49 protein-coding genes and 2 pseudogenes (1 of these 51 only partly in view) are annotated in these 57,671 nt (G+C 55.1%); 21 read left to right on the top strand and 30 right to left on the bottom strand.

The genetic code is table 11. From position 1 onward, the window contains the following. The 11 genes and pseudogenes from tssH to CSC3H3_RS24800 form a co-directional block, all read right to left on the bottom strand. Nucleotides 1–1,414: the 5' portion of a type VI secretion system ATPase TssH gene (tssH, locus tag CSC3H3_RS21590; RefSeq protein ID WP_101286488.1), read on the bottom strand. The gene continues 1,442 nt to the left of window position 1, outside the view; the window shows 1,414 of its 2,856 coding nt (coding positions 1–1,414); the start codon lies at nt 1,412–1,414; its stop codon lies off the left edge, out of view. Then, nucleotides 1,414–2,277, bottom strand: coding sequence for a type IVB secretion system protein IcmH/DotU (gene icmH / locus CSC3H3_RS21585; RefSeq protein ID WP_157831983.1), 864 nt, complete (start codon nt 2,275–2,277; stop codon nt 1,414–1,416). The genes tssH and icmH overlap by 1 nt, the downstream gene beginning before the upstream one ends. Nucleotides 2,278–2,282: 5 nt before the next feature. Continuing rightward, nucleotides 2,283–3,626, bottom strand: a complete 1,344-nt coding sequence (gene tssK / locus CSC3H3_RS21580; protein ID WP_101286487.1) for a type VI secretion system baseplate subunit TssK — start codon at nt 3,624–3,626, stop codon at nt 2,283–2,285. A gap of 8 nt (nt 3,627–3,634) precedes the next feature. Further along, nucleotides 3,635–4,162: a type VI secretion system lipoprotein TssJ gene (tssJ, locus tag CSC3H3_RS21575; RefSeq protein ID WP_101269265.1), complete on the bottom strand. Its 528-nt coding sequence runs from the start codon at nt 4,160–4,162 to the stop codon at nt 3,635–3,637. Further along, nucleotides 4,159–5,610, bottom strand: coding sequence for a type VI secretion system-associated FHA domain protein TagH (gene tagH, locus CSC3H3_RS21570; RefSeq protein WP_101286486.1), 1,452 nt, complete (start codon nt 5,608–5,610; stop codon nt 4,159–4,161). The genes tssJ and tagH overlap by 4 nt, the downstream gene beginning before the upstream one ends. Before the next feature lie 14 nt (nt 5,611–5,624). Then, nucleotides 5,625–6,641 carry a type VI secretion system baseplate subunit TssG gene (gene tssG / locus CSC3H3_RS21565; RefSeq protein ID WP_101269262.1) on the bottom strand — a complete coding sequence of 339 codons (1,017 nt, stop codon included), beginning with the start codon at nt 6,639–6,641 and terminating at the stop codon, nt 5,625–5,627. Next, nucleotides 6,605–8,377: a type VI secretion system baseplate subunit TssF gene (gene tssF, locus CSC3H3_RS21560; protein ID WP_101286485.1), complete on the bottom strand. Its 1,773-nt coding sequence runs from the start codon at nt 8,375–8,377 to the stop codon at nt 6,605–6,607. The genes tssG and tssF overlap by 37 nt, the downstream gene beginning before the upstream one ends. A gap of 2 nt (nt 8,378–8,379) precedes the next feature. Further along, nucleotides 8,380–8,835 carry a type VI secretion system baseplate subunit TssE gene (gene tssE, locus CSC3H3_RS21555; RefSeq protein ID WP_101286484.1) on the bottom strand — a complete coding sequence of 152 codons (456 nt, stop codon included), beginning with the start codon at nt 8,833–8,835 and terminating at the stop codon, nt 8,380–8,382. Continuing rightward, complete coding sequence (gene tssC / locus CSC3H3_RS21550; protein WP_101269256.1) at nt 8,835–10,316, bottom strand: type VI secretion system contractile sheath large subunit; 1,482 nt, start codon at nt 10,314–10,316, stop codon at nt 8,835–8,837. The genes tssE and tssC overlap by 1 nt, the downstream gene beginning before the upstream one ends. A gap of 65 nt (nt 10,317–10,381) precedes the next feature. Further along, nucleotides 10,382–10,909, bottom strand: coding sequence for a type VI secretion system contractile sheath small subunit (tssB, locus tag CSC3H3_RS21545; RefSeq protein ID WP_101286483.1), 528 nt, complete (start codon nt 10,907–10,909; stop codon nt 10,382–10,384). 1,478 nt (nt 10,910–12,387) lie between these two features. After that, nucleotides 12,388–12,528: pseudogene (locus CSC3H3_RS24800) on the bottom strand (IS630 family transposase); the annotation flags it as partial. 479 nt (nt 12,529–13,007) lie between these two features. Between CSC3H3_RS24800 and CSC3H3_RS21530 the strand changes: the two are divergent. From CSC3H3_RS21530 to CSC3H3_RS21520, 3 genes are read left to right on the top strand one after another with little or no spacing between them, the layout of a single operon-like run. After that, nucleotides 13,008–13,778 carry an SDR family oxidoreductase gene (locus CSC3H3_RS21530; protein WP_101286481.1) on the top strand — a complete coding sequence of 257 codons (771 nt, stop codon included), beginning with the start codon at nt 13,008–13,010 and terminating at the stop codon, nt 13,776–13,778. Then, on the top strand, nt 13,771–14,223 hold the full coding sequence (locus CSC3H3_RS21525; RefSeq protein WP_101286480.1) for a MarR family winged helix-turn-helix transcriptional regulator: 453 nt from the start codon (nt 13,771–13,773) through the stop codon (nt 14,221–14,223). Before CSC3H3_RS21530 ends, CSC3H3_RS21525 begins: the two co-directional genes overlap by 8 nt. Nucleotides 14,224–14,239: 16 nt before the next feature. Next, nucleotides 14,240–15,502 (top strand): epoxide hydrolase family protein, encoded by a 1,263-nt coding sequence (locus CSC3H3_RS21520; RefSeq protein WP_101286867.1) that lies wholly within the window; start codon nt 14,240–14,242, stop codon nt 15,500–15,502. A 131-nt stretch (nt 15,503–15,633) separates the two neighbouring features. On the opposite strand, the pseudogene CSC3H3_RS21515 reads toward CSC3H3_RS21520, so the two are convergent. After that, a pseudogene (locus CSC3H3_RS21515) lies at nt 15,634–16,188 on the bottom strand (IS630 family transposase); the annotation flags it as partial. 150 nt (nt 16,189–16,338) lie between these two features. Here CSC3H3_RS21515 and CSC3H3_RS21510 point away from each other — a divergent pair. Further along, nucleotides 16,339–17,499 carry a CaiB/BaiF CoA transferase family protein gene (locus CSC3H3_RS21510; protein ID WP_101286479.1) on the top strand — a complete coding sequence of 387 codons (1,161 nt, stop codon included), beginning with the start codon at nt 16,339–16,341 and terminating at the stop codon, nt 17,497–17,499. Further along, nucleotides 17,496–18,638 (top strand): extracellular solute-binding protein, encoded by a 1,143-nt coding sequence (locus tag CSC3H3_RS21505; RefSeq protein ID WP_245881432.1) that lies wholly within the window; start codon nt 17,496–17,498, stop codon nt 18,636–18,638. The genes CSC3H3_RS21510 and CSC3H3_RS21505 overlap by 4 nt, the downstream gene beginning before the upstream one ends. Before the next feature lie 61 nt (nt 18,639–18,699). Here CSC3H3_RS21505 and CSC3H3_RS21500 read toward each other — a convergent pair whose 3' ends face one another. Continuing rightward, the gene (locus CSC3H3_RS21500; protein WP_101286478.1) at nt 18,700–19,548 is read right to left on the bottom strand and encodes an amidohydrolase family protein; all 849 of its coding nucleotides are present in this window, start codon (nt 19,546–19,548) and stop codon (nt 18,700–18,702) included. Nucleotides 19,549–19,621: 73 nt separating this feature from the next. After that, nucleotides 19,622–20,404, bottom strand: coding sequence for an IclR family transcriptional regulator (locus CSC3H3_RS21495; protein ID WP_101286477.1), 783 nt, complete (start codon nt 20,402–20,404; stop codon nt 19,622–19,624). A 143-nt stretch (nt 20,405–20,547) separates the two neighbouring features. On the opposite strand from CSC3H3_RS21495, the gene CSC3H3_RS21490 reads away from it, so the two are divergent. The 11 genes from CSC3H3_RS21490 to CSC3H3_RS21440 all read left to right on the top strand — a co-directional run bounded on the left by CSC3H3_RS21490 (nt 20,548) and on the right by CSC3H3_RS21440 (nt 32,615). Then, entirely contained in the window at nt 20,548–21,873 is a 1,326-nt protein-coding gene (locus CSC3H3_RS21490) for an ABC transporter substrate-binding protein (RefSeq protein WP_101286476.1), read from the top strand. 87 nt (nt 21,874–21,960) lie between these two features. Continuing rightward, on the top strand, nt 21,961–22,302 hold the full coding sequence (locus CSC3H3_RS21485) for an L-rhamnose mutarotase (protein ID WP_101286865.1): 342 nt from the start codon (nt 21,961–21,963) through the stop codon (nt 22,300–22,302). 16 nt (nt 22,303–22,318) lie between these two features. Then, nucleotides 22,319–23,395: a Gfo/Idh/MocA family protein gene (locus tag CSC3H3_RS21480; protein ID WP_101286864.1), complete on the top strand. Its 1,077-nt coding sequence runs from the start codon at nt 22,319–22,321 to the stop codon at nt 23,393–23,395. A gap of 2 nt (nt 23,396–23,397) precedes the next feature. Beyond that, nucleotides 23,398–23,856: a MaoC family dehydratase gene (locus CSC3H3_RS21475; protein ID WP_101286475.1), complete on the top strand. Its 459-nt coding sequence runs from the start codon at nt 23,398–23,400 to the stop codon at nt 23,854–23,856. A gap of 357 nt (nt 23,857–24,213) precedes the next feature. After that, complete coding sequence (locus CSC3H3_RS21470) at nt 24,214–25,293, top strand: LacI family DNA-binding transcriptional regulator (RefSeq protein ID WP_101286474.1); 1,080 nt, start codon at nt 24,214–24,216, stop codon at nt 25,291–25,293. Continuing rightward, nucleotides 25,293–26,639 (top strand): ABC transporter substrate-binding protein, encoded by a 1,347-nt coding sequence (locus CSC3H3_RS21465; RefSeq protein ID WP_101286473.1) that lies wholly within the window; start codon nt 25,293–25,295, stop codon nt 26,637–26,639. The genes CSC3H3_RS21470 and CSC3H3_RS21465 overlap by 1 nt, the downstream gene beginning before the upstream one ends. Before the next feature lie 71 nt (nt 26,640–26,710). Beyond that, nucleotides 26,711–28,027 carry a carbohydrate ABC transporter permease gene (locus CSC3H3_RS21460; protein WP_425444988.1) on the top strand — a complete coding sequence of 439 codons (1,317 nt, stop codon included), beginning with the start codon at nt 26,711–26,713 and terminating at the stop codon, nt 28,025–28,027. Nucleotide 28,028: 1 nt separating this feature from the next. Beyond that, a complete protein-coding gene (locus CSC3H3_RS21455; RefSeq protein ID WP_101286472.1) occupies nt 28,029–29,258 on the top strand; it encodes a carbohydrate ABC transporter permease in 1,230 nt (409 codons plus the stop codon). A gap of 4 nt (nt 29,259–29,262) precedes the next feature. Beyond that, nucleotides 29,263–30,564, top strand: coding sequence for an MGH1-like glycoside hydrolase domain-containing protein (locus tag CSC3H3_RS21450; protein ID WP_245881431.1), 1,302 nt, complete (start codon nt 29,263–29,265; stop codon nt 30,562–30,564). A gap of 1 nt (nt 30,565) precedes the next feature. Next, nucleotides 30,566–31,618 carry an ABC transporter ATP-binding protein gene (locus CSC3H3_RS21445; protein ID WP_101286471.1) on the top strand — a complete coding sequence of 351 codons (1,053 nt, stop codon included), beginning with the start codon at nt 30,566–30,568 and terminating at the stop codon, nt 31,616–31,618. Between the two features lie 175 nt (nt 31,619–31,793). After that, nucleotides 31,794–32,615 carry a M55 family metallopeptidase gene (locus CSC3H3_RS21440; protein ID WP_101286470.1) on the top strand — a complete coding sequence of 274 codons (822 nt, stop codon included), beginning with the start codon at nt 31,794–31,796 and terminating at the stop codon, nt 32,613–32,615. A gap of 93 nt (nt 32,616–32,708) precedes the next feature. On the opposite strand, the gene CSC3H3_RS21435 is transcribed toward CSC3H3_RS21440, so the two are convergent. From CSC3H3_RS21435 to CSC3H3_RS21415, 5 genes are all read right to left on the bottom strand, one after another. After that, on the bottom strand, nt 32,709–33,764 hold the full coding sequence (locus tag CSC3H3_RS21435; RefSeq protein WP_101286469.1) for a DmpA family aminopeptidase: 1,056 nt from the start codon (nt 33,762–33,764) through the stop codon (nt 32,709–32,711). A 24-nt stretch (nt 33,765–33,788) separates the two neighbouring features. Then, entirely contained in the window at nt 33,789–34,691 is a 903-nt protein-coding gene (locus tag CSC3H3_RS21430; protein ID WP_101269217.1) for an ABC transporter permease subunit, read from the bottom strand. A gap of 9 nt (nt 34,692–34,700) precedes the next feature. Continuing rightward, on the bottom strand, nt 34,701–35,621 hold the full coding sequence (locus CSC3H3_RS21425; protein ID WP_101286468.1) for an ABC transporter permease subunit: 921 nt from the start codon (nt 35,619–35,621) through the stop codon (nt 34,701–34,703). Between the two features lie 69 nt (nt 35,622–35,690). Next, entirely contained in the window at nt 35,691–37,235 is a 1,545-nt protein-coding gene (locus tag CSC3H3_RS21420) for a glutathione ABC transporter substrate-binding protein (protein ID WP_245881430.1), read from the bottom strand. Nucleotides 37,236–37,302: 67 nt separating this feature from the next. After that, nucleotides 37,303–39,147 carry an ABC transporter ATP-binding protein gene (locus CSC3H3_RS21415; protein ID WP_101286467.1) on the bottom strand — a complete coding sequence of 615 codons (1,845 nt, stop codon included), beginning with the start codon at nt 39,145–39,147 and terminating at the stop codon, nt 37,303–37,305. A 353-nt stretch (nt 39,148–39,500) separates the two neighbouring features. Between CSC3H3_RS21415 and CSC3H3_RS21410 the strand changes: the two genes are divergently transcribed. Next, complete coding sequence (locus tag CSC3H3_RS21410; RefSeq protein WP_101286466.1) at nt 39,501–40,436, top strand: isoaspartyl peptidase/L-asparaginase family protein; 936 nt, start codon at nt 39,501–39,503, stop codon at nt 40,434–40,436. A 3-nt stretch (nt 40,437–40,439) separates the two neighbouring features. On the opposite strand, the gene CSC3H3_RS21405 is transcribed toward CSC3H3_RS21410, so the two are convergent. Then, a complete protein-coding gene (locus tag CSC3H3_RS21405; RefSeq protein ID WP_101269211.1) occupies nt 40,440–41,345 on the bottom strand; it encodes a LysR family transcriptional regulator in 906 nt (301 codons plus the stop codon). Between the two features lie 977 nt (nt 41,346–42,322). Between CSC3H3_RS21405 and CSC3H3_RS21400 the strand changes: the two genes are divergently transcribed. Both CSC3H3_RS21400 and CSC3H3_RS21395 read left to right on the top strand, forming a co-directional pair. Beyond that, nucleotides 42,323–43,249, top strand: a complete 927-nt coding sequence (locus tag CSC3H3_RS21400; protein WP_101286465.1) for a LysR family transcriptional regulator — start codon at nt 42,323–42,325, stop codon at nt 43,247–43,249. A gap of 191 nt (nt 43,250–43,440) precedes the next feature. Beyond that, entirely contained in the window at nt 43,441–44,280 is an 840-nt protein-coding gene (locus tag CSC3H3_RS21395; RefSeq protein ID WP_101286464.1) for an SDR family oxidoreductase, read from the top strand. A gap of 71 nt (nt 44,281–44,351) precedes the next feature. Here the strand turns inward: CSC3H3_RS21395 and CSC3H3_RS21390 are convergent, their stop codons facing one another. Genes CSC3H3_RS21390 through CSC3H3_RS21345 form a run of 10 tightly spaced genes read right to left on the bottom strand, consistent with a single transcriptional unit; the run spans nt 44,352 to nt 54,457 of the window. Continuing rightward, nucleotides 44,352–44,750 (bottom strand): RidA family protein, encoded by a 399-nt coding sequence (locus tag CSC3H3_RS21390; RefSeq protein ID WP_101269205.1) that lies wholly within the window; start codon nt 44,748–44,750, stop codon nt 44,352–44,354. Next, nucleotides 44,740–45,240 (bottom strand): acyl-CoA thioesterase, encoded by a 501-nt coding sequence (locus tag CSC3H3_RS21385; protein WP_101286463.1) that lies wholly within the window; start codon nt 45,238–45,240, stop codon nt 44,740–44,742. The genes CSC3H3_RS21390 and CSC3H3_RS21385 overlap by 11 nt, the downstream gene beginning before the upstream one ends. Beyond that, on the bottom strand, nt 45,240–46,085 hold the full coding sequence (kynA, locus tag CSC3H3_RS21380; RefSeq protein ID WP_101286462.1) for a tryptophan 2,3-dioxygenase: 846 nt from the start codon (nt 46,083–46,085) through the stop codon (nt 45,240–45,242). The genes CSC3H3_RS21385 and kynA overlap by 1 nt, the downstream gene beginning before the upstream one ends. Next, complete coding sequence (kynU, locus tag CSC3H3_RS21375; RefSeq protein WP_101286461.1) at nt 46,082–47,275, bottom strand: kynureninase; 1,194 nt, start codon at nt 47,273–47,275, stop codon at nt 46,082–46,084. The genes kynA and kynU overlap by 4 nt, the downstream gene beginning before the upstream one ends. Further along, nucleotides 47,272–48,897, bottom strand: coding sequence for an AMP-binding protein (locus tag CSC3H3_RS21370; protein ID WP_101286460.1), 1,626 nt, complete (start codon nt 48,895–48,897; stop codon nt 47,272–47,274). The genes kynU and CSC3H3_RS21370 overlap by 4 nt, the downstream gene beginning before the upstream one ends. 15 nt (nt 48,898–48,912) lie before the next feature. After that, nucleotides 48,913–50,070 (bottom strand): acyl-CoA dehydrogenase family protein, encoded by a 1,158-nt coding sequence (locus tag CSC3H3_RS21365; protein ID WP_101286459.1) that lies wholly within the window; start codon nt 50,068–50,070, stop codon nt 48,913–48,915. Between the two features lie 2 nt (nt 50,071–50,072). Continuing rightward, nucleotides 50,073–50,885, bottom strand: coding sequence for an enoyl-CoA hydratase family protein (locus tag CSC3H3_RS21360; RefSeq protein WP_425444987.1), 813 nt, complete (start codon nt 50,883–50,885; stop codon nt 50,073–50,075). Further along, nucleotides 50,878–51,399: a MarR family winged helix-turn-helix transcriptional regulator gene (locus CSC3H3_RS21355; RefSeq protein WP_245881429.1), complete on the bottom strand. Its 522-nt coding sequence runs from the start codon at nt 51,397–51,399 to the stop codon at nt 50,878–50,880. Before CSC3H3_RS21355 ends, CSC3H3_RS21360 begins: the two co-directional genes overlap by 8 nt. Next, entirely contained in the window at nt 51,396–52,163 is a 768-nt protein-coding gene (locus tag CSC3H3_RS21350; RefSeq protein ID WP_425444986.1) for an SDR family NAD(P)-dependent oxidoreductase, read from the bottom strand. Before CSC3H3_RS21350 ends, CSC3H3_RS21355 begins: the two co-directional genes overlap by 4 nt. Beyond that, nucleotides 52,160–54,457 carry a bifunctional salicylyl-CoA 5-hydroxylase/oxidoreductase gene (locus CSC3H3_RS21345; RefSeq protein WP_101286458.1) on the bottom strand — a complete coding sequence of 766 codons (2,298 nt, stop codon included), beginning with the start codon at nt 54,455–54,457 and terminating at the stop codon, nt 52,160–52,162. The genes CSC3H3_RS21350 and CSC3H3_RS21345 overlap by 4 nt, the downstream gene beginning before the upstream one ends. Nucleotides 54,458–54,679: 222 nt before the next feature. Between CSC3H3_RS21345 and CSC3H3_RS21340 the strand changes: the two genes are divergently transcribed. Together CSC3H3_RS21340 and CSC3H3_RS21335 are read left to right on the top strand one after the other, a co-directional pair. Further along, nucleotides 54,680–55,528: an alpha/beta hydrolase gene (locus CSC3H3_RS21340; RefSeq protein WP_101286857.1), complete on the top strand. Its 849-nt coding sequence runs from the start codon at nt 54,680–54,682 to the stop codon at nt 55,526–55,528. A 1-nt stretch (nt 55,529) separates the two neighbouring features. Beyond that, on the top strand, nt 55,530–57,518 hold the full coding sequence (locus CSC3H3_RS21335; RefSeq protein WP_101286457.1) for a 3-hydroxyacyl-CoA dehydrogenase NAD-binding domain-containing protein: 1,989 nt from the start codon (nt 55,530–55,532) through the stop codon (nt 57,516–57,518). The last annotated feature ends 153 nt before the right edge of the window (nt 57,519–57,671 follow it).

The following is a 57,671-nucleotide window of genomic DNA, read 5'->3' as shown; positions in this document are numbered from 1 at the left end:
TATGGTCGCCCGTGCTGCCTGCCCCGATGGCGGCCATGCGGCTGTCGCGGTCGCGGTCTTTGCGTTCGCGTTCAAGCATGGCAATGCGTTTGTTCAGCCAGTCCAGTTCGCGCGGCTGGGCCGACTGGCCCGCAGCAACACGGACAGCTGCGGTATCGAGCACGTCAAACGCCTTGTCGGGTAGCTGACGGCCCGTCAGATAGCGCACTGAAAGGGCGGCTGCAGCATGCAGGGCAGCATCGGAAATATATACGTTATGCTGGCTTTCATATTGCGGGCGCAGGCCCCGCAGGATGGTAACGCACTGGTCAATCGTCGGTTCAGCCAGTTTGATCAACTGGAAACGACGGGTCAGGGCGGCATCTTTTTCGAAGTATTTTTTGTATTCCGACCAGGTAGTGGCCGCAATTGCGCGGATCTGTCCGCGTGCCAGTGCCGGTTTCAACAAATTGGCCGCATCCGACCCGCCAGCCGCGGCACCACCGCCAATCAGGGTGTGGGCTTCGTCAATAAACAGCACGATCTTTTCCGGCGCGCTGATCACTTCATCCAGCACGGCCTTAAGACGGCGTTCAAATTCACCCTTTACTGATGCACCAGCCTGCAGCGCACCCAAATCCAGTTCCCAAAGGGCCGCACCCTGCAGGGCGGCGGGTACATCGCCTTCAACAATTTTAAGGGCCAGCCCCTCGGCCAGGGCGGTTTTACCCACGCCCGGATCACCCACCAGAATGGGGTTGTTTTTGCGACGGCGTGACAGGATATCGGTCATTTGCGCGATTTCGGTATCACGGCAAAATACCGGGTCAATCTCGCCGTTTTTGGCCTGTTCGGTCATGTTACGGCCAAATTTGTGCAGGGCACTTTCGCTTTGGATCGGGGCATCACCCGCACCATTGGCGCCACCATCGCGGGCCGGATTATTGGGGTCGCCATTGCCTTCCATGCTGCCTTTAACCAGGTCGTAAAAACCGGTCAGGATGGCGCGGCTATCAAGGGCTTCAAATTCGGAAAAAACATAAAAATGGCAATAACGATCCGGGTTTTGCGCAACCGCGGCAAAAATCGTTCCGGTGCGGATATTGTCTTCTTCCAGCTCGCCACTGCCCAGCATCAGGGCATCCTGCAACAGCTCCAACAGCAGGGTAGCAAATTCCGGCAGGTCCTGTGCGCCGCGGCGCGCATGATCCAGCGATTTGCGCAGTTTGGCTTCCAGGCGTTCGGGCTGAATACGCAGTACGGATAACAGCTTGCCGGTATCCCCGCCGGGCTGTTCCATCATCGCCAGTAACAGGTGGCTGACGGTCACTTCAAACTGGCTTTGTTCAATCGCCATTTCGCTGGCCCGTTTCAGGGCTTCTCGGCTATAGGTATTGAGTTTCGATAAAATACGTTCTTTGGAAACCTTTAACATCAGGGCCTCCCTGCCATGTTGTTTCCACCAAGAGAGGCCTCGATCTGTGCCTCGATCCCGTCGATCTGACTGCTCAGGTTTTCGTTAAAGGCAATATTGATGCCCGCCAGAATAACCAGACACACAAGCACCACCCCCCATACCGGGAAGCGCCATCCCATGCGTTCCTTGGCGTCATAGATATTCGGTTCCGGGTTCACGAGCTTGTCAGGTGCTTCGCCCCGGTGTTTTTCAAGAATGCCGTGCACATTGACCAGAAGCTGTTCCAGCTTGGCCTGGCCGTTATGCATGACGTGGTATTTGCCCTCGAAGCCAAGGGCGATGCAGTAATAAAGAAGTTCCAGAAGGTCGAGGAAGCGGTGCGCTTCATCCATCACCCGATCCAGAATGGCGAAAACCTTTTCACCGCCCCAGGTTTCGTTATGGAAAATCGAGAGCATCGGCCGTTCGGGCCACAGGCTTTCAGCACCCCAAACCTGCGACAGCACCGCCTCATCCAGGGTCGCACACAGAATGTAACGGGCAGCCAGAACAGTGGCCTCGTCATATTCCATTTTTTCCAGATCCTGCTGGAAAACCGGGATTTCATTGACCAGGCGGCTATGCAGGGCTTCGATATCGTTGAAATCGTGCAGATTGCGAATACGCACGCTTAAACCCAGCAATGGCACGGCGGCTTCCAGCAGGCGGTTTTTGCCCTTTGCCGAAAGCTGAAAATCCATGGTTTCACGCGATGACATCAGCGATTCAATCATGTCATCGGGTTTGCTGCCGATCTGGCGGGTTGCCTGCCCGCCATGGCCATTGGCCGCAAGCGCGGCCGACCGCCTGGAATCATATGGTGATACGGCAATATCGGTCATTTGCATTATCCCATGATTGCCCAGAATTGCAGTTCAAGTTCCGGGAACTCCCCGGCGATGTGAAATGCAAATCCGTCGGAATTTTCCAGATGTCCCCAGCGCGGCGAAGAACGTTCCAGCGCGAAATAGGAATATCCGGCGTGATAGGGCAGCTGACGCGGGGCAACCGGCATCAGACGCAGCGGAATGCCCGGAAGCTGCTTGTGAACAAGTTCGCGAATTTTCTCGATCGAGCTGATTTTCGACTGCGCGACAAATTCGCGGTGCAGGCGTTCCTGCGGCACATTGGCCTTGACCGCCAAAACAAATTCCGCCGTGCGGATCAGTTCGCGTTCATGGACCGGGGCCACCACATAACCATGCAATTTATGTTCATGCGGGATCGGAATGGCATTTGCCACCAGGGTCGCCGTGACAAGCTGGCGCAGATGCTGGGTGACTGTGGGCCAGCATTGATGCGGCAGGGCATGGTCATAAACCGGCAGATCAGGGCAGATTTTGCTTTCATTCAAAAAGGTCGAAAGCTCGCCAATGATTTGCAGCAGCAATTCATAAACCGGGCGCGGATGCACCATTGACATGCGCACATAGTGGCGCAGCAGCGGTGACATTGAATTCAACCCGCGCAAAAGCAGGAAGTCGGCGACTTCGGCAACACCGTTCTGGTCGGGTTTGCCAATACGCCCGGCGATGGTTGCGGCACGCTGTTCAACACCATCGGCCAGTTCACCAAGGAACCGGCGCAGCGACGGGGCGGCCGAGATCGACAACATGGTCGGATAAAAACCCTTGTCGATCACAATTGCCCCTTCGCCGGTTTTATCAACGATGCGTGCAACCGCCAGCTTCGAATAGGCAGACAGGTCCTGGGAACCGGGCAGCAGCACCGGGCAGGCACGGGCAACATCGATGGCAGCCAGTTCACCTGCCTGCACGGTGTTGTCGCGAACGGCGATTTCGTCGGTGACGTAACGCGCCGCTACCCCGGTTGCCGCATTGCGGTTCCGGTCAATCTCGATGCCACCATCAATCATCAGCGGCACACACAGATAGATAATTTCGTTGGCGGTCAGGCCTTCGGAAATGTCCAGAACCGGCGGTGACACGTCCGTTCCGGGAATGTCAAACACCGTGCCATCGGGCATGATGCCACTGGCACTGACAACAGCAACCTTGCCCAGCGACAGCAGTTCCTCGTTCAGGATCAACTGGTGAAAGCCAAAATTGTGTGCCTCACTTCCTGACGCATAACGCTGTGCCAGATTTTCCAGATAGCGGGTCTGCTGCTGGAAGTGATGGGGTTTGACAAACAGGCCGTCCGACCATGCCACTTTGTTATTCGAAGCCATAAGCGGGTTTATCCTTCCTGCTTGACCAGACGTACTTCTTCATCGAGCAACAACAGCAAGAACTGGTCGTTATCGCCGATATCACGAACATTGACAGAGGTGCGCCAGACCGACTTTTCGAGATCCAGATATTCGGCAATCACCGCAATTTTCTTGGTGCCTTCGGGCATTTCATAGGGGCCAAGCACCTGGTAGCTGTCCGGCTTGATCATGGTTTCGCCAAGGTCGCCCTTAAGGGTCGAGCCAAGGGTTTTTTCCATTGAATCGGTCAGCGAGAAATAGTCATAGCTGAACACGCGGTGATCGCTGCTTAGGGCCAGAACCCGCACAACGATGGGCGAGGGTTCACCCTGGAAATTCTTGTTCACATCGGCTGCAGCATAGGCCTGCAGCGAAACCGTGGTCGGTTGCACTTCATCAGCGCCAACCTGAATGTCGGGATCGGAAATAACGTCGTAAATCTTTTCTGACGTTTCACACGCCGCCAAAGACAAACCCATAACGGCCACCAGAAAAAAGCCCGCCAAACGCTTCATTGTTCAATATCCCTTTCGTTTTCTTCACCCAGATCGCGCTGCATCTGTTCGTGGCGGCGCGTCGCGCGGTATTCGTTTCCAAAAACTTCCCAAAACAACATCTGCAGGCCCTGCTGGCGCTGGGACCGCAATTCGGAGAAATAGGCCCGGTACATTCGCCAGCACCAGGCGTCGTAGGCTTCCTGGCTTTCGGGGACACCTGCCGCGTCATAGGCCTTGAAGCGGCGTTCAAGGGCACGGGGCAACAGGGCAGCCAGCACGGCATCAAGGGCACGGTCGATGGATTTTTCCGTTGCCGCCTGATGCGAATTCAAATGATCGAGGGATTCCTGCATTGCCGCAGGTGCCGAAAGATGCACCGGCCCACGCTTGGAGAAAAAGGCGTGCAGGGCTTCGTCGGTATCGCTGCTAAAGCGGATCGGGTTATCTTCCAGCGCATGAAGATGCATGGTTGCGAGCGGAAAATTGGCCGAACGTTCCGACGTGCTTTTGTAAATCTGGTTTAGCCCCTCAAGTGCGGCCCGAAGTGACGCGCCAATGTCGCTTAGAACGCGTGCGGCCTGTTCGGTGCTCATTTCACCGAGATGGATGCCCAGGCTCTTGGCCAGCGGGCGCAGCGCGACATGGTCCACCGCGTGGGGTAAATCCACCGAAACCGCGTCAATCGCGCTATCGGTATTGCGCGAGGATGCGTGGGCCGATGCCTTTGATGCCGATGCTGCCCCGTTTTCTGACTGAACCGGTTCTTCAAAACCGTAACGGTCCCGGCGGATGCGGGTATTGGGCATCGAGGCAAAGTGCATGTTGGCATCATCCTGCTGGCTGTTGGTGACACGGGGTTCGGCACCGCGGCGCAGATTGACATCATCCTGCAGCAGGATTTCATCGTCGCTCTGGCGGGCGCGCTGTGCTTCGGAAAAGGCGGAAAGGGGGTCGGTCTGCTGGCGGGCGACCCGGCGTTCATCAAGAACCTCCATCGGGTCATCGCGGGTTTCACGCGTGGGGGCCGATGCCTCCACCGGGCGGGCTTCGACATAAACACTGTCGCGCACCAGGCCTTCACGGTTGCCATATTCTGCCCCGACCATCGAATGCACACTGACCGGGCGCGCATCGAGATATTCGCTTTGTCCGGTGCTGACGGTGCATTTCAGGTTTTCGATCTGGACTTCGTCCTTGTCCGACAAAATCACCGGGCGGCCGGTGGGAATGGGGGCCTTGGCACGGTTGACACGGATATTGGCGTTTGACACCCGTTCAATGGTGAAATGCCCGTCTGCCACCATGATGCGTGCAGCGGTTTCGGGGATGGCACCATCGCTATCCTGGATCTGCCAGGTTGAATCCGGTGCCGAGCCAATCAGCCCGCCCCGCTGCGAAAACACAAAACTGACGGGAAATGCGGGTACCGCGTCATGCACATTTTCGATTTGAAACTTTGCTTTCATCGTTTGTCCCGTTCTTACCCTCGTGCCTGCAGCACCACGGGCTTCAGCCCCTCGCGCTGCGTATTTCCGATAAATGTTGTCCAGCCCAGGCTTGCTGTGTCCGGGCAGCCCAGCTTGAATGCCGGGACTTCATTGCGCTGAAGATTAAGTTCGATGTCGTAGGCCAGCTGGTCTTTCAGCAGGAATTCCACCAGTTCTTTCAGGCGGGCATAATCCTTGCCGCTGGGCAGAAAATCGCGGAACCGCTGGAAGGTCAGATTGCGAAGAACCACGGTAAATTTACCGGCGCGGTCTTCGACGAAACGGCCAATGACAAAATCCTGGCCCAGCGACATATTCACACTTCCCATGCGCGCTCGCTGATCCTGCGGGATTTCGACCTTGCGCAGTTCAAGCTGGCGGATCGATACATCAGGCAGGGAAAAGGCATGCGCGATCACACCGCTGACCATTTCCGCCGAACGCACCCGCCCGGCAACCACGCCCAGATAGGTCAAAAGCTTTGCCCAGGGCACATCGGCCTTGCCACGGCTTTCATCGCCGCCAATCCCGATCAGCGAGAACATCCAGTCTGAAAACTGGTCGGTCGCGCCAGCGTTATAGCGCACGTAATAGCGGTATTTCCGCCAGATCAGGTAAAACAGCCACACCAGGCGGTTGGAGAAAAAGTCATTGAATGCCTGCTGCACGCCTTCTTCACCCGCGCTCCAGGCGGCGGTTTCAAGCATGTGCGATGGCAGCGGCGAGGACGGCCCATGCAGCCCCAGAAACGACACCGTCATTTCCAGTTCATCACCGGCTTCTTCATCGACCGGGCGCAGCGACACCACATCGGATGCCGGAAAACCCAGCCCCGGGGCGACACGAAAAATCAGGTCTTCGACCTTCTGGGTCTGAAGCGCACGTTCTTCCACCTGCTGGCCTGACGCCTTAAGCAGAATATCCACCGCGCGGAAAAACGAATAACGCTGCGGGTTTGCCTTCAGATCATCAATCATATGAGGGGCTGATTGCCGATACGGGCCGTCCATCGGTACTCCTCCCCTGCTTCCAGTCCGCGAACGACAAGTTCGTGGAACGAATTGATGGTGGCATACAGCGCGAAGAATTCGGCCAGAACGGTCGAGAACAGATACATCTCGCCCTCGCTGGCAAATTTGCTTTCGCGCATATCAATCGTCGAACGCATGCCGCGTACCGGCAGGCCTTTGAAAAGGCGATCAATCGTATGCGATGAAATACTGGCGATACCTTCCAGGCGCATCACGGCTTCGCGTTCACGCTGGCGGTCCACCTTGGCGTTGAAATCAAACACGTTCAAAATGGTGCGCAGCGCCTCAACACTTTGCAAAGACAGGTAATTCAGCGACAAAGCCGAAATCAGCTGCCATTGCAGGGCACCATCAACAACCGGGTAACGCGGCGGTGTGGGCCGGGTTACGTTGGTCGGGTTGACATAGGACGGGATCATGTGTGTGGGAATGCAGATATCGCCCACCGCCAGATCGCGCGGTGTCGCCCCGTTTGAACAGGTCAGGCGTACCGAAACGGTTTCGCCGTCATTGACCTGGTAAAGTTCGTCTTCGCGGACAAAGGAAATCAGACGGTCCAGCTTTTCACCCGAAAGCGACTGACGCACCTTTTCGCGGAAATAAACCGCCGCCCGGCCATCCACACGTTCAATTTCGTGCATGAAGGATTCAAACCGGCTGAATTCGCGCGAAATGCCACCGGAATGCCCTTCTTCCGACGGGCGCCAGCCGGTCACGGCATCTATCGAAAAGACTTCGATCTCGCCCGCATCACGGCGGGTGGGGCGGATGTGATATTCGGTGCGGCGACCATCAAGCAAGATCGGTTCGGCGTCATGTTCAAACAGATTGATCGCCGGAACACAATGCAGCAAAAAGCTTTGCTTGCCGATGCGCACATCAGGCGGAAGCGGACGTTCAAATTCAAACACCACTTCAAAGCGGGTGGCATCTTCGCCCAGATGGGCCGTCGGAATATTTAAAAGATCAACAAAGTAATATTTCTGCGGAAATGCATAAAATTCCTGCAACAGGCGATAGCCGACAAAGCTGTTATCAGGATAGGGCAGGACTTCTTCGGATTTCTGAAGACCAACCTGTTTGACGCAATCCTTGCCCAGGGCAATTTCATTGCCAGTGGCAATATCGCGAATTTTCACCATTTTCAGGTAACGGTGCAGCCACAGACCCAGGGTAAGCGCCGAATAATCGCTGCCCCCCAGATGAAACCGCAGACGTTTAAGGTTAATACCGCGAATTTCTTCTTCGGCCAGACTTTCGATCTGCATGGTGATGACGGATTTTTCCTTCGACACACCATGATGGACGTCTTCAACGCTGATCGGCAGAACTTCGGTATCATAGGCCGTGCGGAATTTGCACACCGTACCGCCCAGCGGAATGCTTTCGACTTCCAGCCCGGCCGGAAGCATCTGGCATTCATTGATCGCCCCCTCACGCGGGTTCATTTGCATGACCACCATGGATGGCACCGGGCGCAAAAAATTGGGCCATAGCAGCATCAGAAGGGACTGGGTAACTTCGGGTAACTGGTCGTCGATTTTTTCACGCAGCCGGCCGGTCAGCAGGGCAAAGCCCTCCAGAAGCCGCTCGACATCGGGGTCGGTGCTGCGCTCGGACAGGTAATTTGTCAGCTTGGGGAAATGCCGGGCAAAGTCTTGCCCGGAATTCCGCAAATAATCCAGCTCATCCTGAAAATAACGTGCTGTAGACAAAACTACCTACCCATTCTCAAGGAAAACGAACGCCCTTCGGACAGGACCAGATCAATGGTGACCTGTTCGCGGGCCGAACCGATCTGGGTGCGTGCCGATATCTGGAAAAACAGTTCAAGCCCGCTTTCCTGTTCGCGATCGAAACGCACGGCCACGTTACTGACACGCGGCTCGTAGGTTTCGATAACATTGCGGATATCGTTCGCAACGATGCGCAGCATGTCGGCCGAACCGACCGAGGCATCGTTGAAATCGGCCAGCCCGAAACCGGGCGCACTTTGCGACCCGCCGCTGCGGCCATTCAGAACGTTCAAAAGATTGTTCTTGATAGACGCAACGCGGGCGGCAAGCCTGTCTCTAACATGCGAGGTCTGCCCCAGATCGTCGGCGCGGATGCGTTCCATCAAGGAACGCGACCGGACCGCTTCAACATGTTGACGTGCCAGGGGATGATTCATCAGTCTTTATCCAGACGACCAACCAGGGACAGTTCGAAATTCGCGCCCATATATTTGAAGTGCGGACGCACAGCCATGCTGACCCGATACCAGCCCGGATCACCGGCAACATCCGAAACCTCGATTTTGGCGGCACGAAGCGGACGGCGCGAACGGACATCTGCCGGCGGATTTTCCTGGTCGGCAACGTACTGGACAATCCAGGCATTCAGTTCGCGTTCAAGGTCGGAACGTTCTTTCCACGAACCGATCTGTTCACGCTGCAACACCTTGATGTAGTGCGCCAGACGGTTGATGATGAACATGTAGGGAAGCTGGGTACCAAGCTTGTAGTTGGTTTCGGCTTCCTTGCCTTCCTTGGTATTCGGGAAGCGTTTGGGCTTCTGAATCGAATTGGCCGAGAAGAACGCCGCATTATCCGAACCCTTGCGCATGGTCAGCGCAATGAAACCTTCTTCGGCCAGTTCAAATTCGCGACGGTCCGTGATCAGGGTTTCGGTCGGAATTTTCTGTTCAAGCTGACCAAATGATTCATAAACATGAACCGGCAGGTCATTAACAGCACCACCGGATTGCGGACCGATGATATTCGGGCTCCAGCGGAATTTGGCAAAGCTGTCATTGATGCGTTCACCCAGCAGAACGGCCGTGTTACCCCACAGGTAATTTTCGTGGCTGTCTTCAACAGCTTCACGGTACTGGAAGGTCTTGGTCGGATTTTCCAGCGGGTCATAGGGGGTACGCAGCAGGAAGCGCGGTGCGGTCAGGCCGACATAGCGGGAATCTTCGGACTCACGCAGGCCACGCCATTTGGCATATTGCGGCCCTTCAAACAGCGACGACAGTTCCTTGATCTCGCCCAGTTCGGTGAAGGATTCCACACCAAAGAATTTCGGGTTGACCGAGGAAATAAACGGCGCATGCGCCATTGCGCCAACCGATGCGCAATATTGCAGAAGTTTCATATCCGGCGAGGATGCATTGAAGGAATACATGCCGATCATGGCACCAACCGGTTCACCACCGAACTGGCCGTAACCGGCAGAATAGACATGCTTGTAAAGGCCGGACTGCGGAACTTCGGGCGAAAGTTCAAAATCTTCGAGCAATTCATCCTTGCGGATGGAAAGCAGCTCGATCTTGATGTTTTCGCGGAAATCAGTGCGATCGACCAGAAGCTTCAGGCTGCGCCAGGTTGATTCCAGTTCCTGGAATTCCGGGTGATGCAGGATTTCGTCCATCTGGCGCGAAATCTTGCGGTCCAGCTCGGCGATCATGCGATCAACCCGGGCCTTGTTTACCGGCTCTGCCGATGTGTCACCGGCCAGAAGTTCGGCGATAAAGGCTTCAACACCTTTGCGCGCAACATCATAGCCGTCATCTTCGGGGACCAGATTGCTTTTTGCCATGATCTGGTCAAGCAGGGAATCCTGGGCTAGACCTTGACTTTGGGCAACAGGATCAAGTGTTTCGGTATTCATCGTTCTCGTCTTTCCAACACTATGTTCGGCGTTTCAACGCCTGGCATTTTTCAGTTTTGGGATGATCAGCTTTTGTCGCCGGCATCATTGCCAGCGCCCGATGCATCGGCCTGGTCCGAACCATCAAGCTCGGCCAGCAGGGCATCGCGTTTTTCAGGATCATCGACGATTTCGCTCAGCGCGCGGCGGAAAGCCGGCAGGTTCCCCAGCGGTCCCTTAAGGGCCGTCAGTGCTTCGCGCAGATCGGCGAGCTTCTTGAGCTCGGGCACCTGCTCGACGATGGAATCAGGGGAAAAGTCCTGAAGGCTTTCAAATTTCAGCTTCAGGCTGAGCGTGGCATCGGGATCACCGCGAAGGACATCATCCACCTGAAGGGTACGTTCCAGGTTCATTTCGCGAAGAACATTGCCAAAGGAATTTTTGTCGATTTCGACCGCTTTGCGGTTTTCAAGAGGTGTATCGTCGGCCTTGCCGGCGAAGTCCCCCATGACCACCATCTTAAGCGGCAGTTCGACTTCTTCCTTCTGGTCCCCCGTTGCCGGTACGAATTTAACGTTAATGCGCTCTTTAGGCGCTACAGAAGAATCTCTCATGCCGTCTCCAATCTCGAACACAAAACCTCGTGACTGGCGCCTTCATGTTTGCCGGTTGTGGCAACAAATCAAAAACGTCAATCACAATTCCAGCCCTTCCGGGCCAAGGGGTATGGCAACAGCACCAACACCCCCCGCAATCGCGATTGGTAGGTCAGACGGAAAACCGGACACGGCCCTGTGGGCCACCTGCGGTTTACGCACAATTCGGCCTGCATGTTTTTCGGCTTTACGCCCAAAACCATCAAACCCCGCAAACAGGTCACAGGACGCCAACGACCGGCCACGACAGGGCCACAGGCCCCAATCACAGGATCAAATCAGCCGTCGTCCTTTGTCGCAAAGGGTTTGCTCAACCTTTGCGATACCGGAATACGGTTATATGTTTGGCAAACTAGCGGATGAGACACCTTCAGCGTACAAACTTTACGAAAATCGAAACTAACCTTGTAGAGTATTAAAACCCACCCAAATGGCTAGTAAGCAATACTAGTGTAAAGTCTGAAAGTGTAGGTCGTCTTACGTTAAGTATAAATTACGTATTACCATCCAACTTTGTTAGCCCGTCTTTTCCCAACCAAATATTCTACGGAATTTTTTCCGCTATTTTTTAGATGATCCTACCACAAGAACTCGCGATGAATCATTCTGTACATGAACCTACAAGCATTTAACTCGTCTGGACAATACTTTAATGTTTAAACATTATGTCCAAAATGTGATGAAATTTGAATTACTGCGGAAATTAGGGAAAACCCGTAGGTTAATCGCGAAAATTGTAGATGATGAAAGACGAATACTGCCCTATTCTGGAACATCAGTTCTACGTCAAAAAACCGCAGAATTCGCGAGGTTTCGGCTCTACAACCGGCAATTTTGGCGCTAAACCGCCGTGCGCATTGTATAAAATCTGCATAAATGGGCTGGTGAACTGAAAACACACGATAAACGGGAAATTTACGAATTCCTGCACACCAATCCGACCGAATCGGATCGCTATGTTACAGTTTTGCTACCTGAGATAGCATTTCGCGCCGCGACGATTCCCCCTGCATCGCCGAATAAGGCAGATGCGAATACATGGGTAACATCAAACCAGCCCGCGTGATCCGCACCTACCCTGTCCGAAAAATTCGTCAATTCAGGTAAAAAAGTCCCGTTTCCTGCCATTCATCAAACGGCAAAGCAAAATGGGCACATTCTGGCGATTACTATGCCGCCATACCCTTTAGACCAGGCACACAAATACTCGTGCCCGCAAAACAAGACCAAAACCGCGATAGCAAAGCCGCGGTATAACGGGTCCTGCCCCATCCTATTACTTGGTCGCCCGACCCTTCACTTGGATATCCACTGATTAATGATGCCAGTTCACTGACTTCATCAATAAAGGCGCACCCACAACGGGTATTTGCACCCCGGCATCATCTGTTTTTTGTGAATGCCTCTGACCAGACCGTCCATAGAACGGATTTCAATCAGTCTGGATTATATCCGCAAGAGCTGAAGTAATTGGCACATTCGGCGGGTTGGAAGATGCCGACGAGCTTACCGATGAGGCTCCACAGACCCCCAACCGTTCGTTCGCCGATTTTCAGGAGCAAAGCCTTGAGGCGGGAGATGAAGTGATCGGCGTCCGTGTCACGATCGTTGAGCCTGGAGGTTTCCGCGCGGATTTCGCGGGCACGTCGACGACGATCAGGAACGGGCCGCAGAGGTCATTTTTCTTATCCCTCAAATGGACAACCCTCCCCTGCGTTTAGCCCTGGGAACCGACGCAGTTTGCGCCATCGAAGCCGCAAACAATACGCGACGAGACAAGCTGTTGAGATGGAAGAATCTGAGCAGCACGACCGATTTTCCGTCAGGCTAAACCACCCCCGCATTTTGGTAGGCGGCCTGCTTTTGGCATTTTTTCCTCTGGTCAACGCGTGTGACGTCCGTTCGGCATAGACAGATAGTTCGCGTAACCTGAGCCCGTATCTGCCGCGAAAGCCTGACGGGCGGGGCCAAGACGTGTTTCGCTCATCCTTCACCTCAACAGTTGACGCATCAACCCAACAGATCTTATGTTGATACATCAACCAAGAGGACAGTCATGCCCATAGCACCATCCAACTCCACAGCACTCATCACTGGCGGAAGCACCGGCATTGGCCTTGCTTTGGCGTCTCGGTTCTTGAGTGCAGGCAGCACCGTAATCGTCACGGGCCGATCGCAACAACGTCTTGACGAAGCAGCGGCGGCGCACCCCGGACTGCTGACGATCGCGAACGACATGAGCAGGGCTGAAGACCGTTTGACCTTGGCGGCGCGACTGCACCACGAACATCCCTCTCTGAACATAATCATCAACAATGCAGGTATTCAGCGGCGGGTCGCGCTTGCAGAAGACGATGCCCCTTGGACCGAAAGACAGGCGGAAATTGACGTGCTCCTGTCTGGTCCGGTGCACCTCAACCATCTATTGGTGCCGCACCTACTAGCAACCGGGCGCCCTTCGCTAGTCGCCAATGTCACCTCCGGCGGCGCCTATGTTCCGCAGCCCTTTGCTCCCATTTATGCCGCCTGCAAGGCCGCGCTTCACAGCTATACCGTCACCCTGCGCCACGCGCTTCAGGGGACATCGTGTCGCGTGATGGAAATCGCCCCGCCTGCCGTGCGAACCGCGCTCGCCGGTCCCGGGGCCAGCCATGGTGCGCCGCTCAATGATTTCACTGACGCTGTCTTCGCACGTCTCACCGAAACCGAGGATGATTTCATCGGCTATGGGATGACCGACACCGAGGCATTTCACACCGCTGCCGAACCCTATGCCGAGATGTTCAAAGGTTTCGCCGACCGCTTCCCGGTGAAAACCTATGACTGAGCCCTCCGCCAATAGCCTCACGGACGAGGAACGGGCCCTTTGGCACGCAATCAAGATGCTGGGAGATGAGGCCTGCCAGGCGGTCGGGCGGGACATCACCGCACGCACTGCACTTTCCGGTGCGGATTTCGCCATCCTCTCGCGGCTGGACGAGTTGGGTGACGGCCGTCTGGCGCAGCGTGACCTGCTGGCCTCGCTCGGCTGGGATAAGAGCCGCGTCTCGCATCAGTTGCGCCGCATGGATGAGCGCGGGCTGATCACGCGCGGCCAGATCGAGGGCGCGGCATGTGCAGCTCTGACCGAGGCGGGCACCCAAGCGCTCGCATTGACACGGCCCGTGCATGCCGCCGCCATTCGCGAACGGGCCCTGCAGCATGTGCGCCCCGAAGAGCGCGATGCGCTGATCGCCGTGGCCCGGCGCATCGCCGCTGCCGTCAAGAACTAATTTGAAAGACAAGCATATGACCCCGACCTTATACTCGATCCACGTTGCACAAGACGTACTGGATGACATGGTCGCCCGCATTCGCGCCACACGATGGCCGGATGACCCCGGCAATAGCGATTGGTCCTATGGCGTCGAAGAAGGATATCTGAGATCCCTCGCCCGAGACTGGGTCGAAAGCTTCGATTGGCGCGCGGTCGAGGCACGGATCAATGCCTATGACAATTGGCGGGTCGAGATCGACGGTATTCCGATCCACTATCTGCGTATCCCCGGCAAGGGCCCTGCCCCAAAACCGCTGATCCTGACCCACGGTTGGCCTTGGTCGTTTTGGGACATGGAACGCGTAATCGGCCCGCTCACCGACCCTGCGGCCCATGGCGGCGATCCTACCGAGGCGTTTGAGCTGATTATCCCCTCCCTGCCCGGCTACGGCTTTTCCGGCACAGTCCCGCATGCGGGACTGACCTTCTGGCAGATCGCGGACCTATGGCACAGGCTGATGACCGATGTGCTGGGCTTCGAGCGCTATACGGCCAGCGGAGGTGACTGGGGCGCGCTGATCGCCTCGCAACTGGGACACAAATACGCAGAAAGCCTTTACGGCATTCACATCATGCACCCAATGCTGCTGGACCAGTTCGGCACGCAGATGCCGTGGAACGTGGCGGCGCGGGCTTGGGATACGGGGGCCAAAGTCTCGCCCGCAGTCACCAAGTTCGCGGCGCATTTCGCGGTACACGTGCTTGACCCGCAGACCATGGCCTACGGGCTAAATGATTCCCCGGTTGGCCTGCTGGCCTGGCTGCTGGAACGCTGGCGGGCCTGGGGCGACACGCGCGATGGCGATGGCAAGGTGACAGGTGACCCCGAACGGGTCTTTTCCCGCGAACACATGCTGGCCAATGCGACGATCTACTGGGTCACGGGAACGGCAGGGTCTTCGATGCGTGCCTATGCGGACGCGGCACGCTACCCATGGGCGCCCTCGCACGACCGCCAACCCGTTGTGGAGGCACCGGTTGGCATCACCTTCCTGGGTGGAGAAAACCCTCCAGGCGTGAAGACCGAAGACCGCGCCGCGCTTTTTGCTTCTGGTCCCCGTGCTTCGTTCTTCAACACGGTCTACATGAATGCACATCCTCGCGGCGGCCATTTCGGATATTACGAAAATCCGGAAGCAGTTGTACAGGATCTACAGGAAGTGCTTCGGCAATGCGCTGACAACCAGCCATTAGAACGGCTGCAGTTGCGGTCGAATCCACCGTTCTTTCCGTAGGATCCGATTTTCCTCCAAACACTAAATACGGCGAAGGCAGAAAGACATGCCGAGTACAGAAGGCTGGCTATCAAACTTACATTGAGAATGAACCCGAATGGGTGGCTAGTGGCCTCTAGAGCGGATTTCGATCAGTCTGGATCATATCCGCAAGAGCTGAGGTAATCGGCGCATTCGGCGGATTGGAAGATGTCGACGAGCTTGCCGATCAGGCCCTACAGACCGCTAACCGTTCACTCGCCGATTTTCCTGAGCAAGACCTTGAGGCGGGAGATGGCCTTTTCGAACGGATTGAAGTCCGGGCTGTAGGACGGAAGAAAGCGCAGTGTCGCACCTGCTGCCTCAATCCGATCCCGGACAGCCAGACGCTTATGGCTCGATAGATTGTCCATTATGACGACGTCACCGAGCCGCAGTTCAGGCACGAGAACCTGGACCACGTAGGCCTCGAACCATTCGCCGTTGATGGGACCGTCCAGTACCGTCGGTGCTACCATGCCCGTCATGCGCAGAGCTGCGACCAGCGTAGTGGTCTTGCGGTGCCCGTGAGGGAGGCCCATCCGCAGTCGCTTGCCTTTAGCACAGCGGCCATGGCTGCGGGTCATGTTGGTGGCGGTCCAAGTTTTATCGATGAAGACCAGGCGTCCTGGTTCGAGATCGACCTGCCCCTCAAACCATTCATGCCGCTGCCTCACTGCCATCAGCATTTGCATCCCTGGCGCGCATGGGCAACCCCGATTGTCACTTCCTTCTTGCGTCAATCATCCTTATATGAAAAATATATTCACATAAGAATAAATACGGCGCATTTGATTGCGCCAGCACAGGAGGAACCCATGCCACCATCCCCGGATATGCCGCTCAGCGGATTAACCGTTCTTGATATGAGCCAGTTTTTGTCCGGCCCTTATTGTTCGCTGCGCCTGCTTGATCTGGGGGCCCGCGTGATCAAGCTGGAGAAGCCCGAAACCGGCGATCTGGCCCGCCACCTGTATCTGAGCGATACGGAAATGGGTGGCGATTCAACGATTTTTCACGCCATTAACCGTGGCAAGGAAAGCCTGGCGGTTGATCTGAAAAACAGTGAGGACCGCGCATTTGTCCGCCATCTGATCTGCCAGAGTGACGTTGTGATTCAGAATTTCCGTCCCGGCGTTATCGAACGGTTGGGATTTGATTATGAAACCCTGAAACAGGACCATCCGGGCCTGGTTTACTGTTCCATTAGCGGATATGGCGAAGAAGGCCCGTGGGTGGCGCGACCGGGGCAGGATTTGCTGGCACAGGCGCGGTCCGGCCTGATGTGGCTGAATGGTGATGAAGGGCACGGCCCGGTGCCGTTTGGCCTGGCAGTGGCCGATATGCTGGCAGGGGCCAATGCCTGCCAGGGTATTTTGGCGGCCCTTGTTCGCCGTGGCATCAAGGGGGGTGGCATGCATGTGCAAACCAGCCTGCTGGAAGGATTGATCGATTTTCAGTTCGAGGTCATGACGACCTATCTGAACGATGGCAAACGCCTGCCGAAACGGTCGGAATTTCGCAGTGCGCATGCCTATTTGTCGGCCCCTTACGGGGTTTACCCGGCTACGGATGGTTTTTTGGCCATCGCCATGACGCCACTTGGCAAATTGCAGGACCTACTGGAACTGCCCGCCTTAACCCCCTATCGCGATGATCCTTCAAGCTGGTTTTCAGCGCGCGATGACATCAAACGTCTGATTGCCGCACGCATTGAAACCAAATGCATTGCCGAATGGCTTGCCATTCTGGAACCCGCTGATATCTGGTGTTCCAAGGTGATGGACTGGCAGGAATTGCTTGATAGTGAAGGTTTTCAGGTCCTGGACCTGTTGCAGGATGTGCATCGCGGCGATGAATTGAGCCTGCAAACCACCCGCTGCCCCATCCGCCTGAATGGCATACGCCCCGGCAACAACCTGGCAGCCCCGCGCGTTGGCGAACATTCACGCCAGATTCGCGAGGAGTTTGCCCAATGAAACAAGCCAATATCCACCTTAAAGGCATGACATGGTCGCATCCACGCGGATATGACCCGATGGTGGCATGCAGCAAGATCTGGCAGGAAACCGCTGGTGTCAGCATCAGCTGGGATAAAAGATCGCTTCAGGATTTTGAAACCTACCCAGTAGAGGAACTGGCAAAATCCTATGATCTGATTGTGATTGACCACCCGCATGTCGGCCAGATCACCGATGAAGGCTGCCTTGCCCCGCTTGACGAGGCCGAACGCGCCGCCGAGCTGCGCATGCTGATATCGGCCAGCATTGGCGGATCGGTCAAAAGTTATTACTGGCGCGGGCACCAGTGGGCCTTGCCCATTGATGCTGCCGCACAGGTCCAGGCCTACCGCCCGGACCGGCAGGCAGGCCCGCTGCAAAGCTGGCAGGATGTTTTAAAGCTGGCCGAAAAAGGCGAAGTCATTTTACCGCTGCTGCCGCCCCATTCCCTGATGTCGTTTTACACCCTGTGCGCCAATAGCGGCACGCCGTGCAACGTGACGGAAAACACCATTCTGGTGGACCGCGGAACCGGCAAAAAGGCCTATCTTGCCCTGGCGGAACTGGCCGCGCGCATGATCCCCGATGTTTTTGCCATGGACCCGATTGCGGTGCTGGAAGACATGACCCAACCTGATAGCAGGCACAGTGTCAGCCCGCTGATTTACGGCTATGTCAATTACGCCATAACGGGTTTTCGCCCCAACCCCGTGATATTTGACAATATCGCCGGTTTTGGTGGTCAAAGCGTTGCGGGATCGGCCCTTGGCGGCACCGGCATTGCCGTTTCGGCCTTTTGCCAGCATCGCAATGCCGCCATTGATTTTGCCTATTGGGTGGCCGGGAAAACTGCGCAATCGGGCCCTTACTGGCAGGCGGGTGGCCAACCCGCCCATGCACAGGCATGGGAAAACACGCTGCTTAACCGCGAGACTGGCAATTTTTATCGCAATACGGCGGCGACCCTTAAATCAGCCTGGGTCCGCCCGCGCCACAATGGCTATATGGCCTTCCAGACAGCGGCTGCGACCCTGCTGACCAATGCCCTGCGCGATCAGGCCGATGCCGACAAAACGTTAGACCAGCTTGATGTGCTATTTGCCGAAAGCTTTGCCTGACAGACATAAAAACGGGCGGCGTTAAGGCCGCCCGCAACATCCATTTCCCGGCAGTTCCGGCCTATTCCAATACGGGCAAATTCCACAGGCGCACGGCATTTTTCCATAACAGGGCGTTGCGTTCATCGTCGCTGCATCCTGCCAGCAGGGTTCGGGTTTTTGCCACCCACCCTGCAAGATCACCGCCCAGATTACAAACCGGCCAGTCACTGCCCCAAATTGCGCGGTCCCAGCCAAAGGCGGCAATGCTGTGTTCAAACCAGGGGCGTAAAATTTCGGCATCGGGGCCCGTAACCCCGGCATAGGCCTGAATCCCCGAAATTTTCACGACCACATTTGCACGTTTTGCAAGATCGCTGATATGGGCGGCCCAGGGGGTAAAATCATTACCGGCGATATCGGGCACCCCGCAATGATCAAGCACAAATGTGACATCGGGCAATGCATCGACCAGGGCAATTGCCAATGGTAACTGGCGCGCCAGCACGCATAAATCAAAACTAAGCCCCGCCTTGCCCAGAAGGGCCAGATTGGCGCGAAATTTTGCATCCTGCGACACGGCATCAGGCACCACATGCAGGGGCCTGCGCAACCCGTGGATCATGGAATTTTCGCCAATATTTTCCAGCCACGCAGCAAACCTGTCATCCTCTGGCCGGCAGGCGGCGATCATCCCTGTCAGCCTGCCATTCGCCCCGCGCGCCACAGCCTCGACATTGCGTATTTCCGCATCGATCAGGTCGGGTGCGACATCGGCTTCCATATGCAGGGTGGCGGTTATGCCTGCTGCGTCGGCCTGCGAGGCATAATCGGCATATAGATGGTTGTGGTTTAAAGGCGCAACATCGGCCAGCCACGGGTATTTCAGGGTATCAAGATCAAGAATATGCAAATGAGTGTCGATAATCATGGGGCGCTTCCTGATGTCGTTTTTTCGTTAACATCATTCTTCCATATGCAAATTCTTCATTCAAATAAGAATTTCATTCTTCCACCCGCGCCCCTGCCAGTTCGGACAGAGTGGCAACGGTTTCAAGCAGAAGCTGGATGGTTTTTGTCATATCGGGCGCGCCGGGTGTATTGATCAGCGTGATATAGGGAATGGTCAGTGCTGCCAGTGCCCGCCCATCGGCCGACAGGACCGGTGCGGAAAGGTTGATGACCCCGGCTGTTTGCGCACTGGGCATCATTTCATAACCACGATTGCGGATCTGATCGAGCCTTTCAAACAGTTCCGGCGTTACGCTTTCATGGCTGGCACTGCCCAGATTTTCGGCCAGCATCATGGTCCGGTCGCTTTGGTTGCAAAAAGCCAGCAAAACATGCCCGGCCCCGGTATCCAGCAGGCTGACGCGTGACCCCACACGAATGGAAATGCCCCAGTAACCCGGTGCCTCCTGCTGGGCGACAACCACGGGATAGCCGCGATCAAACACCGTCATCTGGTTGGCCTGGAGGGTTTTTTCCGCCAGTTCGCGCATCGGCGGGACCGAAAAGGATGCCAGCCTGCGAATGGGCGCATGCAGCTGCCCCAGACCAAACAGTTTCAATGTCAGGGTGAAACGGTCACCATCGATTCGCGTGACATAGCCACGCTTCACCAGCCGGTCCAGCATCCGGTAAAACTGGTTGGGGCTGCGATCCAGGCGTTTCGAGATCTCGGCCTGGGTTAAACCGCCATCCACGCCAGCCAAAAGTTCCAATATATCCAGCCCCTTATCCAGGGCGGGGGCCCGGTAACGGTCACTGTCCTGATCTGTGCTCACGGCTTCCTCCTGTGAATAGCTGACTTCATATATGCATATGATGGCGGTTTTATCAATTTCAGCTTGACCATGCGGCTTTGAAAGTTTGTATATGAATAGATAAATTATTAGTGAGTCTTTTAAAAAGACCGACGGGAGGAAACATGAAACGTCTGAAGACCGGACTTGCCCTTGGCATGTTTGCGGCAAGCGCACTGGCACCTTTTATGGCACAGGCCGCAACCGACCTTCCGGGATCATTCCCCGGTATCACCATCGATGCAAAACTGATTGGCGGCCAGCAATACGAGGCCCTTTATGCCCGTATCGCCGATTGGGAAAAAGCAACCGGCGCCAAGGTCAATATCGTTTCAAAGAAGAACCACTTTGAACTCGACAAGGAAATCAAATCCGATATCGCAACAGGCACGCTGACATGGTGTGTGGCGTCGAATCATTCGTCCTTTGCCCCGCAATATCCCGGTATTTATACCGATCTGGCGCAATTGCTGCCCAAAGAAGAGATTGATGCCTTTGTCCCGGCCAATATCAAGGCCGCGACCCTGGATGACAAGCTGGTCATGCTGCCGCGCGCGCAGTTTGATGTTTCCGCCCTTTATTACCAGAAACATCTTTATGCCGATGCTGCCAACCAGAAGGCGTTCAAGGAGAAATTCGGTTACGACCTGACACCACCCACCACCTGGGCGCAGGTTTCCGACCAGGCGAAATTCTTTTCCAATCCGCCCGATTTTTACGGCACCCAGTTTGCGGGCAAGGAAGAAGCCATCAATGGCCGTTTCTATGAAATGGTCGTTGCCAATGGCGGGCAGTATCTTGATGGCGAAGGCCGCCCGGCCTTTAATTCGCAGGCTGGCATTGATGCGCTGAACTGGTTTGTTGACCTTTACAAGGCAAAGGCCGTTCCTGTCGGCACCACCAGCTATTTGTGGGATGATCTGGGGCAGGGTTTTGCATCGGGCAGCATTGCCCTTGATCTGGACTGGCCAGGCTGGGCCAGCTTCTTTAACGATCCCAAATCATCAAAGGTTGCTGGCGATGTTGGCGTTGTCCCCGCGCCAACGGGCACGGCGGGTATTCCAACCGGCTGGTCGGGCTTTCACGGTTTTTCCGTGACCGAGGATTGTGCAAACAAGGATGCCGCGGCATCGCTGGTCTGGTTTTTAACCAATGAAGAGTCCCAGAAGCTGGAATCAAAGGCAGGCCCGCTTCCTACCCGCACCGCCGTTTGGGACTGGCTGGTGGAACAGGCAAAATCCGACCCTTACCGCATGGATGTGTTAAAGGCGTTCCAGGCATCGGCCAAACATGCCGTTCCCGTGCCGCGCACGCCGGAATGGATCGAAATTTCAAATGCGGTTTACCCTGAACTGCAGGCTGCCATCCTGGGCGATAAAACCGCCAAAGAAGCCCTTGATGACGCCGCCGCAAAGGCAACCGAAATTCTGGAATATGCTGGCGCGCTGTAACACCAGCAAAGCCTGATCACACCCTGCCCTGCCATATCCTTTCATGTGGCAGGGCAGCATCTTTTGCCTGTAATGCGGAAAACAACCATGAATAGTCCGGCCCAGCGCATGGGAATGGTCATTGGCCTTAAACCCGATCAGATCGAAACCTATAAAAGGCTGCATGCCGATGTCTGGCCGGAAATACTGGCACTGATTAACCAGTGCAATATTCGCAACTATTCGATCTTCCTGAAAGAACCGGAAAATCTTCTGTTTGGATATTGGGAATATACCGGCCATGATTTTACCGCCGACATGGAAAAAATGGCCAGTCACCCCAAAAACCGCGAATGGTGGCAGGTTTGCATGCCCTGCCAGCAGCCCCTTGCCACACGCAAGGACGGCGAATGGTGGGCAATGATGGAGGAAGTCTTTCACCATGACTGAACCCCAACACCCAAAAATGCCTTTTGACCCGGCATCCCTGCAACAGTTTTGGCCAATGCCGGCCAATCCCCGCCCGATCATGACCATTGGTGCCGGATCAATCGTTACCGATGCGCATTTCCCGGCCTATCAAAAGGCGGGCTTTCCCCTTGCCGGTATTTATGACCCGAACCAGGAAAAGTGCCAACAGGTTGCAAAGGACTGGAACATTCCAGCCTTCGCGACCCTGCAGGACGCGGTAAATGCCGCCCAAAAGACCAATGCCGTGTTTGATCTGGCAACGCCGCCTGCCGCGCATTGCGAGGTTCTTTCGGCCCTGCCCGACACTGCTGCTGCCCTGATCCAGAAACCCATGGGCCGTGACCGGGATGATGCCAGTGCCATTCTTGATATTTGCCAGCGCAAAAACCTGACGGCTGCGGTTAATTTCCAACTGCGCTTTGCCCCGATGATGCTGGCATTGAAAGATTCCATTGCCAAAGGCTGGCTGGGCGATGTCATTGATTTTGATGGCTGGCTAGCACTTGATACACCCTGGCAATTATGGGCGTTTTTAAAGGGGCTGCCGCGCATCGAAATCAGCATGCATTCCATTCATTATCTGGATCTGATCCGCCATATATTGGGTGAACCCAGCGGCATTCACGCCAAAACACTGGGCCATCCCGCCCATGATGTTGCCCAGACCCGCACCAGTGCCATGCTTGATTACGGCACCAATACGCGCTGCAATCTTTCCATCAATCATGACCATCGTTTTGGTCGCCGCCATCAGGCCTGCGAATTTCGTATTTGCGGCACCAGGGGCGCTGCCTATGTGCAGCTTGGCGTTAATCTGAACTATCCCGATGGCGAACCGGATATTCTAGAAATTTACCCCGCTGGCGGTGATGCCTGGGTCAATGTCCCGCTGCGGGGCAGCTGGTTTCCCGATGCCTTTGCCAGCCGCATTGCAAACCTGCAACGCTTTGGCACTGGCGAGGATGAAACCCTGATCAGTTCTGTCAGCGATGCCTGGCACACCATGGCCCTGGTCGAGGCCGCCTATGAAAGTTCCGCCCTGCCTGCCACCCAACCACAAAGGAAGCCGTGACCGTGGAAAAAGCCCGTTATTTTGAAGATTACCAACAGGGTGAACAACGCCTGACCTTTGGCCGCACGATCACGGAAACGGATTTTGTTGTCCATGCCGGCCATACCGGCGATTTTTTCCCCCATCACATGGATGCGGAATTTGCCAAAACCACGCCATTTGAAAAACGCATTGCCCATGGCACCATGATTTTCGCCATTGGCATTGGCCTGACGGCAACCGAAATCAACCCCTGCGCCTTTTCCTATGGCTATGACCGTTTACGGTTTGTGCGCCCGGTTTTTATCGGCGATACCATCAAAACCCGCGTCACCATCAGCGCCAAAAATGACGACCCAAAGCGCCCGCATCTGGGCCGGATCGTTGAAACCACCGAAGTCATCAACCAGAAAAACGAAACCGTCCTGGTTGCCGACCATATCCTGCTGGTGGAACGCAAAGACGCGGCCCAAACCGCCTGAAACCGCCCCGAAAATTCCGGTTTGAACAAATGGCGACAAGCCCGCCCTGATATAAACACGACAAAAAATGTGGTGCCCTGTGCGCCGCATTTTTTTTGTGTACGCCACAAATTTGTAAAAATTCCCGTAAATTCCAGATGCCGCAAACGCAGGTTTAGCGGGCATCAAGGCCTGATTTTCGCCTTTTGGAAAATATTTTCAAACCCCCACGCGCCATGCGGGAACAAACCCGATGGGGGACCGTTATTTGACTTCCGAAAGCGCTTTCGGTAGCGTAGCGCACGTAAAAGGAAAATAGTCCCGGAATGATGCGCGCGCAGATATAGAGCAGCTTGTCAGAAACCGGCAGGAGGTTACTTGTCCAAACCGTCGTCGCGAAACGAACCGATGACCATTGCCCGACTGGCCCAGCATCTGGGACTGGCAGAAGGGACAATTTCGCGTGCCCTGAACAATTACCCCGACATTGCCGAAAAAACCCGCCAGCGGGTGCAAAAGGCCGCGCGCGAACTGGGTTATCGCCCATCATCAAGTGCGCGCAGGCTGGCACGCGGGGTTATTGAAACCATCGGCTTTGTCCTGCCCACCTGCCGCACCCAGCATTCCGACCCGTTCCTGGCGGAAATTTTAAATGGCCTTGCAACTGAATTGTCGCTGCATGACTGGGACCTGCTGGTAACATCCGTACCCGATGGCCATGACGAGGTTGATGTCATTGACCGCCTTGTCGGGTCCAACAAGGTTGATGGATTTGTCATTGCACGAACCCGGCGTGAAGATGCGCGCGTCAATTATTTGCGCCAAAGCGGCGTGCCCTTTGTCGTACAGGGCCGCACCGATCACCCCGATGATTATTCCTGGCTTGATATCGATAACGAACAGGCCTTTGTCGAGGCAGTGACCTATTTGCGCGGGCTGGGGCATGTCAAAATTGGCTGCCTGGGCGGTGATCCGACAATGAATTTCGCCTGGCAACGGCGCAGCGGCTATTTGCGCGCCATGGCCGAACAGAACGGTCATATCGGTGTGGGCTATCTGATTGATGGTATCACCGATGAATTAACGGCTTTTCGCGCCGCCCAGCGCCTGCTTGCCATTACCGAAAATGACCGCCCCACGGCCCTTTTATGCGTAACCGATGCTGTTGCCATTGGCGCGATGCACGCCCTTACCCGGGCCGGGCTGCGCGTGGGCGAAGATATTTCAATTATGGGGTTTGATGGCCTGCCAATTGGCCGGGCTGTTCAACCCGCCCTGACCACCCTGCATCAGGACAGCTATGAAATTGGCCGCGAGGCCGGTCGCATGGTGCTTGATCTGTGTACCAACCCGCCATCTGCCCCGAAGCAGACCCTATGGCAGGCAAAACTGACGCCACGCGCGTCGGTCAATCCGCCGGCACAAAGTCCGGCACAACAAAATAAGGGAGGCTTTTAATGACATTGAAATTTCCCCGCATTCTGGCGGTTGCCGCAATTGGCCTGATGGCCAGCACCAGCATCGCCAGTGCCCAGTTGCGGTTCTGGACCACGGAAGAACAGCCCGACCGCCTGGCAAAACAGCAGGAAATGGCCAAGGAATTTGAAAAGGAAACCGGCACCGCTGTCGAGGTGATCCCCGTTACCGAAACCGACCTTGGCAAACGTGCCACAGCGGCCTTTGCCGCCGGTGACCTGCCCGATGTCATTTATCTGACGCTGCAATATGTGCTGCCCTGGTCGGAAGCTGGCATCCTTGATACCGTCGCCAATGACGAAATTGTCAAGGAACTGGGCAAAGAAACCTTTACCCCCAAAGCCCTTGAAATGGCCGATTTTGACGGCGAAGTTGCCGCTGTTCCGTCCGATGGCTGGACACAGATGGTGTTGTATCGCAAGGACCTGTTTGAAGAAAAAGGCCTGGCCCCGCCTGATAGCTATGCCCATATCGAAGCCGCCATCAAGGCCCTGAACAACCCGCCTGACATGTATGGTTTTGTCGCCGCAACCAAGGTTGACGAAAACTTCATGAGCCAGGTTCTGGAGCATGTGTTTCTTGCCAATGGCGCCACCCCGATCAAGGAAGATGGCACCATCGGTTTTGACAAAAAGAAACTGGTTGAATCCCTGAATTTCTATAAGACGCTGGCAAAGGCATCGCCCCCGGGTGATCTGTACTGGCAGCAATCCCGCCAGGTTTATTTTGCCGGCAAGGCCGCAATGATCATCTGGTCGCCCTTCATCCTCGATGAACTGGCAGGTCTGCGCGACAGCAACCCGCCCACCATCAATGATGATCCGACATCCACCGAACTTGCCGAAAAAACCGGTGTTATCACCCGCCTGGCAGGCCCGTCCAACAAGGAAGGTGCGGCCTGGGGTGATGTGCGCTATTTCGGTGTTACCGCCGATGCCGACACCGACCCGGCAATGGAATTTGTGAAATTCTCGCTTGATAAGGGATATACCCAAACCCTGTCGATTGCGCCTGAAGGCAAATTCCCGGTTCGGCCCGGCACCAAGGATGACCCCGAAAAATTCCGCAAGGCATGGATGACCCTGCCCGCCGGTGTTGACCGTAAAAAGCCGCTTTCCGACATCTATTCCAAAGAAGTCATCGATAACATCATGGAAGGTCTGGACAATGCAGACCGCTGGGGTGTGAAGGAAGGCGAACTGGCCCAGGCATCGCGCATCATCAATTCACAGGTGATCAACCGCCTGACCCGCGAATTTATCGACGGTGAACGCAGCGCCGATGAAACCGCCGACCTGATCAACGAAGAAATCGCAAAAATTCAGTAAGCGATCCTTTTTTCGCGCCAACCGACCGGCCAGGAAGCATTTTCCTGGCCGGGATGACGAGGCAGGCCAATATGACCACGGCAACAACAAACACCCCACCCCAAAGCCCCGCACCAACCCAAAAAAAACGGCGCATCGGCCCAATGGAACGGCGCGAGGCACGGCTGGCTTACAGCCTGCTTTTGCCCACTTTTGTTATTGTGCTGGGCATTGTGCTGTTTCCGCTGATTGCCAATTTCTGGATATCGGCAAAGCCGGTAACGCTGGGTGATCTGCGTCCACCGCGCATCATCGCATCCGAACGCCTGCGCGGGCATTTGGAAAAGGCCGGTGACGAAGCCAAAATTGAATACCGAGTGCGCAATTCATCGCAAACCGAAGAAATCAAAAACGTCACCCTGCGTGATACCCTGCCCGCAGGCCTGAGCCTGAGCAAAACAGATTCCCACTGCCGCGTTGATGATCGTAACATTCTGTGCGAACTGGGCGACTGGGAAGGTGGCACACGCGAACGTTTTGCCATCAGTGTGACGGCGGATCAGGCCTATATCGATAACCCTGTTCGCCCGCGTGATAGCGAACCCGCCATCACGGGTGATGCCGACAATATCCTGACCAATGCCGAATTCACCTTTGACAATTTTATCAATGTGTTCAATTCGCGCGAATTCTGGTCGGTTCTGTGGGTGACGATTGCCTATACGGTTTTTGGCACCGGCGGCGCGCTGATTTTGGGCCTGTTTGCCGCACAATTGCTTAACAAAAAATTCGCCGGGCGTTCCATTCTGCGCGGGCTGTTTTTGTTTCCCTATGTTGCGCCGGTCATTGCCGTTGCCTTTACGTGGCTGATCCTGCTGGACCCGTTTTCAGGCACGTTTAATGCTGTTTTGCAAAAAATGAACATTGCGGGCGAAGGCATCAATTTCTTTGGTGCGCGATCCGTCCCCGTTACATTTTTTGGCGTTACATTTGAATTCCCGCTGGCTCTTGCCACCGTTATCGCGTTCGAGGCATGGCGTTATTTCCCGTTATCTTTCCTGTTCATTCTGGCGCGCATGCAGTCCATTTCGTCAGACATGTATGAAGCCGCCGAGGTTGACGGGGCCACACCGCTTCAACAGTTCTGGCATATCTCGCTGCCGCAGCTGATCGGCATTTTATCCACCCTGTTTTTGCTGCGCTTCATTTGGACGTTTAACAAGTTCGACGACATTTTCCTGTTAACCGGCGGGGCCGCAGGCACCCGGACTTTGACCGTGGATGTCTACGAACAGGGTTTTGCCCTGTCCAATCTTGGTGCCGGGGCCGCGGTGGCAGTTGTCATCTTTTTCATGCTGCTGGTCTTTGCCGTTGTTTATTTCCGTTTCGTCCATCGCGAGGATTCCTGACATGCGTATCGGAACCGGTTTTCTTCTTGCCATTCTGTCCGGGCTGCTCTGGGGAATACTCGCCATTGCCATTGCCGGCATTTCCCTGACGCTGATTTCGGGTTTGCCATCGGCACCCGTTATTTCGGCCGGGGCCGTGGCGGGTGCTGTCAGTGCCGCCATCATTATGTTGCGCAGCCCGAACTTGCGGACAAACGGGCTTTATCTGGCGGCCTTTATTGGCGCAATCATTGCCATGCTGGGCTTTTCCTTTGCCGCCCCCTTTACCGAACCCTTCACCAGTGCGCCAGTTGCCCAGGCGATTGCGATTGCCATTATTGCCGGTGCCATCACGCTGGCAAACCGGGCCTGCCTGGATGGCATCGAAGGCGGCATTCTGACGCGTTATAAAATCGATGTTGTCATCGTGCGGGTCTTGCGCGGTTTTGGTTTTGTCTTTTTCACCGTCATCGTGGTTTTGCCATTTTATGTGATGCTGATGACCAGCCTGAAAAGCCAGCAAAGCCTGTTTCAAAACCCGCTGGATCTGTCGGTTGATTTCTCGCAAGGCAGCGAAAGCCTGTTTAACAGCTATATCGAACTGTTCACCAAGTTCAATTTTGGCCGTTTCCTGCTGATATCCACGATTGTTTCTGTCTGTACCGTTCTGATCACGCTGGCATTTTCCATTCCGGGTGCCTATGCGGTGGCACGGTTGCGTTTTCCGGGGCAAAACATTCTGTCGAAATCGGTATTGCTGATTTATCTGGTCCCCATGATCGTGCTGGTTATTCCGCTTTATTCGGTGTTTAGCCAGGTGGGCCTGCGCAATTCGATTTTGGGCCTGTTGATTGTCTATCCCGCCACAACGGTTCCCGTCGCACTTTACATGTTGCAGGGTTATTTCCGGGGGCTTCCGGTGGAACTGGAAGAAGCCGGGCTGATGGATGGCCTTGGTCGCCTTGGCGTGATCTGGAAAATTACCCTGCCGCTGGCTTTGCCAGCCCTGGCATCGGTATCGCTTTATGTTTTCATGATCGCCTGGAACGAATTCCTGTTTGCTTTCATGTTCCTTGATGACCCCAACATCTTCACCCTGTCACGCGGGGTGGTATCGCTTAATTCATCCGAGGTGCCCCGCCAGCATCTGATGGCGGGTGCTGTTGTTGCCACAATCCCCATTCTGGTGGTGTTTCTGTGGTTTGAACGGTTCCTTGTGCAGGGCCTGACATCTGGCAGCGTGAAAGGATAATAGTGTGATCAATCCCGAAACGACCGCCCGCCTGGACGGCGAAGCACGCCGCATCCTGCGCGAAAATGACAAAGGCGGTTATACCGTTCCCACCAAAGGGCTTTATCCTTTTCAATGGAACTGGGATTCCGCCCTTACCGCCCTTGGCATTGCCACCTATGATAGCGACCGCGCCTGGCAGGAAATTGAAAAGCTGCTATCTGCCCAGTGGGATAACGGCATGGTGCCGCATATCGTGTTCTGGCAGCATGAAGAAGGCTATTTTCCTGGCCCCGGCGAATGGCAAAGCGGCCATACCCCGCCCACATCGGGCATTACCCAGCCCCCTGTTGCGGCGACGGTCGTTCGCCAGCTTGCATCATCGATGCCGGGTGACCATGGCGCGCGGGTCACCCCGATGCTGCACGCACTTGACCGCTGGCACCAATGGTTTGCCGATGCGCGTGACCCCGAAGGCCGGGGCGTGGTTGCCATCATGCACCCATGGGAAAGCGGGCGCGACAACCTGCCAGACTGGGATGAACCATTGTCCCATGTCGATACATCGAATGTTGGCACATTCCTTCGCCGCGACACCCAAATGGTGAACGAGGCCGAACGCCCCAAAAACCACGACTATGATCACTATATGGCGTTGGTGCAGTTTGGGCGTAACTGCCAGTGGGATGTTAAAACCATTGCCGATCATTGCCCGTTCTGGGTGGCGGAACCGGGCATGAATGCCATTTTACGCCGGGCCGAACGCGACCTTGTCGCCCTTGCCCTACAATTTAACCTGCCCGACATTGCCAGCCGCGCCACCGCCCGGCTGGCCCGGCTTGATAAAGGTTTTAACCAGCTTTGGTCCGACATCGCGCAAGGATATGTGACGCTGGATTTGCGCCACAACAAACTTGACAATCGTTTGACATCAGGTAGTTGGCTATCACTGTACGGAGGACCGGAAAACGATATCCGGGCCAGGGCACATTATTCGACCCTGTTGGAATGGCGCCAGAAAATCAATTTCGCCGTGCCCAGCTTTGACCCCAACAATATCGCGTTTGACGATATCCGCTATTGGCGCGGCCCGGTATGGGCGATGATCAACTGGATGATCGCAACCGGCCTTGCGGAACATGGCCGCCCGGACCTGGCCGAACTGGTGGCCAATGATACCGCCGCCCTGATCGAAAAATCGGATTTCCGTGAATATTTCAGCCCGGTCACCGGCAATGGTGGCGGTGGCAAGGATTTTTCATGGACAGCCGCCATGTGGCTTTACTGGGCGTCGCCCACTGCCCGCCCAAAAACGGAGACACAATAACATGGGTCAGATCGAACTTCGCAATGTGCGCAAATCCTTTCGTGATGTCGAGGTGATCAAGGGCATTGACCTGACCATCGATGAAGGTGATTTGATGATTTTTGTCGGCCCGTCAGGGTGTGGTAAATCCACCCTGCTGCGCCTGATTGCCGGGCTGGTCGAGGCCAGCGACGGGCAAATCCTGATTGATGGTGACGATGTTACCGGCAAACCACCGGCTGAACGCGAACTTTCGATGGTATTTCAGTCCTATGCGCTTTATCCGCACAAAACCGTGCGCGAAAATGTCGGCTTTGCCCTGGAAGTGGCACATATGGACAAGGCATCGATCAAGGCCAAGGTTGATGAAGCCGCCACCACCCTGCAGCTTGACCAGTTGCTGGATCGCAAACCAAAGGAACTTTCGGGTGGGCAGCGCCAACGTGTTGCCATTGGCCGCGCCATTGTGCGTGAACCCAAGGCATTTTTGTTTGACGAACCGCTTTCCAACCTTGATGCAGGCCTGCGCGTTGAAATGCGCCTGGAAATTGCCCGCCTGCATAAAAAGCTGGCGGCAACCATGATCTATGTAACCCATGATCAGGTCGAGGCCATGACCCTTGCCACCAAAATTGTGGTGTTGCAGGCAGGCCAGATCGAACAGGTCGGCACCCCGCTGGAGCTTTATCGCAACCCGGCCAATCTGTTTGTTGCGCAGTTTATTGGTTCGCCCAAAATGAATGTCGCACCATGCACGGGCAATGGCGAAAACATTTCATTTGCCGGTGGCGGCACCTTTGCCACCGGGCGCAATGCACAATCGGCAACGCATTTTGGCATTCGGCCCGAACATATCAGCCTGACCAACGCGAATGATGGCATTCTGACCGGCCAGATCGAGGTCATGGAGCATCTGGGGTCAGACAGCTTTGCCTATATCCAGGTAGAAAATGTCGGCCTGTTTACGGTTCGGATCGTCGGTTATTCCGACCTTGAAACCGGCGCAACCGTTGGCCTGACATTTGATGCCGAAAACCTGCATCTGTTTGATGCCAATGGGCAGGCGATCCGGTAAAGGCACCAATATTTCGCAATATCGTCCCGGCCGAACGAATGGCACCTGATAACGGGTACATACCCCTGTATAAGCGCCCGATTTGGTATGATCCATGTCGGATCGGCATTGGTGAAGGATGATTTGAAGGCAGTAAGATTGCCGATAATCACATACCAATCAGGAGGCCGGGACGTTGCGAATTTTTATTTCTGTTGATATCGAAGGTGTAGCAGGCGTTTGTGAAACCCTGCAGGGTCGGCGCGGTAACCCGGAATACGAGGTTGCCCGCCGCCTGATGACCCAGGAAGCCAATGCCGCCATTGCAGGCGCATTTGATGGTGGTGCCACCGAAGTCACCGTGGCAGATTCCCACGGCCCGATGCGCAATATCATCGCCGAAGACCTGGATGAACGTGCCCGGCTGGTTTCGGGCAAACCGCGCCCGTTATCCATGATCCAGGGCATTGATGATAAACATGATGGCGTCATTCTGATCGGCTATCACGGTGCGGCGTCAAACTTTGGCGTCATGGCCCACACTGTAAGCGGCCTTGCCTTTCATTCCATCGTGATCAATGGCGTACAGGCCGGTGAACCAACCCTGTTTGGCGGTTATGCTGCCGAAATTGGCGTGCCCCTTCTTGCCGTAAGCGGTGATGACCGCCTGGCACAGGAAATTTCCGCGCAGTTCCCGTCTGCCCGTAACATCACGGTCAAACAGGCATTGGGTGCCGGTGCAATGAACAGCCTGTCGCCGAAAAAATCGCGCGAAATGATTACACAACAGGTCAGCGAAGTTGTTGCCGCAGCAAAAGGTGCGCCGGTTGAAAGCCCGTGCAAGGTGCCGCTGACCATTTCGGTGCGTTTCCACAAACAGCTTTATGCCGATGGCGCGGCCCTTTTGCCGCAGATGGAACGGTGTGATGCCCAAACCGTCAAGTTTGTTGCCAATTCACACGCCGATGCCATCAGCACCATTTCCGCACTGGCGCTGATTGTAAACGGGCTGCAATAACAGCAAGGCCCCAAAAACAAAAACCGGCTTTCTGGAATTTGCACCAGAAAGCCGGTTTTTTTGTGCGTCATATTTCGCGGATATCGGCGATAATCAGGCTGTACATGCCCGATAAAACGCCCGAAATTCCGGCAGGGTTTTACCATTATAGGACGGTGTTGCCTGCCCATTCCACATGGCATTTAAAACGGCTTCTTCCACTGCCTCGACACTGCAGTGGAAAAACGCATTCATGCAGCTTTCCGAAACAAACTGCCCTGCATAAACCGCGTCGCCATCACGCGCCTTGACGTTTTGGGTGGAAAAGGCCACCGCGATATCGCCGCTTTGATGGCCAAGGTAACTGCCCAGCCGCCCCAATGCCGCCGATGACCGGCGGCTCAGCCGCGAAAGTTGACGGGAATCAAGCGGGGCATCGGTTGCCAGAACAATAATGATCGATCCTTTGTCAAAATCCTCGCCCGCCGGGGAAGCAGGTGCGACAGGAGCTGATGGCTTTTGCCCCAGCACCCGCAATTCGGATTTCTGGCCGAAATTGGATAAAACCAGCGCACCGACATGGTAATGCACGCCGCCAGCAAGCTTTACCCGCCGCGAGGCCGAACCAATGCCACCCGCAAAGCCAAAAGTTTTCATGCCGGTCCCGGCACCAACCGTTCCCTGGTCAAACTGCGTACCGGCATTATCAATGGCCTTGTCAACCATGGCTTCGGTCACATGAAAGGCCTGAATGTCGTTTACCACGCCATCATTGCATTCCATCACCAACGGGTTAACCGTTGCCATTTTACGGCCCACATCGGGGTTTTGCGCAATGGTGCGTTTGATCAGGGCCTTGGTGCAGTCCGCAACGCCAAAGGTATTGGTCAGGATAATCGGTGTTTCAATCTCGCCCAGTTCTTCGACCTGGACCAGACCGGCACTTTTGCCAAAGCCGTTTAAAATGGCGGTTCCGGCATGAACTGGCCGGTCAAACAGGTTGCCATCATGGGGCAAAATGGCCGTTACACCGGTGCGTGCCGTATCGCCGCTTTTATGGGTAAAATGGCCGACTTTCACACCGGGCACATCGGTAATCTGATTGGTTGGTCCCGTAGGATGAACCCACCAATCGGCACACGCTATCGCGTTTCGCAAGTTTTCTGTCATGTTTTTAATCGCCTGGGATCAGGCTTATTCTTTGTCCAGTTTGGGGTCCAGCGCATCATGCAGGCCATCGCCCAGAATGTTGAAAGACAGGACCGTAATAAAGATGGCAATACCGGGAAACAGCGTTAGATGCCATTCACCGGCCATCATGTAATCGCGCCCGGTTGAGAGCATCGCACCCCATTCCGCGGTCGAAGGTTCAACCCCCAAACCCAGAAATGACAGGCTGGTTGCCGTAATGATGGATGTACCAATTCGCATGGTGAAATAAACAATCACCGCACCCAGCACACCAGGCAAAATATGGCGGAACATAATGACAAAGTCCGATGCCCCCGCCGCGCGTGCAGCCTCGACATAGGTGCTTTCCTTATGCGCCAGCGTGCCCGAACGCACGATACGCGCAAATGCCGGCACACTGAAAATGGCCACAGCGACAATAACGTTGGTCAGGCCCGGGCCAAGAATGGCGACAATACCAATCGCCAGCAACATGCCGGGGAAGGCAAACAGCACGTCCGATATCCGCATCGTGCAGGCATCCAGCCAGCCACCATAATAACCGGCAAAAAGACCTGCCAGAACACCGACCACGGCCCCAACCGAAACCGAGGTAAAACCAATAAACATCGACAATTTTGCGCCATTCATCAAACGGGCAAAAATATCGCGGCCAAATTCGTCGGTCCCGGCCCAATGCAGGGCCGTTGGGGTTTGCAGGGTGTTCATGTAGTCAAAGCTATCGGGGCCGAATGGCAAAATAACCGGGGCCAGAAACGCCGTAACATACATGGCCAGCAGGAAAATGCCCGCCGCGACCGCGACTTTGCGTTTGGCAAACCGTTTCCAGAATTCCCGGATCGGACTGGTCGCCGGTTCGTTCAGGGCCGGTGGCGCATCAATAACGATTTCAGGTTGTTGCGTCATCACGGTATCCTAGCTATAGCGAATTTTCGGATTGATCAGCCCGTAAAGGACATCAACCAAAAGATTGATCAGCAGAAATTCAAGCGAGAAAATCATGATCTCGGCCTGAACCACGGTGTAATCGCGAAAACGGATGGCATCGAGCAAAAGCGCGCCCATGCCCGGCCAGCGAAACACCTGTTCGATCACAATCGACCCACCCAGCAAAAAGCCGAACTGAAGGCCCGCCATGGTGACAACCGGGATCAGGGCATTGCGCAGGGCATGTTTCCAGATGACAATTTTTTCCTTAAGCCCCTTGGCCCGGGCGGTTCGGATGTAATCCTCGCGGACAACCTCGATCACAGCGGAACGTGTGAAACGCGCCATAATGGCGGCAACACCCGCACCCAATGTCAATGACGGCAAAACAAGGTCCGAAAGGCTGTCAAACCCGCTGGTGCCAAACCAGCCCAACTGGACCGAGAAAAACTGCATCAACAGCAGGCCCAGCCAGAAAGGCGGCATCGAAATGCCGGAAACAGCAGCAAACATACCGGCGTGGTCGCCAACACTGCCGCGTTTAACGGCCGAAACCACACCTGAAATCAGGCCAAACAGCACCGACCAGCCCAGCGCACACAATGCCAGCCAGACGGTCGGCATAAAGGCCCGGCCAATCATGGTGGTGACCGGTTCGTGCGTTCGCAGCGAAATCCCCAGATTACCGCTCAGGATATTGCCGATAAATTTGAAATATTGCTGATAAAGCGGCGCATTGAGGTTAAGGGTCCGGCGAACGATTTCGACTTCTTCCAGCGTGGCATGTTCCCCGGCCAGCACACGGGCCGGGTCGCCCGGCAGCGCATGGACGAACATAAAAACAAATATCGAAATCAGAAACAGAACCGGAATTAACGCAAAAAGCCGTCGCAGGAAATATTGAACCATCTGGTGCTCTTGGTGTCAGCGGCCCGGTAACATGTTGCCACATTACCGGGCCGGAGGTTTCAGGCGGGCTTATTTTTCGAAGGCAGCATGGGCATATTGCATAGTGCCATCGGGCATCGGGAAGGCGCCGGTCAGGCCTTTTTTACGGCCTGCCAGGGCGTTATCCACTGCCAGCCACACAACCGGTTTGTCTTTCCAGATCTGCTTTTGGGCAACTTCATATGCCGCAGCGCGTTTTGCCGGATCAGCCGTTTCAAGGGCATCATTGATGGCTTTGTCCACATCCGGGTTGGAATAGAACGCCTCGTTATACATGTTCGGGATCCAGCCTTCGGTCGAATAAACCGGGCGCAGGTGCCAGTCTGCATCACCGGTGGAGGGCGACCAGCCGCCAATAACCGAATCAAATTCGGCGGTTTCCGGCGTTACGCTGGAACCAAACAGCTTTTCGGCACGGGTTGCCCCTTCAAGCGGAACGATATCAACCTTAACATTGATCTGCGAAAGCTGCTGTTTGATGAATTGCAGCATGCGCACTTCGGTCGAGTTGTTACGCGCCCAAAGATTGATCGAGAAGCCATCGGCATAACCGGCATCCGCCATCAGTTCCTTGGCCTTGGCAACATCGGTGGTCAGGGCCGGGGTCTGGGTGGCATGGAACTGCGTTGCCGGTGCCAGCGGTGAGTCCGGCACGATGGCGTGGCCGCCATAAACAACCTGGGTAAAGGCGTTTTTGTCGATCGCAAGGTTAAAGGCTTCGCGTACGCGAATGTCTTTGAATTCCTTGCGCATCATGTTCATGGCCATGACCCACACCGAAATGCCCGGCTTTTCCAGCACTTCGTATTTGTCGGATTCACTGACACGTTTCATCAGTTCTGCCGGCAGGATCGGCACGAACTGCACTTCATCGGACATCAGCATGGAAACGCGCGTGCCGTTTTCCGCAACCGGATAGAAGGTAACTTTATCAAGCTTCGGCCATTCGGAATCCCAGTAATTGTCGTTCTTCACAACCACCAGCTTTTCGCCCGGTACCCATTCCTGGAATTTGAACGGACCCGTACCAACCGGATGCTTGGCAAAATCCTTGCCGTATTTTTCAATCGCAGCCGGGCTTTCCATCACGACCGACGGGTGGGCCAGCGTGTTGATCATGGCGCCGAACGGTTTGCTCAGCTTGATCACAACGGTGTAATCGTCCGGGGTTTCAACCGATTCAACCAGTTTGAACAGGCTGTGTTTTTTCAGGTTCAGGCTGGGGTCTGCCAGACGGTCCAGGTTGAATTTGACGGCAGCAGCATTGAAATCGGTGCCATCCTGGAATTTCACACCTTCGCGCAGCTTAAGGGTAAAGACGGTGGCGTCTTCGCTGCCTTCCCAACTGGTGGCAAGCTGCGGTACCAGTTTCATGTCGGCGTCAAATGCGATCAGGCGTTCAAAAATGCCATTCGCGACCGAATAATCGACATTGTAGTTGGAATCCTGCGGGTTCAGCCCCTGCACAATCTGGTTGAGCGCGATGGAAAGTTCGGCTGCCTGGGCGGCCTGGACCGTGCCCAGGGCACCGGCCAGCATGGTTGCGCCAAGGATCGCGTTTTTCAGATGTTTCATGTTTAGTTGCCTCTTTTCTGATCTAGGTGTTTGTTTATTGTTGTTAAGCGTTGGAAAGACTGGACGTTTATTCCGCTGCGACGAAATGCCCCTGGGAAATTTCCTGCAGGGCAAGCCGCGAAGGAGGATTGTGAATAGACCGGACCGGACTGGGCACTTCGCCCGTAATCAGGGGCCGGTTTTCAATGCGAAAGGCCGGGTCTGGCACCGGTGCGGCATCCATTAACCGCCGGGTATAGGCGTGGCCGGGATGTTCAAACACGTTGCGCCGTGTTCCCGTTTCCACGATCTGGCCCAGATACATCACCGCGATACGGTGGCTAACCCGTTCGACCACGGCCATGTCATGGGAAATAAACAGCCAGGCCAGACCGAATTTCTGCTGCAAATCCATCATCAGATTGATGACCTGCGCCTGAACCGACACATCAAGGGCCGATACGGCCTCGTCCGCGATGATCATTTTGGGGTTGGTGCCCAATGCGCGTGCAATGGCAATGCGCTGGCGCTGCCCGCCCGAAAAGGCATGCGGGTAACGTTTGGCATGCTCGGCCGACAAACCAACCTGTTCAAGCAGCCAAACGGCGCGATCCATGGCATTTTTTGGTGTTTCAAGACGATGGATCAGCATCGGCTCGCAAATTGAATAGCCAACCGTCAGACGCGGATTAAGCGATGCATAGGGGTCCTGAAACACAAACTGGATTTGACGGCGCAGCTTTTGCAGATCGTTATGCGACATGGCCGACATATCCTGCCCGTCAAAATGCAGGCGCGATGATTGTGACTGCACCAGTTTCAGGATCGATCGGCCGGTGGTTGATTTGCCACAGCCAGATTCCCCCACCAGCCCCAGCGTCTCGCCCGGCCAGATATCCAGATCAATCCCCTCGACCGCATGGACCCGCTTGGTGGTGCGGCCCAGAATGCCTTCCTTGATGTCAAAGCGGGTGGTCAGTTCACGAACCGAAAGCAGGGGTGGCTTGCTGTAATCAATTTGCGAGGTGCCAACTTCCGGGTCACGCACCAGGGCGGCTGCCACTTTTTCACCGGGAATCACAAAACGCGCAGGGTGATCAATTCCCTTCATCGAACCCAGGCGTGGTACGGCTTGGAGCAGGGATTTGGTATAGGGATGCTGCGGGTTTTCAAACAGCGATTTGACATCGCCTTCTTCAACCTTTTCACCGCGATACATCACAATAACGCGGTCGGCAATTTCGGACACCACCCCCATATCGTGGGTGATAAACAGAACCGACATGTTGTTTTCAACCTGAAGATCGCGGATCAGGCGCAAAATCTGGGCCTGGATGGTCACATCAAGGGCGGTTGTCGGCTCATCCGCCAACAGCAATTGCGGGCGGCAGGACAGGGCCATTGCGATCATCACGCGCTGGCGCATTCCGCCTGAAAGATGATGCGGATAACGTTTCAGCAAATTGCGCGCATCGGGAATGCGCACTTTTTCGAGCATTTCCAGCGCAATTTCGGTTGCCTCGGCCCGGCGTTTTTTCTGATGCGTGATGATCGGTTCGATCAATTGTTCACCAATGGTGAAAACCGGGTTTAACGATGTCATCGGTTCCTGAAAGATCATGGCAATTTCATCGCCACGCAGATTACGAACCTTGTCATCATCAAGCTTGCAAATGTCTTCAAGCTGGCCATTGCGGCGACGCAGGTTGATTTCACCTTTGGAAATCGCCCCTTTGCCAAATTCGATCAGGCGCATCATCGAAAGCGCGGTAACAGATTTTCCCGAACCCGATTCACCAACAATCGCAACCGTTTCGCCCTTATAGACATCCAGGTTAAGGCTTTTGACCGCCGTAACCGGGGCTGCATCATTGCCAAATTCAACCGTCAGGTCGCGCACGGATAGAAGGGGGGATTTCGCCTGTACTGCCATTCAAATTTCCCTGAATTTCTGCCGGCATTCCCGGTGCCGGCTTTGTGTTGACAGAAACGTTACTGTTTTAAGACCCGTCCTTCTAAAGCTGTTTTGGCAAGATATATGCCGATTTTGCATAGTTTTGACGGCACCCGCACAAAGCATTGCTGCACGTGCACAATGATCGCGGCATTCCGGTTTGGCGGATTTTAAAAAGGCTGGCGGCTTTGAAGGCCGCCATACCGAACTATGCCGAGGCCGTATAAGGCACCGCCAATCACCAAACGCCGCCCTTGTCTTGTCGAAAGGCGGGGTCAATAGTGGGCAAAATTTCAGCCCCGATTTTCCGGGACCTCACAGGGATTAATCAGATGACCAACCGTTTTTCGCTCGCACTGCATGGTGGGGCCGGCACGATCCTGCGTTCACAAATGACACCGGAAAAGGAAACCGGCTATCGCGATGGTATTCACACCGCCCTTAGGGCCGGTCAGGCCGTTCTGGAAAAACAGGGTTCAGCAATTGATGCCGTTGTCGCAACCGTTTGCGCGCTTGAAGACAACCCGCTTTTCAATGCCGGGCGCGGTGCAGTTTTTACATCGGCAGGCAAACAGGAAATGGATGCCGCCATCATGGATGGTGCCACCCGCCAGGTTGGCGCGATTGCCGGTATTTTCGGCCCGAAAAACCCCATTCGTGTTGCGCGCGCGGTGATGGAAAATTCCGATCATGTGTTTTTCTCGGCCGAGGCCGCATTGGAAATTGCGCGTGCCGCCGGTATCCCGTTTGAAGAAGCCGCCTATTTCCATACCGACAGCCGCTGGCAGGCCTTGCAGGAAACCCTGAAGCTGCGCGCACAGGGCAAAGAAAGCGACGATCCCGCCCGCCGCCATGGCACGGTTGGTGCGGTTGCCCGCGATATGAACGGCAACCTTGCCGCTGCCACATCCACCGGCGGTATGACGGGCAAGGCACCGGGCCGTATTGGCGATACCCCGGTTATTGGTGCGGGCACCTTTGCCGATAATGAAAGCTGTGCTGTTTCCGCAACCGGACATGGCGAAGTCTTTATCCGCTATTGCGCGGCCCACGAAATTTCCGCACGGATGCGGTTTGCCGGGCAATCCCTGCAGGATGCGGCCAACCATGTGGTGATGGAAGACCTTGGCAAAAATGACGGGTCCGGTGGCCTGATCGCGATTGACCGCGATGGCAATATTGCCATGCCGATGAATAGTGAAGGCATGTATCGCGGCTTTGTTACCGAAAAAGGGGCGCTTAACGCCTTTATCTATGGCGATGAATAAAACCTATTTCAGGTCTTTTTCCAGAACGGCCCATAATTTACGGGTGATGGACCGTTTGGTATCTGCCTTGCGGTAAATCTGGATATCGAGATTATGTGACCAGGTTTCCGATTTGATCTCGGTAAGCTCGCCACGCTGGATTTCAGCTTTGGCGCAGCTTTCCGGGACAATGGTCAGCGCACCAAATTCAAGCGCCATGCGCTTGACGAATTCCGATGTCGGGCTTTCGCTGATTTTGCGGAACTTTTTGCGGCATTTCGGATTTTGCGCAAACATCAGCGATTCAACTTCGGCGAAATATCCACTTTTTGAATAACCGATAAAGGGAATGTCACTGTCCCTCTCCGGGTCTAGCAGGGCGGTTTTGCCATCGGCGGCAAAAGGCGAAACCAGGATCATGCGTTCACGCGACAGGGTCATGGCCTTGAACTGCGTGGTATCAAACAAAACCGGTGCTTCCCGGCTGCAATATTGCAACACGAAATCAATGTCGCCATCGGCCAGATGGCGCACCATGTCGTGGAAATTTTCCGTCATGATATGGCTGGTAAACGGGCCGATCTTCTCGCGAATATTTTTCAGCCACGGCGGAATGAAACTGATGCTTAGCGTACTGGCCGCGGCAATACGAATATCGGGTCGTTCGGCATGCTGCAATTGGTGGAACTGCGCACGGTCCCGGTAAATATCGTTCAGGACTGTTTCAGCGGTATCGCGAAACAGGCGGCCTTCTTCTGTCAGGGTGATCGGATAGGTGCGCCGGTCGATCAGGTCGGTTCCAAGCCAGGTTTCAAGCGCGCGAATACGTCGGCTGAACGCAGGCTGTGTGACATTTCGATCTTTCGATGACCGCGAAAAATTGCGCGTTCGTGCCAGCGAAACAAAATCTTCAAGCCACTTGATTTCCAACTGGGTCGCCTCGTCAGTTACAATGAAACTCGGCCATCATACCATGCCAGACCATCAGGCAGAATAGCGCTGACGTGACGGCATATGTGAAAGAATATCACGGATATATTGCCTGCCACGCAAGCCGGAAATACACGCCCCTGCCCGGTACACTACACAGTCCTGAAAGGCGAAAACACCGATTACGCTAGGAATAAACAGAAAGATTGTTAACAATTTTCTCAAAGCATACGGTGCTACTGGTCATGCCGCACCCACGGCAATTTGGGTACACTCTCCCCCCTCGAAAAGGCTCTTGTGACCGGCATGAAAATTACGTCCTCACCACCAATTTGCCGATCGCAGCACCTGACTATTTATGTCCGAACCTCATCGCTTCACATCCAAAATTCTGGCGACGCAGATTTCCGGGAACACTCGCGGTGAATTAAAATCCGCAATAGGACAAAGGACAATTCCTCTCACTGCACCAACGCAAATGATGCAACACGCCCCCCCATTTTTGGCGCAAACGCAACTTTGCATCACCTTGCCGATGATTGCCAAACCGGAATATCCACATCCAATGCGCTAACCCGCGCTTACGTTGGCATCACAGGAATCATCGAATAGCAGGATTTAAACGCGGGCATATATCATTACGGAATCGACACGATACACAAACCCTGCACCCACATATGCAGTCAGTCTTGGCCAGCATCCCGGCGACTGGTATAAATTTTCAATATAGATATTTTTTATGTATTCTGATCGGAAATTTTTGACCTAACGCAATCCAAAATTTTCATTTAGAAATACTTATTTATATTTAATTGAAAACTACGACTGACTCGAAATGCGGCAACATCAAGGCAAACCCGAATGCTGCGGCGTCTTTCGCAACGGGCCAGATCGAAACAAAAACCTTACGACCGTGTATCCTTGCTCTATAATTGGCATACAATTACGAAGCAAAAATTCATAAACCGGGTGATGGGATGGACCGAAATCTGTTTGAAAATGTGCAACCCTTTCTTGCGGTGGCAGAGCATTTGAGCTTCACCCATGCCTCCGCCATTTTAGGGGTAACTCCAACCGCAATCAGCCAGGCAATCCGCAATCTGGAACAGCGGCATGGGGTACTTTTGTTTCAACGTACCACCCGGCGCGTATCCCTGACCGAGGCAGGCGAACACCTTTACCAAGCGTTACGCCAATCAGCCGAGGAAGTGCAAAATGCCTTTGCCTGCCTGCATGATTTCAGCACCCGCCCCACCGGCACATTGCGCCTGACCTTTACCCCGCTGGTGATGGACATGCTGATCGAACCAATATTGCCCACCTTCACCAAAGCCTGCCCGGATGTGAAGCTAGAGCTATCAGTTAGCGAAGGCATTGTAGACATTATTGCAGACAATTTTGATGCCGGTATCCGATTGGGTGCCGCCATTGAAAAAGACATGATCGCGATAAAACTTTCGCCCGAATTATCCTGGGCGGTATATGGCAGTCCGGCCTATTTTCAGGACCGTTCCAAACCCCAAAAGCCCGAAGACCTGCTGGATCATCTCGCCATTCATTACCGCTTTGTCAAATCGGGTATGCTCCATCATTGGCAATTCACCCGCGACAAACGCGATTTCACCGTCGCCATTCCCGGTGCCATGACAGTCAATGACAGGCGGTCAATGCTGGCCCTGGCAAAGCGTGGCCTTGGCCTTGCCTATATGTCGCACGCGGAAACACATGATGCGGTTTTGCAGGGGCAACTTGAACCCGTGCTGGGCAAATTCATCACCCCGGAACCCGGCCTTTATCTGTATTTTCCAGAACGCAGCCAAAGCCAACCCAAACTGCGCGCCTTTATCGATATCGCCGTTAAATATTGCAACAGCCCGGCCTTCACGGGCCGATTTCACGAATAACCACCATATCTTTACCAATGCGGTCAGGGCAATTGGTCCCGTTCCATTATGCAGCGGAACTTCATAAGGCATGTCATTTTACGCAGCTTAACGTCACAAAGCCCTAGCGTTATTTCTTTGCAAAGCTGACAGCGCGTACCAGTGCGCCCCAAGGGCGATTGGTAAATGCTTAAATTTGCAAAGGAAATGACATGCAGAAAACCTGGTTTATTACCGGCACATCAAGCGGCTTTGGCCGGTTGTTATGTGAACAGTTGCTGGCACGTGGTGACCGTGTTGTCGCCACCCTGCGCCGGGAAAATGCCCTGGATGATTTAAAGGCGCATTATGGCGACCAGCTATGGATCGACCAGCTTGATGTGACAAATGACGATGCCATCAAACAGGTTGTTGATCGTGCCTTTCGCGCCATGGGGAAGGTCGACGTTGTCGTCAATAATGCCGGTTATGCCCTTTTTGGTGCGGCAGAAGAACTTACCAACGCGCAAATCCGCCACCAGATCGATACCAACCTGATTGGCTCCATCAACGTTATTCGTGCCGCGATCCCCCATTTACGCCAGCAGGGAGGCGGGCGGATTTTGCAGGTATCGTCAATGGGTGGGCAAATTGGCCTGCATGCCCTGTCGCTTTATCACACGACAAAATGGGGTATCGAAGGCTTCCTTGAATCCCTGATCCCGGAACTGGCCCCCTTCGATATTGACATAACCATGGTGCAACCCGCTGGTGCCAATACCAATTTTGCCCATGGCAGCATGGTCCATGCCACGCCGCTGCCCGTTTACGACGACACGCCGGTTGGTAATTGGCGCAAGGCGCGCGCGGCGGGCGATTATCACCCGGTATTGGACCCGGCCAAGGTCGCAGCCGCGATGATCACAAGCCTTGATCAGTCACCCGCGCCCAGGCGGTTGACCCTGGGCAGCCAGGCCTATCAACTGGTGCATAGCGCCCTGAAAGACCGCATTGCCCTGCTGGAAGCCCAACGCGACCTGGCCTTTGCCGCCGATTACGACACTGGCAATTAACGCCGTTTGGGGTCAGCCACAGATCGATCCCGACAAAATCGTTTCCCGGGGTCAATCGCCCCGGGGATTGCTTATTCCGGGATAACAGCGGTCGCTTCAATCTCGACCAGGGCCTCATCCTCTACCAGTGCGCGCACCACCACCATTGTCATGGCAGGGAAATGGCGGCCCAGAACGCGGCGGTAGGCTTCACCAACTTCGCGCTGGTGGTTCATATATTCCTGCTTTTCGGTCACGTACCATGTCAGCCGACAAATATGTTCGGCCTGCCCGCCAGCTTCATTCACCACCGCCATAATATTACGCAGGGCCTGTTCCATCTGGCCGACAAAATCGCTGGCTTCAAAAACCTGTTTTTCGTTCCAGCCAATCTGCCCGCCGACATAAAGGGTTTTGCCAGTCGCGAGAATGCCATTGGCATATCCCTTTGGCGCGGTCCAGCCTTCGGGCTGTATGATTTTATGTATCATGTTGATCCTGTTTTGTTATTTCGCGTTCCAGCGCCGCGCGCAAATCATCGGGCCACGGGGCGGAACCGGTAACGCCCTTTTTGGTAAAGACCAGCGTTGCATTCATCTGAAAACGGGTTGTTGCCGCCGTCAATGGCGCATCGGCAGCGGCATCACCGCCGCCCGCCCTGATATGCACATCCAGGCTGCTGCGCCCAAGACGGGTGACATATAAATGGAAATGCAGCACCTCGCCCAGGCGGCTTGGCTGCATGAAATCCACATTGATCGACGCGGTTGGAACGGCGGCCTCCATCGCCCCATGAATACGGGCAAAGCCAAAACCAAGCCCGGCGTCAAACCATTCCTCGACCGTGGCATTAACCATTTCAAAATAGCGCGGATAAAAAACAATGCCTGCCGGGTCACAATGGGCAAAACCCACCTTGTGAAGGCATATAAAGGCCGGCTTTTCCGGCAGGGGAACGGCAGGCTGTTTGCTGTTTTTCATCACAAAATTGTCCGCACACGCCATAATTCGGGGAACAGTTCCACCTCCAGCATCCGCTTTAGGTAGGAAACCCCACCTGTACCGCCTGTCCCGCGTTTAAAGCCAATCACGCGTTCAACAGTGGTGACATGGTTAAATCGCCAGCGACGGAAGTAATCCTCGAAATCGACCAGTTTTTCGGCCAGTTCATATAATGGCCAGTGATCCTGCGGGGTTTGATAAACCTGTTGCCAGGCGGCAATCACATCCTCGCTGGCACCATAGGGTTCCGAAACATCGCGCCTCAAAACGGCTTCAGGCACCGAAACCCCGTTCTGGTTCAAAAGGTTCAGGGCCTCGTCATACAGGCTGGGTTTTGCCAGTTCCCCTTCCAGTACAGCCAAAATATCGGGCCGGTGGGCATGGGGCTTTAACATGGCCCTGTTACGGTTCCCCAGCATGAATTCGATCATGCGATATTGCCAGGACTGAAACCCCGATGACGGGCCAAGTGCATCGCGAAATGTGGTGTAATCACTGGGTGTCATGGTGCGCAAAACATCCCAGGCATTGTTAAGCTGTTCAAATATCCGCGAAACGCGCGCCAGCATTTTAAATGCCGGCTGCAATTGCCCGGCCCGCAAATTCTTGCGCGCGGCATCAATCTCGCGAATGGCAAGCTTCATCCACAATTCCGATGTCTGATGCTGAATGATAAACAGCATTTCGTCATGGGCGTCGCTTTTGGGGTGTTGCGCGCTCAGGATCGCATCAAGCGACAGGTAATCCCCATAGGACATTTTCGTGGAAAATTCGGTTTCCGCCCCTTCGCTGGACGGATCATAGGGTTTGTTGGTGCTGGTCATGTTACGGCCTGGCGTTTTTTATATTCGGCGGCATCCCACAGACGATTTTCCATGATATCGGCCAAAATAGTGATACCGGCCTCAACATCTTTTTCATCCAGATAAAGCGGCGTAAAGCCAAACCGGATCACATCGGGCGCCCGAAAATCGCCAATCACACCGCGCGCGATCAGGGCCTGCATCACGGCATAACCTTCTTCAAACCGGAAGGAAACCTGCGACCCACGACATTCGGCATTTCGCGGACTTACCAGTTCCAGCATCGGGCAGGCGGCCTCGACCCCTGCTATAAACTGTTCGCAAAGGGCGATGGATTTTTGCCGGATATCGGCCATTTCCACCCCGTCCCAAACATCAAGCGCACTATCAAGGATCGCAAGCTGGATAACAGGTGGGGTGCCAACCCGCATGCGTTCAATTCCCGGTGCCGGGCGATAATCGGGGGCAAAGGCAAAGGGTGCTTCGTGGCCCAGCCAGCCTGACAGGGCCGGTCTTACCTTTTCAACCAGATCGGGGCGAACATAAATAAAGGCTGGCGCACCGGGGCCACCATTGAAATATTTATAGGTGCAGCCGACGGCAAATTCGGCATTACACCCCGCCAGATCAACCGGCACCGCACCGGCGGAATGGGCCAGATCCCAAATCACGACAATGCCCAGATCCTGCGCCTTGCGCGTAATTGCCGCCATATCATGCATGCGCCCGGTTCGGTAATCCACCTGGGTTAACATCAGAACGGCAATGTCATCAGAAAGCGTTGCTTCAACATCTTCGGGATTAACGGTTTTAAGGACATGGCCCTGTTTCAGACTGTCAATCAACCCTTGCGCCATATAAAGGTCGGTCGGGAAATTGCCATTGTCGGACAGAACAACCTTGCGACCAGGATTAAGCTCCAGCGCACTTGCCAATGCCTGATAAACCTTGATCGACAGGGTATCGCCCATCACGACACTACCAGCTGGCGCGCCGATAAGACGGCCAATCCGGTTACCAACCCGGCCGGGCAGTTCCATCCATTTCGCGTCATTCCAGCCGCGAATAAGCATTTCGCCCCACTGGTCTTCAATGGTTTGGCGGCTGCGTTCGATGGCGGCTTTGGGCATCGGGCCAAGGGAATTGCCATCCAGATAGATGACATCTTCAGGCAAATGAAAAAGTGCTTTGCTGGCAGCAAAATCGGTCATGCTGCGGGCTCCTGTTTTAGTCTGAAACGCTGAATTTTGCCGGTTGCCGTTTTTGGCAGGGCATCGGTAAACACGATGGATCGTGGATATTTATAAGGGGCGATGGTTGCCTTCACATGATCCTGCAGCAGCTTTGCCATTTCCGGCGACGGATTGGCCCCTGCCACCAGCACAACATGCGCCTGCACAATTTGCCCGCGATCAATATCAGCCGCCGAAACAACGGCACATTCCGCCACATCCGGGTGGGCAAGAAGGGCGGCTTCGACCTCTGGCCCGGCAATGTTATAGCCCGCCGAAATGATCATATCGTCGCTTCGTGCGGCAAAATGGAAATAGCCATCTTCGTCGCAATAAAAGGAATCCCCCGTCACATTCCAGCCATTGCGAACATATCCCCCCTGCCGGTCATCGGCGAGATAGCGGCAGCCGGTCGGCCCGCGCACGGCAAGTCGCCCCACGGTGCCAGGGGGCACATCATTCATATCCTCGTTCACAATGCGGGCTTCAAACCCGGTCACGGGGCGGCCGGTGCAGGCCGGGTGGCTGTCACCAAAGCGGTTGGAAATGAAAATATGCAGCATTTCGGTCGAGCCGATACCATCAAGCATGGGCTTGCCGGTTTTTTCCATCCAGGCCTTATAAACCGGGGCGGGCAGGGTTTCACCCGCCGAAACCGCCGCACGCAGCGATGACAAATCCGCCCCATCATCCATCGCGGCCAGCATGGCGCGATAGGCCGTTGGCGCAGTAAAGCAGATGGTTGCCTTATAGGTTTCGATAATTTCGATCATATTGGGCGGTGATGCCTTTTCCAGAAGTGTTGCCGTGGCCCCAAAGCGCAACGGAAACACGGCAAGCCCGCCGAGACCAAAGGTAAACGCCAGGGGCGGCGAACCAACAAAAACATCATCCGGGGTGACACCCAGAACTTCCCTGGCATAGGCATCGGCAATGATCAGCAGATCCCGGTGGAAATGCATGGTTGCCTTGGGTTCGCCCGTGGTGCCCGATGTAAAACCCAAAAGGGCCACGTCATCGCGCCCGGTTTGCACCGCGCTGAATTTCACCGATTTGGTCAGGGCGATACGGTCCAGTTCGGCATCGTGGTTGGCCGTTCCGTCAAAACCGATGACCTTTTTTAAAAACCGGCTGTCTTTTGCGCAGGCAACCATTTCATCCATCAGCCGCGTATCGCACAGGGCAAAGGCAATTTCGGCCTTATCGACAATTTTGCCAAGCTCGCCCGCGCGCAGCATCGGCATGGTATTGACCACCACCGCGCCAATTTTGGTCGCCGCCAGCCAACAGGCCACCATTGCCGGATTATTGGCCGAACGGATCAAAACACGGTTGCCCGGTGCCACGCCGTAATCTTCGGCCAGGGCATGGGCGATACGGTTGGTCCAGTCTGACAGTTCCTTATAGGTGCGCTGGCGACCATTGCCGATCAGGGCGGTATTATCGCCAAAACCGCGTTCCACCATTCGGTCCGTCAGTTCCACGCCAACATTGATATGGTCGGGGTAATCAAACCCATCGAGCAGAAATTCCGGCCAGGAATCAGCCGGTGGCAAATTATCACGGGTAAAAGTATCGGTATGTGCGGTTGGTCCCAGCATGATGAAGCCCCTGAATTATGTATGTGCCAGCGTTTGCCGTGCGATAATTATTCTTTGGACGTCTGATGCCCCTTCATAGATGCGAAGGGCGCGGATCTCCCGATACAGGCGTTCAATGATGTGCCCTGATCGCACACCGTCGCCCCCGTGAATTTGCACCGCCTTATCAATGACGGTTTGTGCATGATCGGTTGAAAAAAGCTTTGCCATGGCGGCTTCGCGGCTAACCCGTGCCGCGCCGCTATCCTTTAGCCAGGCCGCGCGATAAACCAGAAGCGCACTGCTATCTACATCGAGCGCCATGTCAGCCACATGCCCCTGCACCATTTGCAAATCGAACAAGGGGGCGCCAAACAAATGGCGGTTTTGTACCCGGTCTATGGTTTCATCCAGCGCACGTCGCGCAAAGCCAAGGGCCGCCGCAGCAACGGTTGACCGAAAAACATCAAGCACGGACATGGCAATTTTAAAGCCCTGTCCGCCTTCACCAATGCGATTAGAAGCAGGAATACGACAGCCCGAAAACCGCAACCTGGCCAAAGGATGCGGGGCAATGGTTTCCAGCCGTTCGGCAATTTCAAAGCCCGGTACATCGCCCGGCACAATAAAGGCCGACAGGCCCTTTGCCCCCGGCCCTTCGCCAGTGCGGGCAAAAACCACATAAAGCCCGGCAATTCCGCCATTCGATATCCAGGTTTTTTCGCCATCGAGGATGTAATCATCACCATCGCGCGCGGCCGACAGCGTAATATTCGCCACATCCGAACCCGATTGCGGTTCGGTCAGGGCGAAGGCCGATAATACCTTGCCCGCACGGACCTGTGGCAACCATTCATCCTTTTGCGTCTGGGTGCCAAACAGCGAAATTGCCCCGCTACCCAGCCCCTGCATGGCAAAGGCAAAGTCTGCCAGCCCATCATGACGTGCCAGTGTTTCGCGAATGATGCACAGGCTGCGAACATCCAGGCTGGATGTTGCGTTTTTCGGGTCAATCGTGGCATGGTCCAGCCAGCCGCCATCGGCCAGCCGCGATACCAGATTGCGGCAGGTATCATCGGTATTGGCATGGTCCAGCCCGGCCAGCTCGCGCCCTGCCCAGCTATCGAGATCACGGGCAAGTTTGCGATGATGATCGTTAAAAAACGGCCAGTCCTGCCACGATGTATCGCCCATCATCAGTCCCCTTTGAAAACCGGTTTTTCACGGGCGACAAAGGCCTCATAGGCACGTTTGAAATCCACCGTCTGCATACAAATCGCCTGGGCCTGGGCTTCGGCCTCGATCGCCTGTTCGATGCCCATATTCCATTCCTGTGCCAGCATGGTTTTGGTCATCATATGGGCAAAATTCGGCCCCTGGGCGATGCGCTGCGCCATTGAAATGGCTTCGGCCTCCAGTGTTTCAGCCGCGATCAGGCGGTTATAAAAACCCCATTTTTCGCCTTCATCGGCACTCATGGAACGGCCGGTATAAAGCAGTTCGGCTGCACGGCCCTGGCCGATAATGCGGGGCAGAATGGCGCATGCCCCCATGTCACAACCCGCAAGGCCAACGCGGGTAAACAAAAAGGCGGTTTTGGCATCCGGGCTGGCAAGGCGGATATCCGATGCCATGGCAATAATCGCCCCAGCACCCACACAAATGCCATCCACCGCGGCAATCACCGGCTTGCCACATGCCACCATCGATTTAACCAGATCGCCGGTTAACCGGGTAAAGGCCAAAAGCCCCTTCATATCGCGGTCAATAAGCGGGCCGATAATGTCATGCACATCGCCACCCGAACAAAAATTGCCGCCGTTTGATGCAAAAACAACGGCCTTTACATCGTCGCATTCCGGCAAGGCGCGAAACATATCGCGCAGCTCGGCATAGCTATCAAATGTCAGCGGGTTTTTGCGGTCTGGCCGATCCAGCGATACCACCGCCACATCGCCTTCCATCCGCCATTTGAAATGATGCGGGGTAAACTGTTTCATATCAGTCATGGGAAGCATCCTTTCGGCTTTGCACCCGGCGCAAAATCGCAATCAGGTCGCTGGCATCTTCGGTTGTCATGCCGTCAAACAGGTCACTGACCCAGCCTTCATGCACCAGGGCACGGCGGGCAAAATCATCCCGTCCTTCGGGCGTCAGTTTTACCATCAAGGCGCGGCGGTCATTTTCCACGGCAATGCGCGTGATCATGCCTTCATTGACCAGGCGTTCGACAATCCCGGTCACATTGCCATTTGATACCATCAGCGATTTTGAAAGTTCGCTCATACGCAGGCCATCTTTGGCGCGGTAAAGGGCGGCCATCACGTCAAACCGGGGCAGGGTTGAGTCATATTCAACCCGCATTTTTTCGCGTAATTCGCCTTCAATCCGGCGCGATACCCGCAATATCTGCAACCAGGCACGCAGCCGTGCCTTTGAAAGATCACTGGTTTCGCCGATATTGTCGTCATGCAAGGGGTCCCGCGCGGGGTGGGAATGGGAATTGCTGTCATTCATGTTCATATTTCCCCTCCTGAAACCGAAATGGCCTGCCCGGTCATCGACCCGGCATGTTCCGAACATAACCACAAAACCGTTTCGGCAATTTCCTGCGGTGTGATGAAACGGTTTTGCGGGTTGATTTTTGCCAGGCTGGCGCGGGCGGCGTCTTCGCTCATGCCAGTTGTTTGCGCGATGTTGGCAATGGATTGGTCCAGCATCGGCGTGTCGGTAAAGCCAGGGCAAATGGCATTCACCGTAATGGCACTTGTCGCCAGCTCAGCCGCCAATGCCCGAACAAGGCCCACCACACCGTGCTTTGCCGCGCAATAGGGCGCGACATAACCATATCCCTTAAGCCCTGCAGTCGAGGCAATGGCAATCAACCGTGCCGGTTTTGCCAAATCCATCACGCGCAATGCCTGCTGAAATGTATGGAATGTCCCGGTCAAATTGACATCAATGTTTTTCTGCCAGCTATCAAGCGTCGCGCGGATAAAAGACGCACTTTCGGCCATACCGGCATTGGCAATGATCAGGTCTGGCGCGCCGGCCTTTGCCACCACATCCTGCACCAGTTTTTCAACCGATGCCTGATCGCTTACATCCGCTGCCAGCGGGATGATGTTTGAATTTCCCTTTGCAACGTCTTCAAGCGGCCCCAACCGGCGCCCGGCGATAAAAACCGTTACGCCCAGCGTGGCAAGGTTGCGGGCAATTTCGGCCCCAACCCCACTACCACCACCGGTAACGATGGCTGTTTTCACCGCCAGCTTGCCTGCCATCATACTTTCCCCGTCATCTGGTCGTTCCGTTCTGCCAACCGCCAAAGCTGGTCCCGCCCGGCAAGGTATGGTTGCGGCCAACCCTCGCTGCGATTGCCAAGCTGGGCTGCGGCATGAAGTGTCCAATACGGGTCCGCCAGATGCGGCCGTGCCAGACAAACCAGGTCCGCTCGGCCTGCCATCAGGATGGAATTGGCATGGTCCGGTTCGTAAATATTGCCCACCGCCATGGTTGCGATTTTGGCTTCGTTGCGGATACGGTCGGAAAACGGTGTCTGGAACATACGGCCATAAACAGGGCGGGCATCCTTTGTGGTCTGCCCGGCGGACACATCACAAATGTCAACGCCGTGCGCCTTAAGGATTTTGGCAATTTCCACCGCATCGGCCGGGGTAATGCCCGCATCCCCCACCCAGTCATTGGCGGAAATACGCACCGACAGCGGCTTTGCATCCGGCCACACTTCGCGCACTGCCAAAATCACTTCCAGCGGGTAACGCATGCGGTTTTCAAGGCTGCCGCCATATTCATCATCGCGGTGATTGGTAACCGGCGTGATAAAGGATGACAGCAAATAACCATGTGCGGCGTGAATTTCGATCATGTCAAACCCGGCGCGATCCGCCATCCGGGCGGCGGCCACAAACTGGTCACGCACCATATCCATATCCGGGCGCATCATTGCCTGTGGTTTCTGGTTTTTCGGCGACCATGCCACGTCCGATGCCGCCAAAAGCGGCCAGTTGCCATCTTTTAAAGGCGCATCCATTTCTTCCCACCCCAGCTGGGTGGAACCCTTGGCACCGGAATGACCGATCTGGGCGCAAATTTTGGCATCACTTTCGTTATGCACAAACCCGACAATGCGCGCCCAGGCGGCTTCTTGTTCGGGCGTATAAAGGCCTGGGCAGCCCCGTGTAATGCGCCCTTCGGGTGAAACGCAGGTCATTTCGGTATAAACAAGGCCCGCCCCACCCTTGGCCCGTTCGCCATAATGCACCAAATGCCAGTCGGTCGGGCAACCATCAATGGCCTTATATTGTGCCATGGGGGACACAACGATGCGGTTTTTCACCGTCATCTCGCGCAATTTAAACGGCACAAACATGGGATGCACGGCCGCGTCATTGGCCGGGGCCAAACCCGCGCGCTTTGCAAACCAGTTTTCTGCATCGCCCAGCCAGGCCGGGTCACGCAGGCGTAAATTTTCGTGGCTGATGCGCTGGGACCGGGTTAGCAGCGAATAGGTAAACTGCACCGGGTCAAGGTCGAAATACCGTTCAACTTCCTCGAACCATTCCATCGAATTGCGCGCTGCCGATTGCAAACGCAATACTTCCAGGCGCCGTTCATCTTCGTATTTGGCAAAGGCCGCAGGTAGGCTGGCTTCGGTATGGACATATTCCGCGAGCGCAATCGCGCTTTCCAGCGCCAGCTTGGTGCCCGAGCCAATGGAAAAATGCGCCGTTGCCGCGGCATCGCCCATCAATACAATATTTTCATACGACCAGCTTTTGCACAAAACGCGCGGGAAACTTAACCATGCCGACCCGCGAATGTGATTGGCATTCGACATCAGGGCATGCCCGCCCAGATGTTTGGCAAAAATCTCCTCGCAGGTAGCGATCGACTGTTCCTTGGTCATCTCGCCAAAGCCATAGGCCGCCCAGGTTTCCTCGGAACACTCAACGATGAAGGTCGCTGTTTCATCATCAAACTGATAGGCATGCGCCCAGACCCAGCCTTTATCGGTTTCCTCGAAAATAAAGGTGAAGGCATCATTGAATTTCTGGTGCGTGCCCAGCCAGACGAATTTGCATTTCCGGGTATCGATGTCGGGCTGGAAATGCTCGGCATATTCGCTGCGCGCCCTGGAATTAAGGCCATCGCAGGCAACAATCAGATCATAGTCCGATTTAAGGTCCGATGCGGCGGCGATATCAGTGCCAAACTGCAAATCAACACCGACTTCGCGGGCGCGTTCCTGTAACAGGATCAAAAGCTTTTTACGGCCAATCCCGCAAAAACCATGCCCGGTCGATACGATTTTTTCATCGCGGAAATGAACGGCAACGTCATCCCAATAGGAAAAATTCTCGCGAATGGCACTGGCACTTTTGGCGTCATTCACTGCCAGATTAGCCAGCGTTTCATCGGACAACACAACACCCCAGCCGAATGTATCATCGGCCTGGTTGCGTTCAAAAACAGTAATGTCGTGCGAAGGATCACGCAACTTCATGGATATGGCAAAATAAAGCCCGGCGGGGCCACCACCCAAACATGCAATTCTCACCTGATCCCCCTTTTATGATGTCGTGTTACGGGATGAATGGAGAAACGGTACGCCTGCTTTCTGCCTAGTTCAAGTCTAAATATTTTATGTTTAAAATAATTTCCAAATTCGCTAGGCTGATGAAATCAGGGCATCGCCAAAGGCACCCAGAACGCGGTTGCATCCATGCTGCAATCGGTCCATGTCTTTGTGCTTACTGCAAAACCAACAGGGAAATCAGCCATGATCAGGGACTGGGACGATGCCTATGCCAATGGCGATCACATCGAAAATGCCGCCAGCTTTCCGCCGCTTTGGACAAAGGAAGCCAGCGCATTTCGCGATGGCCTGATTGCGGCGGGCCGCGCAAACATCGATGTGGCCTATGGCCCGCATGAGCGCGAAAAATATGACCTGTTCCTACCCGAAAACACGCCCAAAGGCCTGATGGTGTTTGTCCATGGCGGCTATTGGAAGGCATTTGATAAATCAACCTGGTCGCACCTTGCCAATGGTGCGATCAAACGCGGCTGGGCGGTTTGCCTACCCAGTTACACCCTTGCACCCGAAGCCCGCCTTGCCAGCATCACCCGGCAAATTGCCGCTGCCATTGACCATGCGGCAGGCACCATTGCCGGGCCAATTCATTTGTCGGGCCATTCGGCTGGCGGCCATCTTGTCAGCCGCATGATCTGTGCCGATAGCCCACTTGCCCCGGCAACGCTTGATCGCATCCATCACGTCATGTCGATCAGCGGCCTGCATGATTTGCGGCCATTGCGCAACACCGCGATGAACCAGGTATTAAATATCGATATTCCTGAGGCTATCAGCGAAAGTGCGGCCCTGCTGGCCCCGGCGCGCCCGGGGGATCGGGCTGCACAGGTGACCTGCTGGGTGGGGGCCGATGAAAGACCCGAATTTGTCCGCCAGAACGACCTTCTGGCAAATATCTGGACCGGCCTTGGTGCCACGACCCAAAGCATCCATGCCCCGGACCGCCACCATTTCAATGTTATTGGCGATCTGGCCGACCCGGAATCCGATATGACCTGCTGCCTTCTGGCCGGCATTATTGACGACGGAGAATAAAATGCCTGCAGTAACGGTCGAATTTACCGAAAATCTTGCCATCATCACCATTGATAATCCGCCAATCAATGCCACCAGCCACGCGGTGCGCAGCAGATTGGTCGATGCGCTGGCTGATATCGGGCAAAATTCGGCCGTTAATGCGATTATTCTGTCCTGCCACGGCAAAACCTTTATCGCCGGGGCCGATATTGGCGAATTTAACCAGCCTGCCCGCGACCCGCTGCTGCCTGATGTAATTCTGGCATTGGAAGCATTGCCCATTCCCATCATCGCCGCCTTGCATGGCACCGTGTTAGGCGGCGGGCTTGAAGTTGCACTTGGCTGTCATTACCGCATCGCCAGCGCCACAACCCGCCTTGGCTTTCCCGAGGTTAATCTGGGTCTGATCCCCGGTGCGGGTGGCACTGTGCGTGCCCCGCGCCTGATCGGTGCAGAAAATGCGATATCCCTTATTGCCAATGGCAAGCCAATATCGGCCGCGACTGCCCTGGACTGGGGCCTGATTGACGAAATCACACCGGCAGATAACGATTTGCTTGCCGCCGCCATTGCCTTTGCCAACAGGGTTTCATCCCTGCCCTGCCCCCCTGCCCTTGCTACTGCCACAGCCACTGTAACTTCCCACCGCCCGGCAAATATCGATTGGGAATCCCTGATCGCGCAAACGGCGCAAAGGGCACGGGGCGCCGTTGCACCCGTTATTGCGGTTAAAACCGTCCGCGAAAATCTTGGCCTTCCAGCCGATCAGGCGCTGGCCCACGAAAGGCAGCAATTTGTTGCCTTGCGCGATGGCGAACAATCACGTGCGTTGCGCCATATTTTCATGGCTGAAAAGAACGTTGCCAAGTTGCCAGTCACCCGCGACATAACCCCAACCGACCTGGCGACAATCGGCATTATTGGCGGCGGCCTGATGGGGGCTGGCATTGCAACGGCCTGCCTGTTGGCGGGCTATGACGTCGTGATGATTGAACGTGATGAGGCTGCCCTTGCCAGCGGGCATGAAAATGTCAGCCGCCATCTGCAAAGCAGCCTGAAACGCGGCATCATTTCACCATCCCGCTTTGATCAGCTTCTGGCAAAACTGACCGGTAGCACGGATTATGCGACACTGGCCCCCACCGGACTGGTGATCGAAGCCGTGTTCGAGGATTTCGCCGTTAAAAAGGACGTCTTTGCCAGCATTGCTGCAACCGTTGGCAGCGACACCATCATTGCCTCGAACACGTCCTATCTTGATATCAATGCGCTTGCCTGCAGCGTTTCCAGCCCTGAACGGGTGATTGGGCTGCATTTTTTCTCGCCCGCCCATATCATGAAGCTGCTGGAAGTTGTTTGCACCGATGGCGCCAACCCGCAAACCCTGGCAACGGCGCTATCATTTGCCCGCAAATTGGGGAAAATTGCGGTTCCCACCGGCGTTTGCGACGGGTTTATCGGCAACCGCATCATGTCGGCCTATCGCAAACAGTGCGAATATATGATCGAAGATGGCGCCTATCCCGAACAGATCGACGCCGCCATGACCGATTTTGGTTTTCCCATGGGCCTGTTTGCCATGCAGGACATGGCCGGGCTGGAAATTTCGTGGAAAACCCGGCAACGCCAGGCCGCCACGCGCGACCCTGCCGAACGCTATGTCGCCCTTGGCGATTATCTGTGTGAACAGGGCCGGTTTGGCCGCAAAACCGGCAGGGGCTGGTTTATTTATGACGATGCCAAATCACCGCCGCGCCCGGACCCCGACGTTACCCGCCTGATCGAGCAGGAATCCGCCCGCAAAGGCATAAAACGCCGCCCGTTTGACCAAACTGAAATCATCAATGCGATCATTTCCGCCATGCAACGCGAAGGCGATAAAATCCTGCAGGAAGGCATCGCCCAAACGGCCGATGCGATTGATGTGGTCATGATTAACGGTTATGGCTTCCCGCGTTTTCGCGGCGGGCCGATGTTTATGAAACGCAATCAGGCCTCATCCGCCTGACAGAATTTCACGCTTCCGGCACGGGATAGGGATATCTCACCCGTAAGGTAAATTCCCTAACCCATCCCTGCACCCTGAAGGGTAAAACACGCTATTTTGATCGATGTAATTATTGATTGAATAAAATAGCATCTAAAATATTATTTTAGATAA

Source organism: Thalassospira marina, assembly GCF_002844375.1.
Taxonomy (GTDB): domain Bacteria; phylum Pseudomonadota; class Alphaproteobacteria; order Rhodospirillales; family Thalassospiraceae; genus Thalassospira; species Thalassospira marina.
Note: the sequence above shows the minus strand (reverse complement) of the source record. Positions and strands in the feature narration are given on the sequence as shown.

Coding starts and splice junctions, on each gene's coding strand:
- CSC3H3_RS21410 (WP_101286466.1), top strand. CDS start 39,501: ATGACCAACCGTTTTTCGCTCGCACTGCATGGTGGGGCCGGCACGATC.
- tssG (WP_101269262.1), bottom strand. CDS start 6,641: ATGGACGGCCCGTATCGGCAATCAGCCCCTCATATGATTGATGATCTG.
- CSC3H3_RS21365 (WP_101286459.1), bottom strand. CDS start 50,070: ATGGGCGATACATCGTGGCAGGACTGGCCGTTTTTTAACGATCATCAT.
- CSC3H3_RS21465 (WP_101286473.1), top strand. CDS start 25,293: ATGACATTGAAATTTCCCCGCATTCTGGCGGTTGCCGCAATTGGCCTG.
- tssK (WP_101286487.1), bottom strand. CDS start 3,626: ATGGCTTCGAATAACAAAGTGGCATGGTCGGACGGCCTGTTTGTCAAA.
- CSC3H3_RS21525 (WP_101286480.1), top strand. CDS start 13,771: ATGACTGAGCCCTCCGCCAATAGCCTCACGGACGAGGAACGGGCCCTT.
- CSC3H3_RS21530 (WP_101286481.1), top strand. CDS start 13,008: ATGCCCATAGCACCATCCAACTCCACAGCACTCATCACTGGCGGAAGC.
- icmH (WP_157831983.1), bottom strand. CDS start 2,277: ATGACCGATATTGCCGTATCACCATATGATTCCAGGCGGTCGGCCGCG.
- CSC3H3_RS21455 (WP_101286472.1), top strand. CDS start 28,029: ATGCGTATCGGAACCGGTTTTCTTCTTGCCATTCTGTCCGGGCTGCTC.
- kynA (WP_101286462.1), bottom strand. CDS start 46,085: ATGACCAGCACCAACAAACCCTATGATCCGTCCAGCGAAGGGGCGGAA.
- tssJ (WP_101269265.1), bottom strand. CDS start 4,162: ATGAAGCGTTTGGCGGGCTTTTTTCTGGTGGCCGTTATGGGTTTGTCT.
- CSC3H3_RS21350 (WP_425444986.1), bottom strand. CDS start 52,163: ATGATGGCAGGCAAGCTGGCGGTGAAAACAGCCATCGTTACCGGTGGT.
- CSC3H3_RS21395 (WP_101286464.1), top strand. CDS start 43,441: ATGCAGAAAACCTGGTTTATTACCGGCACATCAAGCGGCTTTGGCCGG.
- CSC3H3_RS21490 (WP_101286476.1), top strand. CDS start 20,548: ATGAAACGTCTGAAGACCGGACTTGCCCTTGGCATGTTTGCGGCAAGC.
- CSC3H3_RS21480 (WP_101286864.1), top strand. CDS start 22,319: ATGCCTTTTGACCCGGCATCCCTGCAACAGTTTTGGCCAATGCCGGCC.
- CSC3H3_RS21420 (WP_245881430.1), bottom strand. CDS start 37,235: ATGAAACATCTGAAAAACGCGATCCTTGGCGCAACCATGCTGGCCGGT.
- CSC3H3_RS21400 (WP_101286465.1), top strand. CDS start 42,323: ATGGACCGAAATCTGTTTGAAAATGTGCAACCCTTTCTTGCGGTGGCA.
- CSC3H3_RS21445 (WP_101286471.1), top strand. CDS start 30,566: ATGGGTCAGATCGAACTTCGCAATGTGCGCAAATCCTTTCGTGATGTC.
- CSC3H3_RS21360 (WP_425444987.1), bottom strand. CDS start 50,885: ATGACTGATATGAAACAGTTTACCCCGCATCATTTCAAATGGCGGATG.
- CSC3H3_RS21335 (WP_101286457.1), top strand. CDS start 55,530: ATGCCTGCAGTAACGGTCGAATTTACCGAAAATCTTGCCATCATCACC.
- CSC3H3_RS21390 (WP_101269205.1), bottom strand. CDS start 44,750: ATGATACATAAAATCATACAGCCCGAAGGCTGGACCGCGCCAAAGGGA.
- CSC3H3_RS21505 (WP_245881432.1), top strand. CDS start 17,496: ATGAAACAAGCCAATATCCACCTTAAAGGCATGACATGGTCGCATCCA.
- CSC3H3_RS21370 (WP_101286460.1), bottom strand. CDS start 48,897: ATGCTGGGACCAACCGCACATACCGATACTTTTACCCGTGATAATTTG.
- CSC3H3_RS21510 (WP_101286479.1), top strand. CDS start 16,339: ATGCCACCATCCCCGGATATGCCGCTCAGCGGATTAACCGTTCTTGAT.
- CSC3H3_RS21485 (WP_101286865.1), top strand. CDS start 21,961: ATGAATAGTCCGGCCCAGCGCATGGGAATGGTCATTGGCCTTAAACCC.
- tssC (WP_101269256.1), bottom strand. CDS start 10,316: ATGAATACCGAAACACTTGATCCTGTTGCCCAAAGTCAAGGTCTAGCC.
- CSC3H3_RS21435 (WP_101286469.1), bottom strand. CDS start 33,764: ATGACAGAAAACTTGCGAAACGCGATAGCGTGTGCCGATTGGTGGGTT.
- CSC3H3_RS21500 (WP_101286478.1), bottom strand. CDS start 19,548: ATGATTATCGACACTCATTTGCATATTCTTGATCTTGATACCCTGAAA.
- CSC3H3_RS21415 (WP_101286467.1), bottom strand. CDS start 39,147: ATGGCAGTACAGGCGAAATCCCCCCTTCTATCCGTGCGCGACCTGACG.
- CSC3H3_RS21340 (WP_101286857.1), top strand. CDS start 54,680: ATGATCAGGGACTGGGACGATGCCTATGCCAATGGCGATCACATCGAA.
- CSC3H3_RS21425 (WP_101286468.1), bottom strand. CDS start 35,621: ATGGTTCAATATTTCCTGCGACGGCTTTTTGCGTTAATTCCGGTTCTG.
- CSC3H3_RS21355 (WP_245881429.1), bottom strand. CDS start 51,399: ATGAACATGAATGACAGCAATTCCCATTCCCACCCCGCGCGGGACCCC.
- tssE (WP_101286484.1), bottom strand. CDS start 8,835: ATGAATCATCCCCTGGCACGTCAACATGTTGAAGCGGTCCGGTCGCGT.
- CSC3H3_RS21460 (WP_425444988.1), top strand. CDS start 26,711: ATGACCACGGCAACAACAAACACCCCACCCCAAAGCCCCGCACCAACC.
- CSC3H3_RS21520 (WP_101286867.1), top strand. CDS start 14,240: ATGACCCCGACCTTATACTCGATCCACGTTGCACAAGACGTACTGGAT.
- tagH (WP_101286486.1), bottom strand. CDS start 5,610: ATGAAAGCAAAGTTTCAAATCGAAAATGTGCATGACGCGGTACCCGCA.
- CSC3H3_RS21385 (WP_101286463.1), bottom strand. CDS start 45,240: ATGAAAAACAGCAAACAGCCTGCCGTTCCCCTGCCGGAAAAGCCGGCC.
- CSC3H3_RS21430 (WP_101269217.1), bottom strand. CDS start 34,691: ATGACGCAACAACCTGAAATCGTTATTGATGCGCCACCGGCCCTGAAC.
- tssB (WP_101286483.1), bottom strand. CDS start 10,909: ATGAGAGATTCTTCTGTAGCGCCTAAAGAGCGCATTAACGTTAAATTC.
- kynU (WP_101286461.1), bottom strand. CDS start 47,275: ATGACCGATTTTGCTGCCAGCAAAGCACTTTTTCATTTGCCTGAAGAT.